Source organism: Pontibacter pamirensis (assembly GCF_010015475.1).
Taxonomy (GTDB): Bacteria; Bacteroidota; Bacteroidia; order Cytophagales; family Hymenobacteraceae; genus Pontibacter; species Pontibacter pamirensis.
The window spans coordinates 1-57,671 of sequence record NZ_SSNI01000012.1 but is presented as its reverse complement, the minus strand read 5'-3'; the positions used below and the strand labels follow the sequence as shown (position 1 = coordinate 57,671).

Annotated in this window: 53 protein-coding genes and 1 rRNA gene; 21 read left to right on the top strand and 33 right to left on the bottom strand. The window is 48.8% G+C overall.

Annotation, left to right across the window (positions count from 1 at the left end):
* Positions 1-68 precede the first annotated feature (68 nt).
* Entirely contained in the window at positions 69-2,525 is a 2,457-nt protein-coding gene (locus E1919_RS11725; RefSeq protein WP_162053593.1) for a bifunctional UDP-N-acetylmuramoyl-tripeptide:D-alanyl-D-alanine ligase/alanine racemase, read from the bottom strand.
* A 171-nt stretch (positions 2,526-2,696) separates the two neighbouring features.
* On the opposite strand from E1919_RS11725, the gene E1919_RS11720 reads away from it, so the two are divergent.
* Entirely contained in the window at positions 2,697-3,647 is a 951-nt protein-coding gene (locus E1919_RS11720; protein WP_162053592.1) for an EamA family transporter, read from the top strand.
* A 55-nt stretch (positions 3,648-3,702) separates the two neighbouring features.
* Here E1919_RS11720 and E1919_RS11715 read toward each other — a convergent pair whose 3' ends face one another.
* From E1919_RS11715 to E1919_RS11705, 3 genes are all read right to left on the bottom strand, one after another.
* Complete coding sequence (locus tag E1919_RS11715; protein ID WP_237144299.1) at positions 3,703-4,047, bottom strand: hypothetical protein; 345 nt, start codon at positions 4,045-4,047, stop codon at positions 3,703-3,705.
* A 252-nt stretch (positions 4,048-4,299) separates the two neighbouring features.
* The gene (locus tag E1919_RS11710; protein ID WP_162053590.1) at positions 4,300-6,903 is read right to left on the bottom strand and encodes a DUF5686 and carboxypeptidase regulatory-like domain-containing protein; all 2,604 of its coding nucleotides are present in this window, start codon (positions 6,901-6,903) and stop codon (positions 4,300-4,302) included.
* A 133-nt stretch (positions 6,904-7,036) separates the two neighbouring features.
* Positions 7,037-7,927 (bottom strand): DMT family transporter, encoded by an 891-nt coding sequence (locus E1919_RS11705; RefSeq protein WP_262888709.1) that lies wholly within the window; start codon positions 7,925-7,927, stop codon positions 7,037-7,039.
* Between the two features lie 244 nt (positions 7,928-8,171).
* On the opposite strand from E1919_RS11705, the gene E1919_RS11700 reads away from it, so the two are divergent.
* Positions 8,172-8,654: a regulatory protein RecX gene (locus tag E1919_RS11700; RefSeq protein ID WP_162053588.1), complete on the top strand. Its 483-nt coding sequence runs from the start codon at positions 8,172-8,174 to the stop codon at positions 8,652-8,654.
* Between the two features lie 246 nt (positions 8,655-8,900).
* Here E1919_RS11700 and E1919_RS11695 read toward each other — a convergent pair whose 3' ends face one another.
* Positions 8,901-9,536 (bottom strand): DUF4230 domain-containing protein, encoded by a 636-nt coding sequence (locus E1919_RS11695; RefSeq protein ID WP_162053587.1) that lies wholly within the window; start codon positions 9,534-9,536, stop codon positions 8,901-8,903.
* Positions 9,537-9,602: 66 nt separating this feature from the next.
* On the opposite strand from E1919_RS11695, the gene E1919_RS11690 reads away from it, so the two are divergent.
* Entirely contained in the window at positions 9,603-10,781 is a 1,179-nt protein-coding gene (locus E1919_RS11690; RefSeq protein ID WP_162053586.1) for a hypothetical protein, read from the top strand.
* Here the strand turns inward: E1919_RS11690 and E1919_RS11685 are convergent, their stop codons facing one another.
* From E1919_RS11685 to E1919_RS11665, 5 genes are all read right to left on the bottom strand, one after another.
* Positions 10,782-11,681 (bottom strand): 1-aminocyclopropane-1-carboxylate deaminase/D-cysteine desulfhydrase, encoded by a 900-nt coding sequence (locus E1919_RS11685; RefSeq protein ID WP_162053585.1) that lies wholly within the window; start codon positions 11,679-11,681, stop codon positions 10,782-10,784.
* A 172-nt stretch (positions 11,682-11,853) separates the two neighbouring features.
* Complete coding sequence (locus E1919_RS11680) at positions 11,854-14,301, bottom strand: YfhO family protein (protein ID WP_162053584.1); 2,448 nt, start codon at positions 14,299-14,301, stop codon at positions 11,854-11,856.
* A gap of 42 nt (positions 14,302-14,343) precedes the next feature.
* Positions 14,344-14,634, bottom strand: coding sequence for a DUF4834 family protein (locus tag E1919_RS11675; protein ID WP_162053583.1), 291 nt, complete (start codon positions 14,632-14,634; stop codon positions 14,344-14,346).
* A 301-nt stretch (positions 14,635-14,935) separates the two neighbouring features.
* Complete coding sequence (carB, locus tag E1919_RS11670) at positions 14,936-17,749, bottom strand: carbamoyl-phosphate synthase large subunit (RefSeq protein ID WP_162053582.1); 2,814 nt, start codon at positions 17,747-17,749, stop codon at positions 14,936-14,938.
* Positions 17,750-17,893: 144 nt separating this feature from the next.
* Entirely contained in the window at positions 17,894-18,475 is a 582-nt protein-coding gene (locus E1919_RS11665; RefSeq protein ID WP_162053581.1) for a CAP domain-containing protein, read from the bottom strand.
* A 110-nt stretch (positions 18,476-18,585) separates the two neighbouring features.
* On the opposite strand from E1919_RS11665, the gene E1919_RS11660 reads away from it, so the two are divergent.
* Both E1919_RS11660 and E1919_RS11655 read left to right on the top strand, forming a co-directional pair.
* Positions 18,586-18,804, top strand: coding sequence for a hypothetical protein (locus E1919_RS11660; RefSeq protein ID WP_162053580.1), 219 nt, complete (start codon positions 18,586-18,588; stop codon positions 18,802-18,804).
* A 232-nt stretch (positions 18,805-19,036) separates the two neighbouring features.
* Entirely contained in the window at positions 19,037-19,438 is a 402-nt protein-coding gene (locus E1919_RS11655) for a hypothetical protein (RefSeq protein ID WP_162053579.1), read from the top strand.
* Positions 19,439-19,443: 5 nt separating this feature from the next.
* On the opposite strand, the gene E1919_RS11650 is transcribed toward E1919_RS11655, so the two are convergent.
* On the bottom strand, positions 19,444-20,094 hold the full coding sequence (locus E1919_RS11650) for a DsbA family protein (RefSeq protein WP_162053578.1): 651 nt from the start codon (positions 20,092-20,094) through the stop codon (positions 19,444-19,446).
* 243 nt (positions 20,095-20,337) lie between these two features.
* Here E1919_RS11650 and E1919_RS11645 point away from each other — a divergent pair, with 243 nt between their 5' ends.
* The 4 genes from E1919_RS11645 to E1919_RS11630 all read left to right on the top strand — a co-directional run bounded on the left by E1919_RS11645 (position 20,338) and on the right by E1919_RS11630 (position 24,484).
* A complete protein-coding gene (locus E1919_RS11645; protein ID WP_162053577.1) occupies positions 20,338-21,714 on the top strand; it encodes a lysophospholipid acyltransferase family protein in 1,377 nt (458 codons plus the stop codon).
* A gap of 209 nt (positions 21,715-21,923) precedes the next feature.
* Entirely contained in the window at positions 21,924-22,508 is a 585-nt protein-coding gene (locus E1919_RS11640; RefSeq protein WP_162053576.1) for a hypothetical protein, read from the top strand.
* 101 nt (positions 22,509-22,609) lie between these two features.
* Positions 22,610-24,136 carry an HTTM domain-containing protein gene (locus tag E1919_RS11635; protein WP_162053575.1) on the top strand — a complete coding sequence of 509 codons (1,527 nt, stop codon included), beginning with the start codon at positions 22,610-22,612 and terminating at the stop codon, positions 24,134-24,136.
* A gap of 84 nt (positions 24,137-24,220) precedes the next feature.
* A complete protein-coding gene (locus E1919_RS11630; RefSeq protein ID WP_162053574.1) occupies positions 24,221-24,484 on the top strand; it encodes a hypothetical protein in 264 nt (87 codons plus the stop codon).
* A gap of 72 nt (positions 24,485-24,556) precedes the next feature.
* Here E1919_RS11630 and E1919_RS11625 read toward each other — a convergent pair whose 3' ends face one another.
* The 5 genes from E1919_RS11625 to E1919_RS11605 all read right to left on the bottom strand — a co-directional run bounded on the left by E1919_RS11625 (position 24,557) and on the right by E1919_RS11605 (position 29,203).
* Positions 24,557-24,991, bottom strand: a complete 435-nt coding sequence (locus E1919_RS11625) for a hypothetical protein (protein ID WP_237144298.1) — start codon at positions 24,989-24,991, stop codon at positions 24,557-24,559.
* Between the two features lie 88 nt (positions 24,992-25,079).
* Complete coding sequence (locus tag E1919_RS11620) at positions 25,080-26,168, bottom strand: DUF3616 domain-containing protein (RefSeq protein ID WP_162053572.1); 1,089 nt, start codon at positions 26,166-26,168, stop codon at positions 25,080-25,082.
* Between the two features lie 205 nt (positions 26,169-26,373).
* Positions 26,374-26,868, bottom strand: a complete 495-nt coding sequence (locus E1919_RS11615; protein ID WP_162053571.1) for a hypothetical protein — start codon at positions 26,866-26,868, stop codon at positions 26,374-26,376.
* Positions 26,869-27,103: 235 nt separating this feature from the next.
* Positions 27,104-28,315, bottom strand: a complete 1,212-nt coding sequence (locus E1919_RS11610) for a zinc dependent phospholipase C family protein (RefSeq protein WP_162053570.1) — start codon at positions 28,313-28,315, stop codon at positions 27,104-27,106.
* A gap of 96 nt (positions 28,316-28,411) precedes the next feature.
* On the bottom strand, positions 28,412-29,203 hold the full coding sequence (locus tag E1919_RS11605) for a phosphatase PAP2 family protein (RefSeq protein ID WP_162053569.1): 792 nt from the start codon (positions 29,201-29,203) through the stop codon (positions 28,412-28,414).
* 138 nt (positions 29,204-29,341) lie between these two features.
* Here E1919_RS11605 and E1919_RS11600 point away from each other — a divergent pair, with 138 nt between their 5' ends.
* Positions 29,342-29,902: a DUF4864 domain-containing protein gene (locus tag E1919_RS11600; RefSeq protein WP_162053568.1), complete on the top strand. Its 561-nt coding sequence runs from the start codon at positions 29,342-29,344 to the stop codon at positions 29,900-29,902.
* A 125-nt stretch (positions 29,903-30,027) separates the two neighbouring features.
* Here the strand turns inward: E1919_RS11600 and E1919_RS11595 are convergent, their stop codons facing one another.
* Entirely contained in the window at positions 30,028-30,525 is a 498-nt protein-coding gene (locus E1919_RS11595; protein ID WP_237144296.1) for a GNAT family N-acetyltransferase, read from the bottom strand.
* 269 nt (positions 30,526-30,794) lie between these two features.
* On the opposite strand from E1919_RS11595, the gene E1919_RS11590 reads away from it, so the two are divergent.
* Positions 30,795-31,385 carry a membrane-associated protein gene (locus tag E1919_RS11590; RefSeq protein WP_162053567.1) on the top strand — a complete coding sequence of 197 codons (591 nt, stop codon included), beginning with the start codon at positions 30,795-30,797 and terminating at the stop codon, positions 31,383-31,385.
* Positions 31,386-31,470: 85 nt separating this feature from the next.
* Here the strand turns inward: E1919_RS11590 and E1919_RS11585 are convergent, their stop codons facing one another.
* The 4 genes from E1919_RS11585 to E1919_RS11570 form a co-directional block, all read right to left on the bottom strand.
* Complete coding sequence (locus E1919_RS11585; RefSeq protein WP_162053566.1) at positions 31,471-32,568, bottom strand: efflux RND transporter periplasmic adaptor subunit; 1,098 nt, start codon at positions 32,566-32,568, stop codon at positions 31,471-31,473.
* Positions 32,569-32,732: 164 nt separating this feature from the next.
* On the bottom strand, positions 32,733-33,983 hold the full coding sequence (locus tag E1919_RS11580) for an ABC transporter permease (protein WP_162053565.1): 1,251 nt from the start codon (positions 33,981-33,983) through the stop codon (positions 32,733-32,735).
* Between the two features lie 85 nt (positions 33,984-34,068).
* A complete protein-coding gene (locus E1919_RS11575; RefSeq protein WP_162053564.1) occupies positions 34,069-35,313 on the bottom strand; it encodes an ABC transporter permease in 1,245 nt (414 codons plus the stop codon).
* Between the two features lie 49 nt (positions 35,314-35,362).
* Positions 35,363-36,079 carry an ABC transporter ATP-binding protein gene (locus E1919_RS11570; RefSeq protein WP_162053563.1) on the bottom strand — a complete coding sequence of 239 codons (717 nt, stop codon included), beginning with the start codon at positions 36,077-36,079 and terminating at the stop codon, positions 35,363-35,365.
* Positions 36,080-36,422: 343 nt separating this feature from the next.
* On the opposite strand from E1919_RS11570, the gene E1919_RS11565 reads away from it, so the two are divergent.
* The gene (locus tag E1919_RS11565; protein WP_162053562.1) at positions 36,423-36,998 is read left to right on the top strand and encodes a hypothetical protein; all 576 of its coding nucleotides are present in this window, start codon (positions 36,423-36,425) and stop codon (positions 36,996-36,998) included.
* A gap of 28 nt (positions 36,999-37,026) precedes the next feature.
* On the opposite strand, the gene E1919_RS11560 is transcribed toward E1919_RS11565, so the two are convergent.
* The 6 genes from E1919_RS11560 to E1919_RS11535 all read right to left on the bottom strand — a co-directional run bounded on the left by E1919_RS11560 (position 37,027) and on the right by E1919_RS11535 (position 40,376).
* On the bottom strand, positions 37,027-37,818 hold the full coding sequence (locus E1919_RS11560) for a pentapeptide repeat-containing protein (protein ID WP_162053561.1): 792 nt from the start codon (positions 37,816-37,818) through the stop codon (positions 37,027-37,029).
* Between the two features lie 149 nt (positions 37,819-37,967).
* A complete protein-coding gene (locus E1919_RS11555) occupies positions 37,968-38,144 on the bottom strand; it encodes a hypothetical protein (RefSeq protein ID WP_162053560.1) in 177 nt (58 codons plus the stop codon).
* A gap of 39 nt (positions 38,145-38,183) precedes the next feature.
* Positions 38,184-38,552: a GntR family transcriptional regulator gene (locus tag E1919_RS11550; RefSeq protein ID WP_162053559.1), complete on the bottom strand. Its 369-nt coding sequence runs from the start codon at positions 38,550-38,552 to the stop codon at positions 38,184-38,186.
* A gap of 1 nt (position 38,553) precedes the next feature.
* On the bottom strand, positions 38,554-39,291 hold the full coding sequence (locus E1919_RS11545; RefSeq protein ID WP_162053558.1) for a hypothetical protein: 738 nt from the start codon (positions 39,289-39,291) through the stop codon (positions 38,554-38,556).
* Positions 39,292-39,295: 4 nt separating this feature from the next.
* Positions 39,296-39,535 carry a hypothetical protein gene (locus tag E1919_RS11540; RefSeq protein ID WP_162053557.1) on the bottom strand — a complete coding sequence of 80 codons (240 nt, stop codon included), beginning with the start codon at positions 39,533-39,535 and terminating at the stop codon, positions 39,296-39,298.
* Positions 39,525-40,376 carry an ABC transporter ATP-binding protein gene (locus E1919_RS11535; RefSeq protein ID WP_162053556.1) on the bottom strand — a complete coding sequence of 284 codons (852 nt, stop codon included), beginning with the start codon at positions 40,374-40,376 and terminating at the stop codon, positions 39,525-39,527. Before E1919_RS11535 ends, E1919_RS11540 begins: the two co-directional genes overlap by 11 nt.
* A 302-nt stretch (positions 40,377-40,678) precedes the next feature.
* Between E1919_RS11535 and E1919_RS11530 the strand changes: the two genes are divergently transcribed.
* The 4 genes from E1919_RS11530 to E1919_RS11515 are packed head-to-tail and all read left to right on the top strand — an operon-like array spanning position 40,679 to position 43,633.
* A complete protein-coding gene (locus tag E1919_RS11530) occupies positions 40,679-41,191 on the top strand; it encodes an RNA polymerase sigma factor (RefSeq protein ID WP_162053555.1) in 513 nt (170 codons plus the stop codon).
* The gene (locus E1919_RS11525) at positions 41,178-41,975 is read left to right on the top strand and encodes a HEAT repeat domain-containing protein (protein ID WP_162053554.1); all 798 of its coding nucleotides are present in this window, start codon (positions 41,178-41,180) and stop codon (positions 41,973-41,975) included. Before E1919_RS11530 ends, E1919_RS11525 begins: the two co-directional genes overlap by 14 nt.
* A 31-nt stretch (positions 41,976-42,006) precedes the next feature.
* Entirely contained in the window at positions 42,007-42,900 is an 894-nt protein-coding gene (locus tag E1919_RS11520) for a DUF4097 family beta strand repeat-containing protein (protein WP_237144294.1), read from the top strand.
* A gap of 28 nt (positions 42,901-42,928) precedes the next feature.
* Positions 42,929-43,633 carry a DUF4097 family beta strand repeat-containing protein gene (locus tag E1919_RS11515; RefSeq protein ID WP_162053553.1) on the top strand — a complete coding sequence of 235 codons (705 nt, stop codon included), beginning with the start codon at positions 42,929-42,931 and terminating at the stop codon, positions 43,631-43,633.
* A 166-nt stretch (positions 43,634-43,799) separates the two neighbouring features.
* Here the strand turns inward: E1919_RS11515 and E1919_RS11510 are convergent, their stop codons facing one another.
* From E1919_RS11510 to E1919_RS11490, 5 genes are all read right to left on the bottom strand, one after another.
* Positions 43,800-44,210, bottom strand: a complete 411-nt coding sequence (locus E1919_RS11510) for a DUF3024 domain-containing protein (protein WP_202915906.1) — start codon at positions 44,208-44,210, stop codon at positions 43,800-43,802.
* Positions 44,211-44,242: 32 nt separating this feature from the next.
* Entirely contained in the window at positions 44,243-45,559 is a 1,317-nt protein-coding gene (locus E1919_RS11505; RefSeq protein ID WP_162053552.1) for a plasmid pRiA4b ORF-3 family protein, read from the bottom strand.
* Between the two features lie 188 nt (positions 45,560-45,747).
* Entirely contained in the window at positions 45,748-47,151 is a 1,404-nt protein-coding gene (gene lpdA / locus E1919_RS11500) for a dihydrolipoyl dehydrogenase (protein WP_162053551.1), read from the bottom strand.
* Between the two features lie 214 nt (positions 47,152-47,365).
* The gene (gene odhB, locus E1919_RS11495) at positions 47,366-48,949 is read right to left on the bottom strand and encodes a 2-oxoglutarate dehydrogenase complex dihydrolipoyllysine-residue succinyltransferase (protein WP_162053550.1); all 1,584 of its coding nucleotides are present in this window, start codon (positions 48,947-48,949) and stop codon (positions 47,366-47,368) included.
* A 109-nt stretch (positions 48,950-49,058) separates the two neighbouring features.
* Positions 49,059-51,827, bottom strand: coding sequence for a 2-oxoglutarate dehydrogenase E1 component (locus tag E1919_RS11490; RefSeq protein WP_162053549.1), 2,769 nt, complete (start codon positions 51,825-51,827; stop codon positions 49,059-49,061).
* Between the two features lie 835 nt (positions 51,828-52,662).
* On the opposite strand from E1919_RS11490, the gene E1919_RS11485 reads away from it, so the two are divergent.
* From E1919_RS11485 to E1919_RS11465, 5 genes are all read left to right on the top strand, one after another.
* A complete protein-coding gene (locus E1919_RS11485) occupies positions 52,663-52,971 on the top strand; it encodes a WYL domain-containing protein (RefSeq protein WP_162053548.1) in 309 nt (102 codons plus the stop codon).
* Between the two features lie 66 nt (positions 52,972-53,037).
* Positions 53,038-53,517, top strand: coding sequence for a very short patch repair endonuclease (locus E1919_RS11480; protein WP_162053547.1), 480 nt, complete (start codon positions 53,038-53,040; stop codon positions 53,515-53,517).
* Positions 53,518-53,584: 67 nt separating this feature from the next.
* Positions 53,585-55,327 carry a M28 family metallopeptidase gene (locus E1919_RS11475; RefSeq protein ID WP_162053546.1) on the top strand — a complete coding sequence of 581 codons (1,743 nt, stop codon included), beginning with the start codon at positions 53,585-53,587 and terminating at the stop codon, positions 55,325-55,327.
* A gap of 308 nt (positions 55,328-55,635) precedes the next feature.
* The gene (locus E1919_RS11470) at positions 55,636-55,854 is read left to right on the top strand and encodes a hypothetical protein (protein WP_162053545.1); all 219 of its coding nucleotides are present in this window, start codon (positions 55,636-55,638) and stop codon (positions 55,852-55,854) included.
* 145 nt (positions 55,855-55,999) lie between these two features.
* Positions 56,000-57,175, top strand: coding sequence for a ribonuclease D (locus E1919_RS11465; RefSeq protein ID WP_162053544.1), 1,176 nt, complete (start codon positions 56,000-56,002; stop codon positions 57,173-57,175).
* 414 nt (positions 57,176-57,589) lie between these two features.
* Here the strand turns inward: E1919_RS11465 and rrf are convergent.
* A 5S ribosomal RNA gene (rrf, locus tag E1919_RS11460) occupies positions 57,590-57,671 on the bottom strand; the annotation flags it as partial.

The window sequence follows — 57,671 nt, the reverse complement described above, 5'->3', positions numbered from 1 at the left end:
ATGTGTTGCCGGTGAAAACATCAACAACGGCAGCAAATTTCCATACCTCCTCATTTTCAGATCAAATTTTACTCTGAATAGAAAATTCGTTTTACACGAGTGCTTACGTTGGTGAGCAACTCATAAGGAATAGTACCGATGCGCTTAGCCAATTCTACCAGTGTCAGTTGCGGGCCGAACACAGTCACCTCATCCCCGGCTTTTACATCGATTTCTGTCACATCTACCATACACATGTCCATGCACACGTTGCCGATAAGCGGGCAGCGCTGCCCGTGGATGATAACATGCCCGATACCGTTGCTGAAGCGACGGTCGTAGCCATCGGCGTAACCGATGGCAATGGTGGCAGTGGTTTTGTCTGAGTCTGCTACCCCTTTGCGGCTGTAGCCTACTGTATCGCCCTGCTTTACCTTCTTCACCTGCGACACAGTGGTTTTGAGCACACTCACCGGGCGCAGTGCCTCCTGCTCTGCTCCTGTAGCCTCCACGCCGTAAAGGCCAATGCCCAGGCGCACCATGTCGAGCTGATGCTCCGGGAAACGCACGATACCCGCTGAGTTCAGCACATGCTTCATCACCTTATAGCCCAACTGTTCCTCCACGGTATTGGCCATCGCTATGAATTGCTGGATTTGCAGCTGCGAGAAATCGTTGTGCACGGCCTCATCGGCACCGGCCAGGTGACTGAAGGCGCTCATCACCTGCACCTGCGGGTATTGTTTCAGCAAGCTGAACAGGACTTCAAAGTCCTCCTCCGTAAAACCCAGGCGGTGCATACCAGTATCCAGCTTCAGGTGTACTTTATAGGTGGCAGCGCCAGAGAGGGAGGCGACATAAGCCTGCAGCTGCTCCAAGGAATAAATCTCCGGCTCCAGGTTATACTGCCGCAGCTTAGTAAAACTATCCGGCGATGGGTTCATAACCATTATCGGCAGCGTAATACCGTTCTCGCGCAGTTGCACTCCCTCGTCGGCATAGGCCACTGCCAGGTAGTCCACGCGGTGAAACTGCAGTAGATTTGCTACTTCGGAGCTGCCGCTGCCATAGGCAAAGGCTTTCACCATCACCATCAGCCGCACATCCGGTGCGAGCTTAGAGCGGTAGTAATTGAGGTTGTACACGAGCGCGTCGAGGTTTACTTCCAGCACCGTACCATGCACTTTCTGCTGGAAAGCCTGTACAATCTTCTCGAACTCAAACACGCGCGCACCTTTCACCAGAATCAGCTCATCACGGAAACTTGCAGGGTTAAACTGTGACAGGAAATCTGCAGTTGAAAAGTAAAATACTACCGGAATACTGAACAGGCTGCTATACTTGCTGATTTTCTCGCCGATAGCAATCAGCCGCTCCACGCCTCGCGCCTGCACCAGCTCTGCTACCTGCCTGTACAGCTTCTCCTCCGGCAGGCCCGACTCCAGCAAATCAGAAAGTATAACGGTGCGCTTACCCCGCTGCGGCTGGTTTGCCAGCAAATCAAGGGCAATAGCTAATCCAGCAAGGTCGTTGTTGTAGGTATCGTCAATGAGGTAGCAGCCGTTAATGGCTTCTTTCATTTCGAGGCGCATGGCTACAGGGTGCAGGCGGTCCAGCCGGTCCTGAATCTCTGAGAGTGGCAGATTGCGGTACAGCAGCACTGCCAGGCAGTGAAGTGCGTTCTCTACAGAGGCTTCGTCGGTAAACGGAATTGCAAGCCGCTGCTTCACGCCCTGCCAGGTATAGACTACAATTGTTTTATGGCCCACCGTAGTGGTGGCTGTAACGGTTATGTCTGCCGCCTGGGTTCGGGCCCAGGTGAAAGCGTTTATACCCTGTGCCTGCACCGCCTCATGCACCAGCGCATGGTCGGCACAGTAAAAGAGCAGGTTAACGTCTTTAAACAGCTTCAGCTTCTCAGCCGCTTTCTGCTGATGGGATGTAAAGCCTTCGTCATGGGCACTGCCGATGTTCGTGAATATGCCTAAGGTTGGCTGTATGACCTGCTGCAGTTTCTCCATCTCGCCGGGTTGTGAGATGCCGGCCTCAAAAATGGCGAAGGTATGGTTTTGCTCCATCTGCCACACGCTCAGCGGCACACCCAACTGCGAATTGTAGCTGCGCGGGCTTTTTACGACCAGTTCGTCGGGGCTCAGCAGCTGCGCCAGCCATTCTTTCACAATCGTTTTGCCGTTACTTCCCGTAATCCCAATGACTGGTATCCGGAACTTTGCCCGGTGCCATGCCGCCAGCTTTTGCAGCGCTTCCAGACTGTTGTCCACCCGCAGCAGGCTTGCCTCCGGATACTGCTGCTTCAACTCCTCATCCTCGCCCTGCTCTACCACAAAAGCCCTTACGCCCTGCTGATACAGCTGCGGCAGGTACTTATGCCCATCGTTGTACTTGCCCCGGATGGCAAAAAACAGCGTGCCCGCAGGCTGCGAAAGTTTGCGGCTATCGGTGAGCAGATGCACCACAGGCAGTGGCTGCACTGATTGGACAACATGGCCTTGTACGATAGAAGTGAGTTTCTGAAATGTAAGCATGAATTCAATATAAGGCTTATGCCAAAGATAAAGTAAAGCGCTCTAAAGTTAGAAAGTTAAAGGATTAGCGAATTGAGACTGCTAACATTTTTCACTACAAAAAAACAGCTTCTTACACTTCATCTGCTTCAGCTTTCTTTACCTTTGCGCTCTTTTAAATGATTCCACTTTATGGAAACAACCAATACCAAACCATATTACGCGGCTGGCATTGCAGCTTTCGTTATCTGGGGCTTTATACCTTTCCCGCTCAAAGCGCTGGCGGCATATCCGAGTGGGCAGATTCTGTGCTTCCGGGTAGCGTTCTCCATAGTTTTGCTGCTGCTCATCTCGGTTTTGTTCCGGCGCAGGCAGCTACAGGAAACACTGGCGCAGGTGAAAGGCGCAGCAGCTCGTGAGAAGCGCCTGTTTCTGCTGTATACCTTTTTGGGCGGTGCACTGCTTACTATTAATTGGCTGGCGTTTATATATGTTATTAACCATATCAATATACAGACAGGCTCTTTTTCCTATTTGCTTTGCCCTATCCTGACGGCGGTGCTCGGTTTCATATTGCTAAAGGAGGAATTACGGACCAACCAATGGCTGGCCATCGCCCTCAGCACCCTGAGCTGTGTGCTGGTAGGCACCGGAGAATTATCGAGCCTGCTGTTTAGCCTGCTTATTGCGTTGAGTTACGCCTTTTACCTCATCACGCAGCGCCTGCTGAAGAACTACGATAAAATTATACTGCTTACGCTGCAGTTGCTGCTCTCTTTTGCTCTCCTGGCACCCTTTTACTCCTATTTTAAAGGAGAAAGCACGGTGGCGCTAAACAATCACTTCTTCCTGAATATCGCGGTTTTAAGTGCCTGCTTCACGGTCCTGCCGCTGTTCCTGAATCTTTTTGCGCTGAAAGAGCTTACCTCCGGCACCATCGGCATCCTGATGTACATCAACCCTATTATCAACTTTATAATGGCGTTCCTGTACTTTAATGAGCAGACGACCCCAACGAAACTGTTGGCGTACCTCTTGATTTTTATCTCAGTGATTATTTACAACCTGAACATTAAAGGCCGTAAAAAGCGGGGTAATGGCCTGGTCATACCACCTGTAGGCACTGCAGCGGTTTTAAAATAAGAGAAGCCCCGCCAGCTATAGCTTGCGGGGCTTCTCTTTAATTGTTGGTTACAAATTATTGTCCGTCAATATCCCGGTTTTGAGGCGTAGTTGGTATTGGGCGCTGGTTCGGATTCTCCTCAAGCTGCCTTTGCATATTCTGCTCATGCAGGCGACGTGCGGCTGTATCCACGTTAGAAGGCAAATTGCCAAACTGGTCGGCCTGCTCACCTGTTACGGCAGTATCACCGATGGCTGATGGTCGCGGCTCCATGAGGTGTTCTGCATCAGACATTTCTACAATGGCCGCTGAGGTACTTGTATCGTCGGTAGGGTTAGATGCCGGCCTCTCGCCACAGCCAAACCCTATAACAGCAGCAAAGGCCACTGCAACTCCTGTTTTGAATATATTTGATATCATTTTCATGTCTCTTTTTCAATTGGTTATTGTACTGTTTTTAACGGGCACAGCGCTAATAGGTTATATGCAAGCAAGCTTGAGGAGTTAGAGAGTTCTTTTGAATTAGAAGGTTAAAAGGTTAGAGAGTTAGAAAGTTGAGGGGTTTGAGAGTTGAGGAGTTAGAGAGTCTGTTGAATGAGTTTCAACAGACTCTCTAACTCCTCAACAACAATTAAAAATCTAACAATGCAGCAATTAAACCACAACCAGCACCTAAAAGCCGAACCCGAACATAATACCGGTTCTGGCCTTGTTGCCTTCCTGGAACGAAGTCACAAAATCGACCCGTATTACTTTGAAGATATGCTCAATACCAAGGCCCAACTCCAGGTAATTCCGCGACTCCTGCGTGTTCAGGTAATTCAGGCTGACCACCTCCTGCCATTTCAGCTTGCGGAACAGCGGGATTTTATTGAACAGGAAGCCGTTGAAGTGATGCTCATAGTGCGCCTCCAGATAGCTGTTATTGGTGCTGTAGCGGTAGTAGTCTAAAAGCTGAAAGCCGTCATATACGCCGGCAAACAAGGTGCGGTTGCCGTTGAAGTGCTTGTAGTCCATCAGGTACATCTCCTGCTTATTCCAGAAAGTGCCTCCCGTTACGCTGTACTTGCTGCGGCCAAACAGGCCCAAGCTCACATCGTCGCTGATGCGGAGGGCGGCAGTGCTGAAGTTCACATCGCTACCGAAGGCATTTATACCGGTTCGGAAACCCAGCGCAAAGGTCGGATACTTGGAGCCCAGGTTAATTTTGTTATCCGGACGGGTAATATACTCCTGCCCCGGCTGTATGCTCACATTCAGGCTCAGTGTCAGGGCCTCGTGCGGCGAAAAAGAGGCATCTGCCAGTTCGGCATTGACAGGCACGTTAGAGGTGAAGCGGCTTTCTGTGTCTCCTCCCCGACTTCGGAAGGTATAATCAGTGCTGTTTTGCATCGGCATACGATGCGCATAATCCACCCAGCCGTTAAAGTACACGCCGTTCAGCAGTTCGCTGCGGTAGCTGATGCGGCCAAAGTCGCGCTGGTACAGCTTCGTGTAGTTTCGTTCGGCCACTAACGTGTAGATAGAGTTCACAAACGGCGAGATAGGATCTACGGCGCTGATTTGCTCCACATAGCGCCCACCCTCCACTGTGACTGTGCTGTTTTTGATAGGCTCATACTGATAGGTTAGGCGCAGCTTCGCGTTCAGCTTCTCATTTGAGAAACCGTAGCGCACGGCAGGGGCAATCTCGTAGCGGGTGCGGTCTTCGAAGCGTTTGGTATACTCCATCCGCACATCGGCCACTACCCCCTCTACTGTATTGTACTGCAAAATGCTGGGCCCGCCTGTTATGCTCAGCAGCGGGTTAAAACTATAGAATCTTTTCTTATAGGTATTGGAATAGGTGTATCCCCGGATAAAGAAACTACCAATAGAAGGTTTGTTCCGTACCTGGTCCAGCGAGTCCTGGTAAGGCTTCGATTTTTTTATGACCTCCAGGCTATCTTTTTTCTGGTAATCCGTTACCTCCTCGTGTGTCAGCGGCACCGGCCTGATTTCTGCCCAATAGACTGAGTCCCGGTCATTGGCTTCTTTCTCCACCACCAGGATCTCCTTGCTGAATAGCTTGTCGTCGTGAATGGGCTGCTGCGCCTCAGGTGCCACCTCCTGTGGTTCTATGAGCTTAATCTTTGGCTTCTTCGCAGGTCTGGCTTCCGCTACCGTAGTTTCTTCTGCCGTGATAGTTGGCTCCGCCTCTACTTCCTCTAACTTAGGAGGTCTTGCATAGGCTGGCTGCACCCTATACTTTGAGTACACCGCCATAGCATACCCACCGCCCTTGAAGCCAAGGCCCGCCGCCTCAAAACTGAAGCGCTGCGACACGGGCAGCCAAATTTGCTCCGCCACCGGTGCATACACCTGCCGCACCCGGATCCAATCCACAAAGTCAATGCCAGCGTCTTTCGTTAACTTCAAATCTGTGCTGTGGATGCGCCAGCTGCCGTCTACGATGTAGATATTGCCAGAAAACACTGGGTCGTTTTTTCGGCGTGGTATGACTTTGATTTTGTTGATGGTGCGGCCGTCTTCCTGGAAAGTGCCGAGGTATTCGAAGCGGTAGTAGAAAAACGCGTTGTTGGCCAGCGGCGATACAAAGCCCCGCTCACTCAGGCCCTCCACCTTCATCAGGTTATCGTAGAAGCTGATGTTCATTTCGGAGGCCTGGTTAAAGCTGAAGCCTTTCTTCTGGCCGCTTACCTTGCTCGAAATAATGCGCTCGTTTATCTTGTTCGGCTTCTTAAAGCTCAGCTCCGACACCGACTCCGACAAATACACTATACCCGTATCTACATCTACCACTTTTATACCCAGCACCTTTGGCGGCACTTTGTCGAGGCGGTACACGCCTTTCATATACACGCGGGCACTCCAGGCTTTTGCCTCATTCTGGTGATACTTCCCCAGCCGGATGGCGTTGCGCATAATGCCGTAAGCAGGGTCTTCGTCGGATGCGCGCACTATCACTTCCTTCAGGTTCAGCACCTCCGGCTGTAGCTGCACATTCAGTTCCTGCGTGCCCTCCCCAATGGTGACCGTCTGGAATTTAGCGCGGTAACCAACATACTTAAACTCAAAAGTATAGGTGCCGGGGCTGAGTTGCAGTTGGTAGTAGCCTTCATCGTTGGATGCGGTGCCGCTGGCTGCCTCTTTGATGTAGATGCTCGCAAATGGCAGGCCCTTTCCATTTTCATCGGTAATACGCCCGCGTAGTACACCAGCCATAGAAAGGGCCGGCAGCAGAAAGAGTAGAAAGAGCAGGTAATAGTGACGCATGTGCAGGGTTTCTGGCGCTTTAGCTAAGCAGGTGGGCAAAGCTATGAGGCAAAGGGTTTTAAAACAGGGACAAAGATTTGTATAGTTAACGCAAAAATCTACACAATATGTTTATACAAGATTTACTTTTTAGCTATAAGCCGTTCTTTTCAAAGGGTTTGCTTGCCTGCGCCAGGGCCTCCTGCTTTGTCAGCCTGGTTTTGTAGCGCATATTCAGCACCACACCCAGCAGCACCAGCGCCATTCCCATATACGACCATACATTAAACGTCTCCCCAAACAGGATATAGCCTAGGATTAAGGCGTAAATGATACCGATATAGTTAAGGTTGGCTACTTTGGAGATTTCTTCGCTCTGGTATGACATCGTCATGTAGTACTGCCCCAGTTGTGTAAGCAAGCCCACCAGCAATAGCAGCGCCCAGTCCCAGCCCTCGGGCTGCACCCAATTAAACAGAGTATAACTCCCCACCACCGGCAAGGTAACCAGTGGAAAGTAAAAGATAATAACCAGCGGATGCTCCTGTGTATTAAGCTTTCGCACGATAGTGTAGGCAATGCCGGAGAAAACAGCGCTTAATACTCCCAGCCAAAGGTAGAATGTATCCACATCTGTCTCCACGCCCTCAATCACCAGCACCCCGCAAAACGACAACAGGAAAAACACCCACTGCCAGGGTCGCACCCGTTCCTTCACCATAAAGATGCCCAGTATTGCCGTGAAGATGGGCGACATATATTGCACCATGGCTGCCGTGGCCAACGGTATATTCTGAAGAGTGTTGAAGAAGAGAATTAGTGCCGTTGCCCCCACTGCTCCTCGTGCAATCAGCCAACCTCGGTTGTTCCCCCACACGCTCACATTAGCCCTGCGCAAGTAGGCGTAGCTGATTACCAGTGAAATGATAGATCGGAACATAATCACCTCCACCGCCGGTATATGCGACACCAGCTTCACGCTAACGTTCATCAGCGAAAAGAACAGCGTGGACAGCAACATGTATTTAACTCCTTTGGAAAGCATATACCTCAAGTCAAGGCTGCAAAGGTCTTGATTAGTATTGTTGATTGCTAATAGTTGCTCTTAATGGTTAAATGGCTGAATTGTTAAATGGTTGGGTGTTGTTAGAAAGAGAGGCTAAACACATAACCGCACCATTTTGACTTTTTAACTTTCTAACGCTCTAACCTTCTAACTTAAAATTCTGCTCAGAACCATGTACGCCGGCAGTTTGTTTATATTTGAACAACTAACCCACCCAACAGATTTGGAGCGACAAAAGCAACAGAAGCATTATACCCCTAAAGAAGCGTTAATAAAAGCGGCAGCCTACTGTGCCTATCAGGAGCGCACACAGCAGGAGGTCCGGACAAAGCTCTACTCCTACGGCCTGGAGCCGGACGACGTGGAAGAGTTGATCGTGCGCCTGAGCCAGGAGAAGCTGATTGACGAGGAACGCTACGCGCAGAGCTATGTACGCGGCAAGTATGGCCTGAAAAAGTGGGGCCGCCGCAAAATTACGCAGGGCCTGAAAAGCAAGGGCATCTCCGACTACTGCATCAAACAGGGCATGAAAGAAATTGACTTGGATGTATATGAGGAAAATCTCCTGAACCTACTGGAAAAGAAAAATGCCACTGAAAAAGAAAAAAATCCCTTCGCACGCCGCCAGAAGCTAAGCTATTTCCTGATGAGCAAAGGCTATGAAAATGACTTGGTGCAGGACGCGTTGAAGAAGTTAGAAAATTAAAAAGTTAGAAAGTCGAAAAGGAACTACTGGCGCCGGTATCTAACCGGTGACGTAGCGTAGGCTTGAGTCCCTAAAATCACTTGTGTAAAATAATCTCTCCCCAGCCCTCTCCTAAAAGCTAGTTTCCCGTTATAGCCTCTGCTAAACAGACAGAGAGTTCCTTGCACCTGCCCCGTGCTGTCCTAAATTATATATAGTTTTCAGTATCAAACTCGTGCTACGAAATACATGATACGTGTGTCGCCTCTAACGCTTCGGCGGCACTTGCGGGTTTTGGATTCTGCGCTGCGGCACCAGCACGACGCGGCGGCCGGTGATTTCCTCCAGCATGGGCTTTAGTATTTTCTCAGCATTTACTGTCGTCTGGCGCAGGATGCCGGAGTTCAGGGCGGCCTTCTTTACGTTCTGCTCGGCATACTTGTACCCTTCCTCCACCAACTCTGCATCCTGAAAGTAAGTGTTTTCTTTGCTGAATACCTTTGATTTGCTGTGGTCTACTTTATAGTAGCAGATTTCGGGGGCAGGCAAAGCCACCTGCACCAGCGTATCTCCCTGAAACTGGATATCAGCCTGCGTGATTTTGGCAAAATCCACACAGCCCACGGCTTCACCAGACACGATGAGCACCAATTTAGAGTTAGGTATAAAGCGGGAGACGGTTTTCTCATACTCCACCACGTCTTTAAAATTGTAGCGCACCAGTTCCATACGGCCCATGTCTTCCACTGAGGTCAACACCGTATTAAAGTTTACCACCACCTCCGGCACCTTTTCCTTCTCATCTTTATCAAAATAGCTTCCGAAGATGCGCCAGAAAAAAATACCAGCCACAAGGATAAGAATCCAGGGAATGAGTTTAAACAGGAGGCGGAGCAGGGGCATGTAGAGGAATAAGTTTTTTAGATGCGCGTGAAATTATATTACTTTTACGCTATTTCAACACAAATCATGCCCAATAAGTTACAGGCAGTGCTGCCTCACCCCCAGCTAAGCCCCGCAGCCGAAATGAGAATCCAGGTGGCGCTAGCAGTGCTTTGGATAGTGCTGCATACGGTGCTTTTCTGGAAATATGGCGTCCGCACCACCGATGACTCCAGGGAGTACTTAACCTATGCCCACGCCATTGCAGACGACTTTTACTTCGCTAACAACTACTACATTAAGCACCTGGGTTACCCGCTGTTTCTCGCACTTCTGTTTAAGCTGGGTCTTTGTTTGAAAGGAGTCATTATTGTGCAGACCTTACTTTCAGGTGTTGCCACTATGTTCTTCTACCGCACGACAAAACTTTTGGCCGGCAACGCACTCGCTCCTGCCCTCGCCACTTTTGTGCTGATTATATGGTATGATCTGCAACTGTTTCATGCCTTTATTATGACGGAGTCACTGTATGTCAGCCTGCTGATGTTTGCGTTCTACCTAATTGTGAAAGCGGACTCGGTGAGGCAGTCGCTTTGGGCAGTTCCGGTGCTGCTTTATGTGGCGCTGGTTCGGCCAAATGGTTTTATTGCATTGGTCGCCTATATGGCATACCTGATTACGATAGCTTATCTGGCAGCGCCTACTAAACAGGCCCGCCGGTTGCTCTTACTGGTCGTTCTTGTTGTGCCGCTTGCTTCCATCCTGGTTGTGGACCAGTACCTGCTGCAGTCTTTTACAGTAGTAGAAACCTATGAAAAAGGAGAGGTGATTTACCTGTATAAGGGCCTGTTGGTGCATTCAGATAAGCCCATCATCATGCCTCCAGAGCACGCCTCCCCGCTTACAAAGCTCTACCTTTTTGTACGCGACAATACCTCCTACTTTTTTCGGATGTCTGCCTTGCGGTTTCTGCTTTTCTGGGGAAATGTAAAGCCTTTCTTTTCAGTATTCCATAACACCATGATTGCGCTGCTTCTCTACCCCTTGTATTTGTTCGGAGCTATTGCGCTATTGAAAGACCGTATTCCGCTACCTATCAGGATATTTAGCGTGTTACTGGTGCTACAGCAGGCATTCATCACTACCATTACAAGCGAAAACGAAACCGGGCGCTTCCTGATGAGTATCGTGTTCATTGTTTTCGCCTTTGGAGCCACAGGAATAAGCTGGCAAATTGAAAAGTGGAAAACCGGAACCTCGCGATAGTTATACCTCCACCCCCAGCCGCTCCTTGAAACCGGCGTTGCCCTGTAAGCCACCGGTATGAATAGCCACAACGCGGCTGCCTTTGGGGAAGTAGCCTTGCCGAATCAAGTCGAAGAGACCGTACATCATTTTGCCGGTGTAGACTGGTTCCAGCGGGATATGGTACTGACTTTGAAAGGCCTGCATAAAAGTCAGCAGTTCCGGCTTTACTTTTGCGTAGCCGCCGAAGTGGTAGTCAGTAATAAGTTGCCAGTTGTGATAGGTTTGAACACTGTATTTGTAAATCAGCTGCTGTATTTCCTTTTGCAGAAAATCACCACCTTTTAGCGCCGAAAATGCCAGTACCTGCTTCTCCCCCGCCAGTCCTGCTATAATGCCTGCCACTGTGCCACCTGTTCCGGATGCGCAGCATATGTAGTCATAGTCAATGGCAATATCTTCTATGATTTCGGTGCAGCCTTTTACCGCTAAATTGTTAGTGCCTCCCTCTGGTAGTACATAAGGCTGATAGTACTGTTCCGACAGCTCCTGCAGAAAAGCAGGGTCATCTTTCTGCCGGTACTTTTCGCGGGACACATATTGCAGTTGCATGCCGCAGGAGGTGGCAAAGCGGAGTGTGGGGTTCAACGGCAGGTGCTCCTCTCCCCGGATAACACCGACTGTTTTGAAGCCGAACGCTTTGCCCGCTGCCGCTGTAGCCGCAATGTGGTTAGAGTAGGCACCGCCGAAGGTCAGCAGTGTGTGGTGTTGCAGCTGTTCTGCCTCCTGCAGGTTATATTTCAGCTTACGCCATTTATTGCCTGATATATCGGGGTGCAGCAAGTCCTCCCGCTTTATCCAAAGCGCTACCTGGTGTTCCTGCAGGAGTGAGTCTTTTAATTGTTGCAGTGGTGTTTCCATGTTTCAAAAAGAAGCCTCAGCGTTGGCTGAGGCTCTTATTTATTGTCTGAATCAGGATTTACAGGGTGAAAGAAGGATATTTAGGATTTGCCTCAATATGTGATTTATACCTCCCTCAACTTTCTAACTCTCTAACTTTCTAACTCCCAAACTCTCTAACTTTTCAACTCACTTACACTTTCTCTACTACAGGTACTTCTTTTGTTGGTTTCTTCTTCACACCGTAAGCAATGGCTCCTACTATCACCAGCAGCAACAGAATAGACGACACAAGTGAGACAGTGTTGCCCAGCGTATAAGCCTTTGGAGCAAACCTGAACTCGATGGTATGCTGCCCGGCAGGCACCTGCATCGCACGCAGCACATAGTTGGCACGGATGTGATCTACGGGCTGGCCGTCGAGGTAAGCCTGCCAGCCATCAGCATAGTATACTTCAGAGAACACCACCAGGCCTCCTTCCGCTGCCTGGTACTCATACTTCAGGTAATTTGGCTGGTACTCCACTAGTTCAATGTTGGCGTTATCAGCCGTAAAATTACGCTCCTCAACAGGGAACTTCGTTACGTCTACCACAGCGGTGGTGCCAGCATCAAACATAGTCAGGGCATCCAACTCTTCATCCGGCGACTGCACCGGGTTTACTTCCTCCACAAACCAGGCATTGCCCAAGGCACCCGGCACACGCTGCACCGGCTGTTTTGGATCACCTGTAATTGCGTAGCGCGTATTCAGCATGCGGTAAACTTCTAGGTTGTTACGTGCAATGTGGCGATCAATCAGGTCCTGGTAACGACGCAGCTTCGCACCGTGGTAACCTCCAATCGATTTGTGATAGTAAGAGGTGCGGGCTTCGTTGAATGGGTTCGGCAGGTTAATAACCCGGAAACTCAGGTCCTGGTCCTGCATAATCAACTGATCGACTGGCGTAGGCTGGAAGTAGTTGGCTACTACGTTTTGCTTAAAATCAGTATTGTTCAGGTAACGCTTGTCTACGCTCCACAAATCTACCAGCAGCAGTACACCAACACCTGCAATGGCCACAGTAGCAGAAAGCTTGTTCTTTACAAAGAAGTACAGTAAACCTACAGCTAACAGGATAAACGCAAAGGAACGGAAGGCATCGCTGCGCATCATGCTTTCGCGGTCGGCACGAATTGCATCAATAGGGAACTGGGCCTGCATCAGTTGCTGATCAGAGCCACCTACAAAGCTTGCTGTTCCGGCGAAAAGCCACACGAGCAAGCAAATTCCTGCTGTAATACCGCCTGAGATGAGGAGCTTCTTATCAAGCCCTTCTATGCGACCTCTTTCATTGATGAGTTTCCAGAGAGCCAGTATCGCGAGGAAGGGCATGGTAATCTGGGCAATAACCAAGGCCGAGGATACAGCTCTGAATTTGTTGTAGCCCGGGAAATAATCGAACATGAAGTAGTTAAAGGCTTCAAAGTTCTTTCCCCACGCCAGCATAAAGGAGAGTATGGTGCCGGCTACCAGCCAACTCACCCAGCGTTTGTTCACAATAAAAATGCCCAGTACAAACAGGAAGCATACAATGGCTCCCACGTATACAGGCCCACTGGTCATTGGCTGAGGGCCCCAGTAAATCGGCAAGCCCTGTTTCACGATCTGCTCTGCCTGCACCGGCGGCACGCCCATTCTGGTAAAGGCACTGTAGGTTTCTGAGTCTGTTTCTAAGGAAGCAGCACTGCTACCGCCGTAAAAGTCGGGGATAAGCAGGGTCATGGTTTCGCTGATGCCATAACTCCAGTTAAAGGCATACTCCCTGTCCAAGCCACTGCCAACACGCTCTCCGCTGTTTGGCTGTGTCAGTTCTGACTTGCCCCGAATGCTGTGCTCGCTGTATTCAGCAGTAGTGTACAGTCTTCCGAAGTTAACGCCCACAGCCAGTATAGCCGCTACTGCCAACACTAGTCCGCGCTTCAGAAGCTCTGCAAAGGTGCCGTGCTTGATGGCGTAGACTATCTCTACCACCGCAAAAACGATTATCAGCAGCAGCATGTAATACGTCATCTGCAGGTGGTTGAAGTGCAGGTTCATCGTCAGGCCTACGGCAAACAGCGCGGCTCCAATCCAGAGGTTGCGGCGCAGCGCGTAAATCAGGCCAGCCAGCACCATCGGGATGTAGGCAATTGTTAAGGACTTTGTATTATGGCCTGCCTCTAATATAATGATGTTGTAGGAGGTGAGGGAGAAGGCGATGGCGCCTACAATGGCCAGCCACGAGCTCATGCCCATAGCCACCAGCAGAATGTAAGCACAAATCAGTGTCGCAAAGATATTACCCGCCAGGGCTGGCAGGTTAAAAGTCAAAGCAGAGTGAATGTATCGGGACCAGTCGCCGGGGAAGTGCGTGTTGATCAGGTAGGCGGGCATACCGCTGAACATGGAGTTCGTCCAGAGCGCCTCTTCGCCAGTAGTCTCACGGTAATTCTGTATTTCTCTGGCGCTGCCCTGGAACTGCTGGATGTCGTTCTGCGCCAGGCCTTTGTCCTGAAAAAGAACCGGTGAGAAGTATACGGCCGTTAAAATCAGGAAAATAAGAACAGCGATGATGTGTGGTAAGGCATCCCGCTTAAAATCGAAGGAAGTGGTTGTCATAACTTTCAAAAACCTCAGAATAGAGGTTGAAAGATAACAGTTTTATTTCACTTCTTCATAATCGACATATTCCCCACCGTTGAAATCCTTCCGCTCCGGTTTCTCTGGAATATAGTCGATCTTCACGTTGCCCTTAGCTCTGCCGTTCTGCTGGCTGCCGTTACTGTGGGGGGCTTGTTGCTGGCGTTGCTGCTGGTGCATGTTAGAGTAAAAGAAGGTGCCGTTGCGCACTTTCTTCTTAATGAACATCCCCAACAGCCACCTGAACAACACTGGTGCAACCATACGGATGAAGAAAATAATGAGTAGTACGGTGAATATGAATTTGATCATGATAAAGCTCTCTTACGTAAGGTACATACTGCAAAAACAGTACCCATATTTACTTACAACTCCTCTGCCAAAACTTTGTTATATGCCTTTTTGGCGTAATGTCCGCAAAGATAGGAAGTATACCTTAAAATGCATTTGCGATCGGGTTAGTTCCTGGAAGAGATAACCAGTCATATCTTATTGTTCACAGAGCCTCATAAAGGCAGCGCCTTTGAAGACCAAGTTACAGCCTTTGAACCAGCGGCAACAAAAAGCCCCCTCATTGCTGAGGAGGCTTTGCATTTTGGTTTAGCTACTGGAGTTACTTACTTAAGTACAGGTTTCTTTCAGAGTATACCTGGGTGAAGTAATCGTCATCCAGGTCATCAATGAAGTAGATGGCCTCACCGGTTGATTTCATCTCCGGGCCAAGCTCCTTATTCACTTCCGGGAACTTGTTGTAAGAGAACACCGGCACTTTGATGGCATACCCGTGCTTGTAAGGGTTAAACTCAAAGTCCTTCACCTTCTTCTCGCCCAGCATAATCTTGGTGGCGTAGTTGATGTACGGCTCTCTGTACGCTTTCGCGATGAACGGGAATGTACGCGAAGCACGCGGGTTGGCCTCAATGATGTATACCGTTTCATTTTTGATGGCGAACTGGATGTTGATGACACCAACTGTTCGCAACGCTACCGCAATTTTCTTGGTATACTCTTCAATCTGGTTAAGCACGTTCTCGCTCAGGTCAAACGGAGGCAGCACTGCGTAAGAGTCGCCGGAGTGGATACCAGCTGGCTCAATGTGTTCCATAATACCGCAGATATGCACATCTTCACCGTCGCAGATAGCGTCGGCCTCTGCTTCAATGGCATTGTCGAGGAAATGGTCTAACAGCACCTTGTTACCTGGGTGGTCTTTCAGCAGGTCGATCACGTGGGCTTCCAGTTCCTTATTGTTTATCACAATTTTCATGTTCTGCCCACCCAGCACGTAGCTCGGGCGCACCAGCAGCGGAAACTTCAGATCCTTGCTCAGTTCCAGTGCCTCCTCAGCCGACTCAATAACAGCAAATGGCGGGTACGGAATACCTAGGTCACGCAGCAGTGAGGAGAAAGAGCCACGGTCTTCTGCCAGGTCCAGGGCCTGGTAGCTGGTCCCGAAGATTTTGATGCCAAAGCGATCCAGTTTCTCTGCCAGCTTCAGGGCTGTCTGTCCGCCTAACTGCACAATTACACCTTCGGGCTTTTCGTGCAGGATGATGTCGTAAATATGCTCCCAGAACACCGGCTCGAAGTACAGTTTATCAGAGATATCAAAATCTGTACTCACCGTTTCGGGGTTACAGTTGATCATAATGGTCTCGTAGCCGCACTCTCTCGCCGCCAGCACCCCATGCACACAGCTGTAGTCGAACTCGATGCCCTGCCCGATCCGATTAGGGCCGGAGCCAAGCACCACTACCTTCTTCTTGTCTGTTACGATGCTCTCGTTTTCGCCGTCGAAGGTGCTGTAGTAGTAAGGTGTGTTGGCCTCAAACTCAGCGGCGCAGGTATCCACCATTTTAAACACACGATTGATACCTAATTCAGTGCGTTTGGTGTGCACTTCACTTTCCTTGCAGCGCAGCAGGTGGGCAATCTGGCGGTCGGCATAGCCTTTCACCTTCGCTTCGCGCAGCAGGCCGGCTGGTATGTTGGCTAAGTTATACTTGCCAATTTCCTTCTCCATCACGTCCAGTTCCTCAATCTGGGCCAGGAACCACGGATCGATCTTCGTGAGGTTGTAAATGGTGCTGGTCGGGATACCGATGCGCATGGCATCTTTGATGCTGAACAGGCGGTTCCAGCTGGGGTTCTTCAGGCTGTCGATCAGCTCGTCGTAGCCTGTTTTCTCTTTGCCGTCGGCGCCTATACCGTTGCGTTTGATTTCAAGGCTCTGGCAGGCTTTCTGCAGCGCCTCCTGAAAGGTACGGCCAATACCCATCACCTCGCCCACAGACTTCATCTGCAGCCCCAGCGTTCGGTTCACGCCCGGGAACTTATCGAAGTTCCAACGTGGTATCTTCACAATCACGTAGTCCAGCGCCGGCTCAAAGTAGGCGGACGTGGTCTTTGTGATGGCATTTTTCAGTTCATCCAGGTTATAACCGATAGCCAGCTTTGCAGCCACCTTCGCGATAGGATAACCAGTGGCTTTGGAAGCAAGGGCAGAAGAACGGGAAACGCGGGGGTTAATCTCAATCGCGATGATGCTATCATCATCCGGGCTCACAGAGAACTGCACGTTACAGCCGCCTGCAAACTGCCCGATGCCGTTCATCATTTTGATGGCCAGGTCGCGCATGTGCTGGTACACCGTGTCCGGCAGTGTCATGGCCGGGGCCACCGTAATGGAGTCTCCAGTGTGCACGCCCATCGGGTCAAAGTTCTCGATGGAGCAGATAATGATGACGTTGCCGATGTTATCGCGCAGCAGTTCGAGCTCGTATTCTTTCCAGCCAAGTATGCTTTTCTCAACCAGCACCTCGTGCGTGGGAGAAGCATGCAGGCCACGGGTAAGAGCCGCGTCAAACTCCTCCGCCGTATGCACAAAGCCACCACCGTAGCCGCCTAATGTAAAAGACGGTCGGATTACGAGCGGAAATCCTATCTCCTGAGCAATTTCTTTCCCTTCGAGGAAGGAGGTGGCCGTTTCGCCCTGGCAAACATTGACGCCAAGCTCTATCATTTTCAGCCGGAACTGCTCCCGGTCCTCCGTCGTCTCGATGGCTTTGATATCCACACCGATGATGCGCACGCCGTACTTTTTCCAGATACCGGCTTTATCACAATCAATGGCAAGATTCAATGCTGTCTGGCCGCCCATCGTTGGCAGCACCGCATCGATTTTATGCTTTTCTAATATCTGAACGATATACTTCTTCTCCAGCGGCTTGAGATACACATGGTCCGCCGTCACCGGGTCCGTCATAATCGTGGCCGGGTTGGAGTTGATGAGTATCACTTCTATCCCCTCCTCGCGTAGCGAGCGGGCGGCCTGGGAGCCGGCGTAATCGAATTCACAGGCCTGGCCGATGATGATGGGACCAGAACCAATAATAAGAACGGATTTAATACTGGTGTCTTTAGGCATTTGGATTGGTATGTATAAATTGCCCAAAGTTAAGGCTAAAAGTTATAGGAGGCAAAGTAAAAATGTGTTGATTTGAAATTAGTCAAATTATATGGCCGTTTTTTAACGCTCTGGCACATTTTAGTATCAAAACATATTTATTCCTTACGGAACCTCCACTTTCGGCGCTATCAGAATGCTGCAGTAGTATTTATACTTTGAGTTGGGGTTATAAGCAATACCGATGCCGATGTGCGTAGCGGGTGTACTTTCCTCGTTCAGGCTGAGCAGGTGCTTGCGGTGGCCCAGGGAAGGCACACCCTGGTCCTCTATCAGCTGCTGCACAAACACCAGCGGGCTTTCTGTGTTTGCCGCAATGGACTCTACGTTGTTAGCGCGGGCTTCTTTCGAGTAATAAGACGGAAGCGGGTAGTTTACCTGCCACAGGTAATAATTCAAACCCTTGCCTTTTTTATCTATATGGCCGAAGTAGTTGTGCCTGGCCATGTCCTCGGCTTTCTGCTGGGCCAGCTTTGCCAGTGCGTCGTCCCAGGTAAAGGGGGCGCGTGGTGATATTTTAGCCAGTGCCGGCAGCTTATACTTCTGGGCGTACAGCTTCGGGTTTTGCCGCACAGCGTTCAGTTCTTCAAAATTTGCTTTAGCAGCAGACTTCAGGCTCTCATCTGCCCGCTGTACCTGTGGCATCAAAAAGACCAGCCACAACAGCGCATACTTCATCAACATCATAAGTCTCTCTTTTACACTTCTCTTAACGCTGAATGGAAGTATTAATTGAGTGGTAGCAAACAAACCTGCCCGTATGCGTAAACTATACTATAACCATACATTTTTCAGCCATGACACCAAAAGACGACAATATCATCACCAACTCAGACGAAAGCAAGCGCCTGCCGGACGAGAACCCCGAACCGCTAACAGGCATGAAGAAAGAAGAAACAGATATTGAGGAGAGAGGCTTTGAGGGCAAAGAAGAAGGGGGTAACGCAGCCGCCAAAAACGAGGAGGATACCCGTAAGTTGGACGGTAGCAACGCCAATACGCTCCGCACTAAATAAGACACTTTAAATACCTGCCTGCTCATGCATAAGCCCCGGCTAAAGAAAATTCTTTAGCCGGGGCTTATGCATGAGCAGGCACAGCGCTATAATCCTGCCGTTTAAAGCGGCAGCTATCCCAAAGCCTGCTTTTTTATGCTTGAAACATCACTTTAAATGAGTAAAAGTATTTGTTATTAAGAATGTTATTAGTAATATTAGAATATGTAAATACCTCTTAATGCCGCCGGTTATGGTCTTGTTTGACACTGAGTATATACATTTAGAATATTACGCGGCACACCACGTTTTGGTAAGCCAGTGGTACGGCGGGTGTAGCAGCCAGCAATACCGAGCAGCTGTTACCATTACGTCTCAATATATCAAAGACTTACGCATCCCGTTCGCTATCTCTGACAGGCGCCTACTCCCCCCGCTCCCCTGGGAGGACATTCAATGGACTGCTCAGGATTTCCTCCCGGAATTCTGCCAGCTTCCGCTCAAGCGCTTTGCCGCCATCAACTCCTTCGACGAAGTAGCGGCAGAACAGCTGGTTCATTTCCTGAATAGTAAGCAGTATCCCCTCCCTTTTGAGGCGCAGGTGTTCGAAGACCTGACCTCTGCCTATGAATGGCTGCTATCCGTAGAAGCATAGCTGCTTTACTTTGCTTCCGATGCCTCCTGCTGTATGCGCTCCAGAGTTTCGGTCAGTTGGTCGTATGGCTGATAACCCTGTGCCACCAGGTATAGCTTTTCTCCAGCCTCGCACACCACTGCAGGAAACCCGCTGATGCCCCATTTCTCTACCAGCTCAAACTCCTGTCGGGCCATGTCAGTATAATCTTTGTCTGTAAACTTCTTTTTGAAATCCTCCTCACTGGCGCCAAACTGCCTTACCACAGGCAGGTAGGTTTCTACCTCGTTCAGGTCTTTCCCCTCTACAAAGTGCACGTTCTGAATGGCAGCTGCCAGAAGTACCTGCTGCTCCGGAAACTGCTCCTTTAGTATCAGCAGGGCAATGGCAGGTGGTTCTGAATTGGTGATGTAGGTGCCTTTGTCCAGGATGTTTTCATGATAGGCCTGCGTTTGCTTTACGCCAGTTACCTGCTCCAGCTGCTTTGATGCTTGCCGGATATAGTTGGACATGCCGCTGATGGGCTGAACGTTACTGCCCCGTACCATACCGCCGCTCAGTACCACAAAGTTATAGTCTTGCCGGTGCGCTTTATACAGTTGCAGTATGACAGGGCTCATGCCATAACACCAGCCGCACAAGGCATCCTGAATATACAGTAGTGTTGCTTTCTTCACTTTATTTACTTTTTAAAAGGTGGTAAACCCTTAAACCTCCACCAGCGCCGAAGGTTTCGGCACAATTTCCAAAACAAAAGAAGGAGATACAAACAGCCATTCTCATCTTTCTGAAAAGCAGTACTGCCATTTGAAACGAATGCTGGTGTTGCTTTTCAGAAAAAGTAAAGCCACATTACATTTATACTATAGTGATTAATATGATGCCACAACTTATGCTGGCTTACGCCAATTAACGCTGCCATGCTCTACGCTATCCTAAAACTAATCTATAAGACGGGACTACAGGTGTTTTTCCACAGGTTTGAGGTACGCAACCACCACCTGATGCCTGACGAGGGGCCACTGTTAGTAGTTTCGAACCACCCGAACACATTTATGGACCCGATTGTGACAGCCTCGCTGCTGCGCCAGCCGGTATACTTTATTGCCAAAAGCACGGTGTTCGGCTCCGGGTTTCAGAGCTGGATGCTGCGCCAGATGCACCTGATTCCGATTCACCGCCGCGAGGACAACCCAGACCAGGCTGTAAGCAACGAAGAAGCCTTTGCCGCCAGCTTTGAGGCACTTCAGCGAAAGAAGACGCTGCTCATTTTCCCAGAAGGGAACAGCTTTAACCAGCGACGCCTGCGCAAGATAAAGACAGGCACGGCTCGCATAGCCCTGGGCGCTGAATCGGATGCTAACTATCGTTTAGGCATAAAGATATTGCCGGTAGGCCTCAACTATGCTGCCCCCACCCGCTTCCGGAGCGATGTGTTTGTTAACATAGGAGAGCCCATTATAGTAGCCGATTATGCCGCAGCCTTTCAGCAGGATGGGCAGGCGGCTGTACTGGCCCTGACAGAGGAGATCAGGCAGCGATTGGAGAGCCTCATCATCCACACCCCGACTGATGAGGAAGACGAGCTGGCCCGGCAGGTAGAGGCAATCTATAAAGAGCAGCTGGCAGCGGCTGCCCCTCCCGATGTACCAGCTCACGAACAGGATTTCCTGCTCACCAAAGCCATCGTGAAAAGCATCGGGTACTTCAGCCAGACAGCACCTGCCCGTGTACTGGCGCTAAAACAGAAGCTGAATAACTATATGCTGCAGCTGAAGCGCCTGCGCCTGCAGGATGCTGTGATGGGAAAGCAAAGCACCACCATACTGCAGCAAAGCCTGCTGAGCCTGCTTTACCTCGTCATGGGCTTCCCGGCATACCTCTATGGCTTGCTGCACAACTACATCCCCTATATTATTCCATCTAGGGTAGCCAGAGCCGTAACAAAGGAAGAAGAATGGTATGCGCCCATTATGCTGACGGTGGGCATTTTCACGTTTCCGTTATTTTACTTGATAGCAGGCTGGCTGGTAGTGGACCTATTGGACCTGACATGGCCATGGGCGCTTCTTTATTTCCTGAGCCTGCCCCTGAGCGGATTTTTTACCCTGCACTACTGGAAAACCTTACAGCACACACAGGAGCATTGGCTGCTGTTCCGGTTATTTACAAAGCGGCAGGACCTGATATCAGACTTAAGGCAGCAGCGGCAGGAGATTATAGCTGAGTTGGAAGGTGCTAAACAGGATTACCTGGAGGAGTCAAATATACTTTTAAAAGGCAAAGACTCATCATAATCCGCATCATTGTACTACTTATGGGTCGCTACTGTTCCTCCTCTTAACAATTTACTACTACTGTTGGCCTTGTAAATAGCTACAATCCCTTAATAATAAGTATTTATTGTACAAAATCCTGTCCTGCTTTCCTAAGAGTTCGTAAAAGCATATCTGAAGTTCAACAACTTAAGCAAGTTAACTTTTGAGCAAACAACAAAACTAAGGCTATGAAAAAGACATTCTTAAATATTTGTGCATCAACATTTGTGGTAGCAGGCTTATTGTCCAGCTGCACAACTACTGACACAACCACTGACGGTGTAGATACCACTGATGATTATGGCACGACGGCTGGTACAACAACTGGAACGATGACCACTGGCACTACCACAGTTGGCACAACAACTACTGGTGTAACAACAGGAACAACTACCACCGGCACGACCACTGGTGTGACAACAGGAACAACCACAGGTATGACGACTGGTACTACTACTGGAATGACAACTGGTACTACTACCGGTGTTACTACAGGTGTGACGACTGGTACTACTACCGGTACAACCACAGGTGTGACTACAGGAACGACTACCGGAATAACTACTGGTACAACAACAGGTGTTACTACAGGCACCACAACTGGTGTGACGACTGGTACTACTACCGGCACAACTGTAGGTACTACTACCGGCACAACTGTAGGTACTACGACCGGTACAACTGTAGGTACTACGACCAGTACAACCGTAGGTACTACTACTGTAGGAACAACTACTGTAGGGACAACAACTGCGGGTACCACAACTATGTAGTAGTGTGGCTATATGCAATATTTAACATGACATAAAAGCAAAAAGGCAAACACCATCAGGTCTTTGCCTTTTTGCTTTTAAACACTCTAGCATCGTAACGGATGAAGTACCTTGCTCTATATTTTCGTAAAGTTTTCACGGTGGACCTGCGTGCGCTGGCTATCATGCGGATTTGGCTGGCAGGTATTATCCTCATCGATCTTGCTATCAGAGCAACTGACCTGGAGGCACATTACTCCAACATGGGTGTGCTGCCACTGCATGTGCTGCACCAGCACCTGTGGCTGCCTCAGTTATTTTCTTTCCACATTATGAGTGGCTTGTGGCAGTTTCAGGCGGTACTGTTTGCCATAGCTGCTGTATTTGCCTTTTGCCTGCTGATAGGTTATAAAACAAGATTTGCAACTATAGCTAGCTGGCTCCTGCTGTTATCGCTGCAGAACCGGAACCTCGTGATAGGGCAGGGCGGAGATGACCTCCTTCGGATGCTCCTTTTCTGGGGTATATTTCTGCCTTGGGGCAGATTATATTCATACGATGCGACCAGGAAAGGTCAGCATCTTTCCCGTCCCTCCTCTGATACAACCTATTTTAGCGCCGCCACAGCAGCATATATCCTGCAGGTTGGGTTGGTTTACTTTAGCACCGCTTTACTTAAAAACTCTCCGGAGTGGCACACAGACGGCACAGCTCTCTATTATGCTCTGAGCCTGGACCAGATTCTGATGCCCGTGGGCAGACTCATTTATCCTTACCCGGAACTGCTGCGGGTGTTAACACTTTCTGCCTACTACACAGAGCTGTTACTACCCTTCCTGTTGCTCATCCCGGTTTACACTAACTTCTTCAGGATGGTGGTGGTAGGCGTATTGGTGAGCTTCCATGTTGGCATTAGCCTGACGCTGTTTGTCGGTTTGTTCTACCTCATCAACATTGCCTCTGTGGCTGGACTTCTTCCTCCTCCTGCTATGGATTGGATAGACAGGCGGCTTCTTTCCTCTTTCAGAAGGCCTAATACCGGCCATTTCAAAAAAGTATTTAAACGGCTCCGGCAGCCCGCCCTGCTGAGTATACAGGTAAAATTGAACCGCCCCCTGGTGCCAGTGCACTTGCTACCACAGCTCCGCAACGGTTTTGTTTCCGCAACACTGCTCTACTGCATCTGGTGGAACCTGAGCGGAACACACCTGCCGATACACAAGCTACCGAACAACAGCAGGTGGTTTGGCTATCTCCTGCGCCTGGACCAGCACTGGGGAATGTTTGCGCCGATTGTTTTCCGGGATGATGGCTGGTATATACTGGAAGGGCAAACAGCTACCGGCAAAGCCATTGACCTGAACCAACAGGGGAAGGAGGTAGACGATGTGAAGCCGGCCTCAGTCATGTCGCTGTTTAAGAACGACCGCTGGCGCAAGTACTCCGAGAACTATCTGTTTGTAAGCAACGCATATTTGCGTCCCTACTACTGTAACTACCTGATGCGCCGCTGGAACGAAAATCATCCAACGCAGCCAATTACGCAACTGCAGGTGGTATACATGAAAGAGCCTTCTCTACCAGATTACCAGGTGCCCATTCCCACGCGGGAAGTGCTTTGCATCTGTGCCAATGAGCCTGAAAGGTAGCCGGCGCAAGTGGTGCTTACTATCGAATTCTCTCTTTTCATCGTAAACAAGAAAACTATTCAGAAAACTAAAAACAGAAATTCTATGAAAAAGACATATGCTTTTATAGTGGCAGGAACTATGCTGATGAGCGGAGGTTTGATAAGCTGCACCGGCGAAAACACTACCGGCGTGGACACCGAAACTACTAACAACGAAGTGGACGGCCGCCTGAATGACCCGGAAGGCGGTGCTATAACGGAAGATAACATTAGCCCGCTGGACACGGCAAACAACCCTGGTGCTGACACCACCCTTGATTCTACCACTCCCCGCACTACTACACCTGCAACCGACAATGGCTTCTAGCAGAGTATAGTTATAGAAAATGCAAAGGGAGACACGAAATTGTGTCTCCCTTTGCATTTTTAAAGCGATGGCTTACGATTCGTCACTTAGGGCATGTCCTACGGCAGCGGCCACTAAACCACCCAGCAGATAGTACCCAACAGCCATGACCTGTGTTCTGGTTGTTTTGTTGCTTGGCTCTTCGCCCAGCCCCAGCGGCCCCGGCAGTAGTACTGCTCCTGCTCCGGCAGCAGCGCCTAATACAGCCCCGCGCCACCAGGCATCTTTGCCCGTGCCAGCCAGACTATAGTATAACGAATTAGAAACTATATCGCCTGCCAGAGCCCAAGTGTGCAGTTCATCCTTGTCCTGCGGGGGCTCCATATCTGCTTTCTGCATCAATTCAGAGATAGAGCGCATGCCCAGCACGTCCATGCGCGGGGCATCAGGCATCATCCTTCTCAGAGTTTCGTGCACTACCGTCACGACACAGGCACCTGCAAGGCCACCTGCAAAAGCTTTAATCATATTGTTCATTTTCTTCGGATTTATAGGTTTCTACTTTGGCTGCTTTACCCGTTATAGCCTTCTGCCGTCCATAAGGTTTCAGTTAGTGCTACTTCAGCACTTTTATCAAATCGGCTATCACTACGTCCTCTCCCTCCTTACGGGCATCTGTCGGGCTGTCGAACACCACCAGTACGTGCTCTTCATCAAAAACTGCAAGTCCTTCCGCTTTGTCTTTGCCAGATTGTTCATTTCTGCCATGCGGAACTTCTGCCAGGTGCTCCAGTTCGTTATTATGCACCATGGCCTCCTCCTCGTTCAGGAGCGCACCAGGCCATCGGTAAATAGCTATTACGCCATCCAGGTCCATAGTAGGGCCAGCCAGAATATAGATATCATCCCCGCAGGCGCGGAGTTCCCGTATGCCCTTGCCCCGCAGGTTCAGGAAGTGCTTTTTATACGGTCGGTTCTTCGTCAACTGCTTCAGGTGGAGCATGCCCTTTTCGTCTTCCTCCGTCTCTATCTCCAGAATCATAGCCCAGCCTCTGAGTACAGGCCCACGCAGGCCAATAAAGATGCGCTTACCACTGATTGTTAGTCCCTCCACATCAAAACCATTGTCTTTACCGGGTATGCGCATAAAAGGTGCAATGTGCTCATCGTGCTTTAGCACCTCCGTCAGAATGCTGCTGTCGCTGTCGCCGTGCAGTTGTGCCGCCCGCAGCATATGCCCCGGCTGTTCGGGGTCTTCACACTCTTTATGCAGCACGTAGTCTCCGGATGCTTTATCAATTAAGATAGGGATACGTGCCAGCAGGTACCGGTTAGGGTCGTTTTTCACCTTCGACAGGCGCTTCATCTGGTCTTCTATAGTATCGTGCCGGCGGGGCTTCTTACGCTTTAAACTGTGCGAGCCAACAATCCAGAGGTAGTTATCACCCATACCCATTCCTTCTATATCAATCTCGCTGTTGCCGGCGTCAGGCAGGTCGAGGTAGTTTGTCAGGTCAAAAGATTGGTGCCCGCCAAAGGAGCCATTATCGGAGAGGGAGAGGCGCTCAATGTTTGTGCTCTCATCACAACTTAGCCATAGATTATTCTCTGTCCGCAGCACAGTGGACAGGCCATCACGCACATGCTTCCCTTTAGGATTGATACATTGCTGCGGGTCAAACTGAAGCATTATTTTGTTAGTCATCAGCTTTTTTAAATTTATTTGAACGTAAACCTTTGTACGTAGCAGGCCTCCATCGGTATTTACAGATTTGCTGGCTGATAGCTTGCCGACCTGATGCAACCTAAAATAATTTTAGGTAAGACCGATCTTCCAAATTAAAAGAGCCGGACTAACAAGCCCGGCTCTTTTTGATTTAGTTGTCGCTTCTTATTGGGCGGCAACAAGATTATTTTACTCTTGCATCTACAGAAGAGCTTCCGGTTCTGGAAGAATTACTGCCGGAAGAACTACGGTTAGTAGCGTTATCATTCGAATTACTGCCTTTGTTTTCGTTCATCTTCTGCTGGGCAGTAGACGCAAGCTCGTTGGCTTTATTCTTAATTTTCTCTTTGTTTGCCTTAGACGTCAGTTTACTGGCTTTGTTCTTGAGCTTCTCTTTGTTTCCAGAATTCATTGCAATCCAACCTGCTCCCAGGGCAAGAATAGAACCACCCACTATTTTCTGAGTAGTTGTAAGGCCGTTGATTTTTTTAGCAATCGGGCCTGAGTACTGCTGCAGCTTGTTCTGAATGCTCTTCATGCTGTCCTTGCCTGATGTTGCCTGCTGGTTGCTTCTGCCCTGTGTAGACTGATTGCTGTTTGTGCTGCCTGATGCAGAGGCCCCTTGGTTAGATGTGTTGTTATTATTCTGCGCTGATTTATTATTCGAGTTGTTTTCCATGGTTTTAGTCATATTAAAGTTTAGTACAATTTAAGCACCCCTGGCATAGGTTTCGGATCATTCCGGTTTTTGCCAGGAGCCTAAATTAGTTTATCGTGTGTTTCCAGATATAGTTACACCCGGCGCTGAATTTTTGCCTTTCTGCAGCTTCGTTTACTTCATTTTGCATACTATACCAGCTGTCGTTGTTTTCAGTAATTGCATCAGGATAATTCAATATTCAGCTCCATACTGTTTAGAGTTCCATGGCTGCCAACCTGGCAAGTTGCTCCTGTGTCTCCTCCCAGTCTTCTATCTCCTTTTTCTGATGCGGCGCACGGGCTTTTTTGTAGAATTGCAGCAGATGCGTTTGTAGAGCAGGGGTCACGTGTTTGAACCCGGTATCTGCTAATTCTTCCAGCAGCTCAGCATAGGTTTCGTCTGTTAACTCATATTGCCCTGGCGCTATGGGCTTACCTGTATCCAGCTGCATATTCTCCAGAGTATGCTCTCCCTGCCCCCCTTGGTTTAACATGATGATATAATTATCTACTGTCGTGTTGAAGCTTTTCAGAAACAATTCCTCTGCCTCCGGAGTTGGTGGCTTGAAAGCAAGGGGGCGAAGCGGACCAATTTTAGGAAGCATTCTTATGATACAAGACAATATGCGGGTAAAAAACCCTGGCCGCTCGTAATCCCCTCCCCAATTCTCATGATACTTCGCCCTGCTCATGCGGTAGACGAACTTCCGGCGGGTTACTCCTGGCTGCGCCTCCTGTATGTCAGACTTTTTTGCCTGCCAGGCAGCTTTCGTGAGCCTGGGAAATAAGTTCCGGACGGTATAGCGGTAACTCCCGATGGCCAGCGGCAAATCCAGGAACACCTTGTTCAGTTCCAGCCCATATGTTTCCACAAAAGCCTGCTTCAGCACTTCTTCTGACACTTCAAACCCAATAAAATTCATGTATGCCTCCGGCGCAAAACCGCCCCGGGCAACCTGCAGTACATCAAAGCCGAATTCTGTTTTAATGTGAGCAATTGGATTCTCCTCGTACGTCACCGTATCGCCATGCTCCTCGCGGACTTCCGGATAAACCAGAGCCACTGCCTGGTTGGTGCCAATGGGGTGCCCGTAAATGTCTGCATTAAAGTGGGCCATAGTGCCCAGCGCGAAAGCATACTCATTTAAAGTTTCGGAGGCCTTTACCATGTTGAGCACAAAGTCGCCGCTGCGTACATAGTGGGTCAGGTTAGTAAAGAAGACACTGCCAAAGGGGTAATAGCCCATATCCTGCACAATAGAGCCGCCATAGGCAAAAGCATGCGCCTTCTGCAGTTCTTCTTCGGTGGCATCAGGAAACCTTCGCAGCAGGAGCGGCTTCAGGCTTTTCTCCCAGGCCGCATCAATTACTGCTTGATGCGCTAGGATGCCATAGCTATTAGCCGCAGGTGCAGTGGTTAACAGCATACAAAACGTGAGGGCGAGGCAGAAAAGCCTTTTATATATTTTTATATCCATATAGTATATATGACATATACGCTTCTCCTGCAAAAAGGTGTGGATTTAAAGGCTGTTCCTCATAGTATGCCTCTTCTTCCGGTACAGCATTACTTCCACCAGGCTGATACCCACCAGTAACCACAGTGCACCTAACAGGAAACCTGCCAATACATCGGACAGATAGTGTACCCCTAAATAAATCCGGCTGAAGCCTACCAGCAGAATCAGAATTGCCGCCAGCCAAAGCAGCAGTTGCCGCTGCGCATGCGTGTGGTAATGCCGGTACAGGAAGTAGGCCAGTATGCCATACAGCGCAATTGCTGTGGTGGCATGGCCACTCGGGAAAGAAAAGTGTTCTACAACATAATAGGCCACATCAGCGGGGCGCTCCCGGCTAATAAGGGTTTTGCCATACCTAGTAGAGAGCCCCACCCCGGCAAGCGTCAGCCAGAAAGCCAACAGCGCCACATAATTTCTGCGGTAAAGGAAAACAGCTGATACAACGCCACCTACCAGGAATACAGCCTCCCGCTCACCAAGTTGGGTGAATGTATAGAATACTATACTCAAGGCATCGGTGCGTGCATTGTAAAGCAGGAAGGTAAATTCTCTATCGACAGTCACGATCCAATCCATCTCTAGAACACTCTCGGTGAGGTGCGACAGAAGCACCATGTTCACCCCAAACGCCAACAGCACGAGCGTAAGCGGCAGCCCGACAAATACCTTCGTATTGAAACGGTTCACAACAAACTGCGACAGTTCAGGATAACGTTGCCGGAGCCGCAGCATAACAGGCTGATGCTTTAGCCAGACAACGGCTTGCTTGACATGACCGGTCAGGACGTTCTTCATAAGAATATATTGCTAACCGTATACGCAGGCTCTCCGGTTTGTTTGCTGATATTCTCTCTTGCCTATCTCATAGTAGCCGTACACCCCAAAAAAGAGCATCTCCACAACCTTGGCTACCTATATAAAGTACATATTTATATGAAGGGTAAAGATAACGTGTTTGACAAGATAATGCTCGTAATAGGGGTTCTCCTGCTGATACTATTCTGGGTACAGTTCCCTGCTATGCCCACAGTAGAGCAGCAACACTATGCCTCCTACATGACGCCTGCTGAAGAGACTAGTTCAACGTCTAAATGGACTTATTTAAAACCAGATAAGGCATTTTCTCCGGAAGAAGTAATCAGTATACAACTGCGTGCCCTGCAACAAAACGATCAAAGCGACAGTGGTGTTATCACGATGTTCAACTTTTCATCTCCAAAGAATAAACTACACATCGGCCCTCTCAACCACTTTCGTGTCCTCGTCCGGGACCCCGCGTACCGATCCATGTTAAACTTTAAAAATTACAAAACTGGCCAGCTAGTGGTTACTGACAACACAGCTTATCAGCTTGTCGTGATTGATAGCCGGGACGGTCGGGAGGAGGTATACATGTTTATACTTTCAAAACAGCGCAGGGGAAGCTACAAAGGCTGCTGGATGACCGAAGGCATTGCCCGCATGGAGCCAGGTGCAGAAATAAGCTTGATATAAGAAAATCGCGTTATCTACTTCAGGCTGCTTCTCAGCAGAGCATCATTCTACCTGTGCCCGAGTAAGAAAATTAGGAAGTCTTTCTTATTCATTGTATGCACATTTAGTTTGACTCTCCTAACTTTCTAACTCCCCAACTCTTCCAGGTTCAGCTCCATTTTAATATCGGCCCGCTGGTAGATGCTGGGTGGCATCGGCACTTCCACAAAACCAAGGCGGGTATAGAGGCTGAGGGCAGTGGTGAGTCTTCGGTTTGAAACCAGGTAGATTTTGCGGGCACCGGCTTTTCTTCCTCTCTCAATAATCCGCTCGCCTAAGAGCCTGCCAATATGAAGCCCCTGGGCCCGAGGCGTTACAGCCATCTTGGCCATTTCGTATACCCCTTCCTCTTCTTTCAGCAAGGCACAGGCACCAACAGGTTCTCCATGAAACAGCGCCATCAGGATGTGCCCTCCTTTGTTGATGATGTAATTCTGTGGATCACCCAGCGACTCCTCGTCGGCCTCCTCCATCACAAAGTACTTCGAAATCCACTCGTGATTCAGGTCATAGAACGCCTTTGCGTAGAAGGGGTTGAAATCTACAATCTGGATGGACGACGGCATAGTATAGTGCTGTGGCATTGTGGTAGCTGTTTAAGGTTTAACTGCAAATTTAACAGTTGGCTTTAAGCTTTCTAAATGCTCCTGCACATACAGAACTGCCATTCCCGTAGGCTGGCATCAACTTATAAGCGGAGGAGGCGTAGACACATGTTACCAAAATTCAAGATTACCCTAAGCTAAACCAGGCAATTACCGCTTTACTTTTTACAGGTGCTCACATAATGGGTTCATCCATTTATGGGGCAAAATGATAAAACCGTTCTTCAAAGATAATTCTGTTTTGCAGTATGGAATCTACTGTTCCGCTTTGGTTACAGCTAAGCTATACCTTGTTTGTGCTGGTACTTATACCTGTATACTGGAAGCGGTATGGGCCAGCCAACTTTCTTTGGTTTTCGGATATAACGCTCTTTTCAGTAGGTATTGCCCTCTGGACCGGAAGCAAATTACTAGTAAGTATGATGGCTGTAGGGGTGCTGGCGCTGGAACTCATGTGGTGTCTGGATTACTTCGGGCGGTTATTCACAGGCAAGCAACTGGTAGGGCTAAGTGATTATATGTTTGACGAAGAGAAAAGCTTGTTTTTGCGGGGCCTGTCTCTTTTCCATGTGTTTCTGCCCGCCATTATTATCTGGCTGCTGATAGAGTGGGGATATGACACAGACGCCATCTACTGGCAAACAGCCCTAACGTGGGTGGTGCTGCCAGTTACTTATTTAGTGACAGACCCGAAGGAGAACATTAACTGGGTTTTTGGCCCTGGCAGTAAACCGCAAAAGACCATTCCGAAAGGTTTATACCTTGTATGCGTGATGCTTATCTGGGCAACAGCCGTTATCCTGCCTTCTCATTTTCTGCTGAAATGGATTTTTAACTAAGGCGTTTACGCAGGCAAGGAAATGTTCAAACGCATCAAAACAGGAAAAGCGGGTGGCACCCGCTTTTCCTGTTTTAGTTTGCTGCTTATATCTGCGCGATGCCGACTTCAGGCACTTTCACTTTTTCTTTTCTATCAAGTCCTGAGACAACTTCAATGTTTATACCATCTGAAAGCCCGGTCTTGATTATGCGTTTCTCAAATTTCTGAGGAGCCGTTTCTACCTCCACATAAGGTTGTTCCTTGTCAAACTGCAGCATGCTTTCTTTGATGGCAATTACTTTATCGCGCTTGTCTAGCACAATGTCGGCGTTGGCACTGTAGCCCGCCCTTATAAAGTCTTTTTCATCCAGCACCACCTGAGCTCGTATAGGGAATTTGATGGAGCCTTCCTCGTCCACACCTTTCGGAGCGATATATTCCAGTTTTGCATTAAACACGCGGCCTTCGATGGCGCCGATGGTTAGCAGCAGGTCCATGTTCTCTTTCAGTTTGCCCACTTCCGATTCGTCAATTTTACCTTCAAAGATAAGGCTGCGCATATCGGCCACGGTGGCAATGGTAGTGCCTTCGTTAAAGTTGTTGCGCTCGATAATGGACGTACCCACCTTTACCGGCACATCCAGCAGCATACCGTCTATAGTGGAGTACACTAAGTTAGATGATTCCTGGCCTTTTTTGCGGGAGGAGCCTTCGCGCACCAACTGCAGGTTGTTTTCTGCCGCCTGCATCGCTTCCTGCTTCAGGGCGAAGTCTGCTTTGTATTTGCGGTACTCTTGCTCTGGCACTACTTTCTGCTCATATAGCTTATCGTATCGCGCCAGCTCACGCTCCGCCTCCTGAAAATTCAGTTTAGCCGTCTGCAGCTGTGTTTCAGCGTTGTTCACACTCACAATGTTGGGTACTATCCTGATCTTAGCCAGCAGTTGTCCCTTCTTTACAACCTGTCCGGCCTCCACGTGCAGTTCCTCCACAGTGCCTGACACCTGCGACTTTACCTGCACCTCGCGGCGCGGCACGATAGAGCCGGTGGCAACGGTCTTCTTCACAATGGCTGTCTCAAACGGCGTCTCTGTTTTGTATACCACAGGGTCCGTGTTCGCTTTGTTGTAGAAGTAATAGCCCAACCAAACAGATAGGCCTAAAAAAACTAAGACAAAAACGCCAAGCAATACCTTTTTCATAGAATGCAATATTTAATGTTTCGTTGTTGCATAATAGTTTATTCGTACTCAAACTCATCCCTCTATCTTTGTGAAATTATCTTGCTTGAATTGAGGCTAAGCTGTTGCGGCTTGCCCACAAGATCCTTTCAGGATGACAACGGGGAGAAATTCCCAATCTTTGCCTACTCGTCGCGCAGAGCTACTACTGGGTTCACGCGGGCAGCTTTGGTGGCAGGTATTAACCCGGCCAGGGCACCGGTGAAAACCAGCAGCACCGTAGCCGTAACGGCTATACCTAAGTTTACCTCCGGAATACCGAAGAAGCCCGCCTGTACATCAAACTTGCGCATGAAATACTCTATTAATGCGATAATGCCTGTGCCTGTCAATAGCCCCATATAACCGGCCATGCCTGTTATCACGATTGACTCCTGAATGATTAAGCTGATGATGGACCATGGTGTGGCGCCCAATGCTTTCCGCACCCCGATTTCCTTTGTCCGCTCCTTCACCACAATCAGCATAATATTGCCTACACCTATAATGCCCGCGAGGATGGTGCCGATACTTACGAGCCAGCTAAACCCGGCAATGCCGGCAAACAGCCCTTGCACATCCTGAAACTCTTTCTCCACGTTTGCGGAACCGAATGCTTTCAGGTCTTCAGGGGCAACATTATGGCGCTGCATCAGCAGGGCCTTCACTTTATCTTCTATCACAACGGCAGGCACTCCGGGCTTGGGAACAAGCGCCATAAAATCAACTTTGTTTACAGCATTGTATGTCTGCTGCAGCGTGGTTTGTGGTATAAAAATCACTTTAGAGTCCTCCACAATGTCTTCCCCTTTGCCGACAGGCTCAAAAGTGCCCACCACCTGAAAATAGCTGCCTTTAATGCTGATATACTTCCCGATAGGCTGCTCTTCCCCCGGAAACAGCACTTCCAGCACACGCGGTCCTACCACAGCCACTTTGCGCTTTTCCCGCAGGTCAATGCTGTTCACGAAACGGCCGGTGGTCACTTTCATCGGCTTCACGGATAACATTTCAGGCGTTTCGCCATTCACGGTAAAAGCAGAGCTTTTGTCTTTGTAGTTTACGGCAAAGTCACCTCTAAGCTGATTGCTGGGCGCTACCACACCTACCTCCGGTATGTTTGATTTTATGGCTGCCACATCATCGTTTGTCATCTGTATGAAGCGCCCCGCTTTTAGCCCCATGTAAGGAACGCTGGTGCGCTGCGTCCAGATAAAGACAGCATTTTTGGCAATATTGAATTCGCTCGTGATACCGTTCTCCAGTCCTTTACCCGCTCCTAATAATACCACCAGCATAAAAATGCCCCAGAACACACCAAAGGCTGTCAACGCCGTCCGAAGCTTGTGCTTCTTTACGGTGTTATAAATCTCGGTCCATTTATCGATGTCTATCATGGCTTTGCAATTTTGAATGACTGAATTTTGAATGGTTGAATAATTCTTTTATGATTCAGTTATTCTGTTATTCAAAATTAAGTTATTAATCAGCCCGCAGGGCTTCTATGGGCTTGATGTTGGCGGCCTTCAGGGCTGGCACCAGCCCGGCGATGGCACCTGACAAAACCAGCAATACGGTAGCCGCTAATGCCACACCAAAATCTACCTCAGGGCTGCCAAAAAAAGCCATCTCTGCCCCCGACGACACCAGCATATACTCCATCAGCGCCAGCAACCCGGTTCCTGCCAGCAAACCCATATAGCCGGAGAATGCCGTAATAACCACCGACTCCTGCAGAATCAGGCTTACAATAGAGAAGGGCGTGGCACCCAGTGCTTTCCGGACACCTATCTCGCGGGTGCGTTCCTTCACTATGATCAACATAATGTTACTCACGCCCACAATGCCAGCTATCAGTGTACCAATGCCCACAATCCAGACGAAAATTTTGATACCATTGAACAGCCCCTGTACTTTCAGGTATTCCTCCTCTGTGTTCTCCACGCCCAGGGCCATATCATCCTCACCAGAGAATTTGTGCCGCTGCGAGAGCAGGTCCCGGAGGCGCTCTTCCATTACGGCGGCAGGCACACCGTCCTTCGCTGTCAGCAACATCAGTTGCACCTGGTTCGGCTGGTTAAAAGCACCCTGCAGCGTAGAAAAAGGTATATAAGCCCGCTCTTCGCGGCGACTGCTGTTGTTGCCTGATACTTTAAACGTACCTACCACTTTAAAATGAATGCCCCGGATATTGACGTATTCTCCTATGGGGTCCTGCTCGCCGAAAAGCACTTTACTGGCCATTTCCCCGAGCACTACCACCTTCCGTTTCTCGGCCTCATCATACTGGTTCAGCAGTCGTCCACGGTAAACACGCTCCCCACTCATCTCCTGGTATTCCGGCGATATCCCAAAAACCATGTAAGAGCCATTTTGCTTTTTATAGTTGATGGTGTATTCCCCGAAAACCCTGTTGCGGGGCGCCATCATGTTTAGTTCGGCCACCTCGCGTTCGATCGCCCGCAGGTCCTCGTTTGTGAACTTGATTTCCCTTCCCGGCTTCAGGCCTTTGTGCGCTACTGCTGTTTTGCCGCTCCATATAAAAATGCTGTTCTTGGCACCATCCCCGAAGCGGTTATACACCCCGTTTTCCAGCCCCTTGCCTGCGCCCAGCAACAGCACCAGCATAAAGATACCCCAGAACACGCCAAAGGCTGTCAGGAACGTACGCAGCTTGTTTTTCTGCATCGTAGCACCTATCTCCTGCCATTTATCAAGGTCGAACATGTTTTTGCTGTTTGTTGGATTGTTGATTGCTGTTCCAGGGCGGTGCTGGCTAGCCTGCTATCTCTCCGGAGACTACTGCCTCGGCAGTTTCAGGAAGGCCGTGATCGTTTACAATGAGTCCGTCTTTCAGGCGGATGATACGGTGTGTTTGGTCAGCTATGTCATTCTCATGCGTCACAATCATCACCGTCATGCCTTTGCGGTTAACATCTTTAAAAATGTCCATCACCTCATAAGATGTCTGGCTATCCAGGGCACCAGTTGGCTCGTCGGCAAGGATGAGTTTAGGCTGTGAGATAAGCGCCCGCGCAATTGCTACCCGCTGCTTCTGCCCCCCCGACATTTCATTAGGTGAGTGCTCCGCCCAGTCCTTCAGCCCCACCCTATCAAGGTACTCCAGCGCCATTTTGTTGCGCTGCTTGCGGCTTACCTGCTGGTAGTAGAGCGGCAGCGCCACATTTTCCATCGCGTTTTTAAACGAGAGCAGGTTAAAAGACTGGAACACGAAGCCCAGAAACTTATTCCGGTAAAAAGCAGCCTTAGAGGCCGACAGATTCTTTATCTGTGTGCCGGCGAGGGTGTATTCGCCACTGTCGTAGTCGTCGAGGATGCCCAGGATGTTGAGCAACGTGGACTTGCCTGACCCGGAGGAGCCCATAATAGACACAAACTCGCCCTCCCGCACATGCATATCAATTCCCTTCAGCACATGCAGCTTGTTATGGCCCATGGCGTAGTATTTATGGATGTTGTTGAGCTGGATCATAAGCTGCGGCTTTTAGGTGGCTAACTCCTTATAAATAACGGTAGTTTGTTATACAAGGTACCGCCTATTATACTTTTTATTGATCAATTTATACTTACAACCTATTTCTATCGACTTACAGCATTGCATCCTCGACGAAACTGATGTTTTTAAAGATGCGTCTAATAAGCAGACAACAATCCGGGACAAACAAGAGCAGCGTCTTTAGAAACAAGTAAAGCTACTTAGACTACTATGTAACAGTGAGATACATAAATCAGGAGGGTTTACCGGATCAGCATCATTCAGTTGAGCGCAATTTTTGTAAACAAGAAGCAGCCAACAGCGGTACAAACAGGCATATATGTTTTCAGCAAAACTCCCTGAACCCATCCTGTTCCACCCGCTTAAGCACCATTTAAGCTTTATAAAATCGTTCGTAGAATGCAGCACCGCTACTCCGGAAGCAGAACTAAAAGCTGCTTTACGAACTATCGGTGGTTCGCAGTTAGATCTGTATACTGGCTCGCTGTCGCCGCTGCAAATTGCGACGGAGATGCTGCAGTACTTACAGGAGCGCCACCTGCAACAGCCAGCCGCCTATCAACACTATCTGGCCACCGCAGGTGCTGCTTACAGGCTGATTTCGCTTTCTGATGGTACCGATTGGGTGGTGCGCTGGGGCGTGGTGGAAGACCGATATGTACACCTGCATCCCGCACGCTATGCTAAGTATACCCTCCGCGTAAAGGCGAATGTGCTGAAAACAGCCATAGCAGCCGTAATAACTGCAAATAAACGCGGTGAAAGTGCTGCGATGGATGTGCATTTTATCAATAAAGTGCGGGCTGAGTGGCTGGCGCTGCCACCTGTCAAAGACCTTAGCTTGAGCGAAGGGCTTGGCAGCATGCTTGCGCTGATAGAAAACAGCGCCACCTAAGGAGGTAGCGCCGTTTAGGCTTATAGCTTTATCTGTTCATGCTTTGCAGCGAAGACAGTGAAACAGACCTGTCATTCAGCTTGGTGTATTTGAAGTCGTCTCCGCCCCGGAAATCAGCTCCCTTGATGTTAAAGTTGTCTGCTATCTTGGCATACTTGAAATTAGCCGTGCCATCGAACCGCGCCTTCTGGAAGTTTACGCCTTCCTCGAATTTGGCGTACTTAAAGTTGGCTTCTTCTTCGAAGGTAGCGCCGGCAAAGCTGACTCCCTTCGGAAATTTCACATACTTGAAGTTAGCCTCATCCTGGAAACGCACATTGCTAAAGTTTACATTTTTCGCAAACTTGGTATACTTAAACAAAGCATCTTCTGAGAAGCGGCTGCCAACAAAGGAGGCTGAACCATCGAATTCTGAATACTTGAAGGCGCTTTCCTGCTCAAACTTACAGTTCTCAAAAAGCACATCCCGCTCAAAATTAGTATTATAAACCTCGTTAGAGCTGTTATTGAAGATGCCGGATGTTACGTTATCCGGATTATAGTAAGCCAGTACATCGCCTTTGAATGTGCAGTTGACAAAGGTAACAGGGCTGGTCACGGTACTGACGTATTCTTTTGAATCCCCATTTTTCCCGTCTTTCAGCTTCATGTTCTGCAGTTTTGTCATGTCCAGGTCGCCGGTTATTTCAGCGTTTTGGTAGGAGACAGCCTCTCCCCGATTAATTTTTTGAAGAACCTCCGAAGCATCCACTCTTGTTTGCCCAAACGACAGCAACGGTAACAACAGCAACACAAATAATACCTGTACTTTTCTCATCATAGTTTATGTTAAAGGTTCTACATTCTGTGGTAATGTTTGCCTAATAGATGAGACTCCTTGAGGAAAGGTTGCCTGATGAAGCGAAAAAAACAGAAAAAGCACCGACGCCCGCAGCACTTTCCATGTCAGCGGGCGTCGGTAAAAGTTACTTATTCGGCAGCAGGAGGCGCAGGGGTTTCCGGTACGGCAGGCGTATCAGGAGGCGCTACAAGTTCCTGACCAGGTTCTCTCTTTTCTGCATACATCCTGGCTGTCACAACGGTCACTGTTATAAAAAGCAGGACAGTAAGCAGCAGGCCCATCAAAAGTTTATTGCTCGTATTCATTTTTTCGTGCTTTAATGATGAAGACAATGTTTTTATTTACTACACGTTCAGTTCCGGCTTCTGATTTGCATAAGCCTTTAAATCGTCTAGCTTAATGCCCAGCAGCTGCATGTTTTTAAAGAATAACGGCAGGTCTTCTTCCAAAAACTGCTCTCTCTTAATAGCGATGGTTCTCTCGAACCCATCATCGGCCAGAAAATAACCAATACCTCTCTTATTGTAAATGATGCCCTTGTCCTGCAAGTAATTAAACGTTCGCATCGTCGTGTTCGGGTTCACCTCAAACTCCACGGCCATGTCGCGGATGGAGGGGATTTTCTCGCCGCTGTCCCACTTCTTCTGGAGTATGTTCTCAAAAAAGCGATTCGCGATCTGTAGATATATAGCTTGATTCTCTTTAAATTCCATCTTACACCTGCCTTTCTTTTAATTTAAAATAAGATACGACTAACAGGAATGGAGCCAGCACCCACCAGAACAGCATCGGGATAATGGTATCGAAAATGAATTTTGCAGTTGCTCCAAGTTCGCTGCTTTCGTCTACGTTGTAATTACCGCTCCCAAACAACAGGTAGCCCAGGCCCCCACTGTAAGCAGCAATCAGCATCGCTACCAGGATTAACGCCAGCACCGTCTTTAAAAAGTTGTTGCTCCGGAATGTGGCGGCTCCTAATAAGAATACGGCCTGTGTAACCATGTACACTCTTATACAGTTGAAGAAAACCTCATCAAATAAGTGTGGCAGAACCTCCAGGTGCCCCGCTACTAGCGAAGTAATGAAGCAGAGCACTACCACCATAAGCCCGGCTACTACTACATACACCGGAGAAGTGATAAACCAGGCAGCCAGCAGTTTTTCTGTAGCCGACACAGGCAGCGTCAGGAACATATAGCTTTTCTGCGGGGCGTGCATCTCATCAAAAACCTTGCTGGTGAAAATGTAACCACCCAGCATAAACACCACCAGGTGCAGGTTACGCAGGTTTAGAACTATTTCGACATCGCGGTTAAAATACGCAAACAGTGCAGAGATGATTAGCAGCAGTCCGAGAATTGCTCCAATGGCAACCCACATGGTGCTGAAGTTTAAGTACAGCTGCCTTCTTAAGAAGAAGCCCAGCCGTTTCAGGTTCAGTTCTGTATTCATAGTTTTATTTTGTACTAATGGTTAGGATAATTGGGTCGGTTATAGGCCTTTCAGAACAAATTCGAAAAGATATTGGGTCGTTTGTAAAGCTCTTCAGAACAAGTTCTAAAGGATATTTAATGTCTACCTGCTCCGTCTCTACCAGGAAGGCACAGCCAAAAGCTGCGAAGGCAATCAACAGCGAGCTTCCTTTCATGCGTAGCTGCTTAAGTTGGTAGCGCATTGCTGTTAGTTTAGTATTCATACTTGTAGTTAGCAAAATGTTCGTTTATGCCGGCAGCGTTCTTCACGATGCCATTAAACAGCAGTTCCAGGTCTACACGTGCGTCGTGGCCGGCTATATTTTTCACGATACCTGCTTTTCGGCCGTGCATATCCTCCGCATACAGAATTTCTTCAGCGGGTACTCCGCTCAGGTTGTATTCAAAGGCCAGCTTTTCTGAAATTTCGCCCATGTTGCGGTTGAAGACGATGTTTCCCTTCTCCAGCACCACCACGTTGTCAATCAGGTTCTCGAGGTCGCGCACCTGGTGCGTGGAAATGATGATGATCTTTTCTTCGTCCAGAGAGGCCGCCATAATCTTTCTGAACTGGCTTTTGGAAGGAATATCCAGGCCATTGGTTGGCTCATCCAGGATGAGGAGGCGGGCATTGGTGGCTAGGCCGAAGGCAATCAGGAACTTCTTTTTCTGCCCGTATGACAGCGTGGAGAGTTTGGCGCTTTCATCCAGCTCAAACTCCGCCAGGTAAGCCTGCAGCTGGTTATTGCTGAATTTGGAGTAGAACACGCCATTTGTTTTCACATAGTTGCTGAGGCTGATAGGCGGAAGGTTAAACTCCTCCGGTATCATGTAGATATCCTCCAGCATGGCGGGCTTGCGTGCCGAAGCATCAAAGCCAAACACCGTGCACTGGCCGCTGTCCGGGTACAGCAAGCCGGAGATGTGTTTGAGCAGCGACGACTTACCGGCGCCGTTCTTGCCCAGCAGCCCATAAATAAAGCCCGGCTCCAGGGTCAGGTTCAGGTTCTCGAAGAGCGGCTTGTTCTTCTTGTACCGGAAGTGAATGTCTTTTAAGGCTATCATAGTTTTACCTTGTTAGTGTATTAGTTACATAGTACACTACAAAGGTATAAATGGTTTTCATATTGTCAAGCATTTTGTAAAAAATATTTTTCTGTAGGGGAAGAAAAATGTAACAAACTGGTAGAGAGTGCACAAAAAGGCGTTTCTTGACAAGCTATACATTCAGATTTATGTAGCTCAAGGTGCTTCAGCAGGTGTTTTACAGGTTGAGTTGCACCTTGTGAGGCAGCCCTTCACACACTCAGAAAAATATTTTATAGCTTACTGTAATGTTTTCCCACCAAGGTCGTCTCTGTTATTGAATGGACTTACAAGAGTTTAAAAGCAAGGTGCTTCCTGCAAAGCAAAAGCTGTATCGGCTGGCTGTCTTTATGCTTCGGGATAAAGAAGAAGCAGAAGACATTTTGCAGGACGTATTCTTGAAACTCTGGACCAATAAGCACAAGCTGCACGCCTACACTAGCATCGAGGCCTTTGCAATGACCGTTACCAAAAACCTGTGCCTGGACAAAATAAAAACCAGCAAGCGAAAGCGCACAGTAGATGTAACAGGCTTAGAGGTAGGCTCGGGAGAGGCAACTCCTTACCAGCGAACCGAACAGGCTGACAGCGTGAGTAAAGTGCAGGGCTTACTGGCAGGGTTGCCAGAGCAGCAAAAGCTCATTCTGCATCTGCGTGATGTGGAAGGTCTCTCTTTTGAGGAGATGGAGCAGATAACAAACTTAACCGTCAACAACATCCGGGTTATCCTTTCGAGAGCCCGAAAAAGTGTCCGAGACGGTTTCTTAAAGCTGGAAAATTATGAAGTGGGATAACATAGAGGCTCTGCTGCAAAAGTACTACGATGGCGAAACCACCGTGGCAGAAGAGAAGCAACTGAAAGATTACTTTACCCAGGAACAGCAGCTGCCAAGGCATTTGCAGCCGCACGCGGCACAGTTTCAGTGCTACACACAACAGCAGGAAGAGCAACTGGATAAGTTTTTGGCAGACGACTGGTTCTTTGAGAAAATAGAGGCGCAGCAGACACCTGAACAGGGAAAGCAGCTGTTTTTCCCGGTGATGCAGCAGGCAGCCGCTTATTGGCGCGTGGCAGCAAGTATTTTGCTCTTAGTAGGTGCTTTCTGGGCTGGAGCCAAATACATGCAGAGCTCCTCTATAGAACAGCAGACCCCGGAAATAGCTGCGCTGCGGCAGGAAGTACAGGAGATGAAACAGGTACTCACAGCCGGCACCACAGCAGGTTACTCGGCCAGTGACCGCATTAAGGTGGTGAGCCAGGAGTTTAGTGCAACCCCCGAAGACTACGAGGTCATCAACCTGCTCATCAGCACCATGAACAGCGACCCGAACGTAAACGTGCGCCTGGCAGCCAGCGAAGCCCTCTACCGGTACAAAGACGATGAGCAGGTACGCAATGCCTTTATCAGGTCATTGCCCATACAGACAGACCCGCTGATGCAAATCACGCTGATAGACATGCTGGTGACTCTTAAAGAGAAAAAAGCGCTGGAGCAGCTTCAGAGGCTGGCGGAGAAAGAAAACGTTTTACCAATTGTGAAGAACAAGGCCGAAGAAGGAATCGGCATCCTTATATAAATCAATTCTGACATTTAGTATAAAGTAAAACATGAAAAAGATAATGTTACTGGTATCAGTGTGCCTGATGCTCACCAACAAAGCTGTGTGCGCGACTATAGTGTTCGCACCATACAGCAGCACAGAAAAGGACCCTGAACTTCTAACTCTTTGGAATAGCGATGACACAGTTCAGGAGGCAGCAGCAGCGCAGGACAAGCCGCTCACGCACAGGGTAAAATTAGCGAACAGCAAGGACAGTCGCGTGATTATCAGCGTGTTCAATAGTGGTGTCGAGGTAATAGGGCATAACGGAGATGAAGTTATCATAGAAGCAGAGGGTGGTAATGAAGCTCCACCAGCACGTGCCAAAGGACTTAAACCGCTTTATAATTCGGCAGAAGATAACACAGGCTTAGGCCTGGCTGTAACAAAAGACAACAACACCTTAAGAATCAGCAAAGCCTCCCGCCAGGATGGCAACTATGTTATCAGGATTCCCAAGAATGCTGCAGTAGTGTATGAAGAGACAAACTGGACTGGCGACAATTTAGCACTGTCAGACATGAACGGAGAAATAGAGCTAAAGCTCAACAACTCCACCGCCAGGCTGACGAATGTTACCGGCCCTGTTATAGCCAATACAACGGCTGGCGATATTATCGTGAAGTTCTCCAGCCTTAACCAGGCCAAACCCAGCGCTATCTCGTCCGTGGCTGGCGCAGTAGACGTTACTTTACCGCCTAACACCAAAGCAAATCTTAAGCTCAAGTCTATACAGGGAGAAATCTATTCTGACTTCGACATGAACTTAGGGAAAAACACCAAAAGCGGGCTGCCAAGAGTAGCCGGAGGCGACACCATAGAAGGTACCACGAACGGTGGTGGAGTAGAAATGAGCTTGTATACCATTAGCGGTGATATGTTTATCCGCAAGAGTAAATAATCAAAAACTTATAAAAGAGACCTGAACTATGAAAAAAGTATTCATCTTAAGCTTAGTGTGGTTTGCATTTACCACCAGCTTACTGGCACAATCTGAAACGGTAGAGAAAACGCTGGCTGTGCCCGCCAATAAAAAAGTTGACCTGAAGCTTACCTTTGGTAACAACATTAAAATATCCGCCTGGGATGAAAATGAGGCTTCCATTAAAGTTACCTATGATATTAACAATGGAAAGCTGAATGACGCGCTGCTTCTTAACTTTAAATCTGATGACAAAAGCGCACGCGCTGAAGTAGACCTGGACAAAGAACTGTTGAAAAATGGCAAGGCCGAAGATTGCCCGGAAAACAATAACGGCTATAGCATGCAAGACAACGGATACCGCACCTATACATGCGCCAATATTGATTATGAGATTTTTGTACCCCGTGATGCCGACTTATCTGTGGAGACCATCAATGGCAATATTGAATTAAGAGGCTTAACCGGACCTGTTCAGGCTAAATCCATCAGCGGCTTCGTAGACATGAATTGGTCCGAAAAAAAAGGGGCGACCGTCTCCTTAGAGACCATCACCGGTGAAGTATATTCTGACCTGGGTATTGATTTCCTGAACGGAAGAGAAGATGCTCCCATGGTAGGATACGAGCTCAAAGGCAACGTGAATGGCGGCGGCTCTTTGATTAGCCTGGAAAGCATCAGCAATGATATTTACCTTCGGAAGCAGGACTAGATCTCGCAGCGTGCGCAGCTCCTGCGAGTGTCTGCTTTCTGTACATCAAACACTCGCAGGAGCTGCGCACGCTGCGAGGTCAGGGCTAAATACAAACAGCGCCCCCAAATTGAGGCTGCTACACCTCCTCAACAAAAATGTGCTATGATGAGGGTGCTGTTCTACATCATGGCCAAAAAAGTTGCTCCTGCTCAATGGTGTGCAGGCAGTCTTTCAGCGTCAGGTTTTCGTACACCTGCCACCATTGCCCGGTATGGCGGAAATAGGCCAGGTGAAATTTGCCCGCGCCAGCATGTTCAAGCCGGGTAAATTTTACTTCCCGTTCCGGCATAATGGCATCAGGCGCTTTGCAGCTGTAGGTGGCGCAGAAGTAAAAATAGCTGCGGTACCACTTTCCATACACATCGCTTACGTAACCCCACCTATCGTTCGGAGGCTGCACCCATGATGGCTTTTTCAATTCTATGAAAGTTTGACACTGCGCCTCCACCTGCTGTTTCTCCGCCTCTGGAATCTTTGGTTTCGAGGCTCTTTGAGGTGTGGGCAGCCATACTCTCAAAGCTTTCTTCTTTACCATGAATTCTCTGTTAAAGTATGTATATTCAAACATCACCAAGCGTCATCGTCGTCTTCGTCCTCCTCCCAATACTGCGGGGGTGCCTCACCTTTTTCTTCTATCACGATGGCTTTGCCCGGCTCAGGAACCTTCGGTTCTATCTTTTGCACCACTAACTCAAACAGCCAGCGGTCGCCAAAGTCAAACAGGTACACAAAGCGTTTACCTGTATATAAGTCTAGTTCGCCCAACTTTACCTCGTTGGTGAAAGGAGGCCTGTCGCTGTCTGGGCTATAGATGCCATACTCCGACCATTCTTTGCCATCCATGTAGAAGGCATATAAATGGTCATCGTCAAAGTTGTAAATCTTTTGAATAGCCAAATGCAGATCTTCCAGTGTAGCAGAGGCCCCGATAGCAATAGTCCGGTATACTTTCTTAGATAACGCAATTCGGATGGTGTAGCGACCGCCTTCAAAACTTTCCTGCTGGACATAAAAATCCTCGGAGAGATCTTCTGGCGCAAACAGCGGCTTGAATGCTTCTATAAAAGGCTCGTCTGGCTTTTCTGTGGTTTCCTCTTCCGGTATTTCCACTTCCGGCTTATAAACTAACAAGTCCATTATGCCCTCAAGCTCACTGAATATATCGGTTTCCTGGCTGGCAGATAGGTTCCAAAACTCCAGTGGTCTTTGCTCCAGCAGCACCGGCACCAGGTACTGGCTTAGTTCCTTTGAAATAAACTTTGTATACGGAAACTCATGGCTCTCCGGCCTTTTAGTCAACGTAGTATCCGGCACCAAATCGTAGAAGCCCAGAAACCAAAGCACTTCATACGCTTTCCGGCTCATTAGATGGAGCGGCGGCTTGTTAGCCTGCACCTGCACAGACCTGTCCCGCACCTCTAACACCTGTCCGGGGTCACTCAGCGCCATCAGTTCCAGCACCTCTAACACTGTTTCTGCAAAGTATAGGCTTCGCGCGCCCGTCAGTTCTTCCCAGTTCATGTGGCACCACAGCGTCTCGAGCAGCAAAAAGTAGCGCTCGGTATGCATCATCAGGTCATACTTCTCCAGTTGCTCCGGAACTACCTTCAGGTATACCCCCTTTTTCTCGTGGTGCACCCGCACCAGTTTACTGGCTATCACCACATGATAGAAGAAGTCCAGCAAAGGGTAATGCGGCTGCCTGCTTTTCTCTGACACCCAACTGGCTTTAAAGTACATCTCCGCATTCAGCCGAAAAAGGTCTGCCTGTTTCAGATGAAAGCTGCTCCCGGTGACCGGCACCTGCCGATGGGTCCGTAAGAAGGTCAGGAACAGGTCAAAATCGATTAAGACAGGTAGCTCAGGCAGCGTAATTTTCTCCATTGCGATAAAGTTCCAGATATAGTTTTCTTATATATGAGACTAGAGAGAAATTGTTACTTTTCTTAAAGATTTTTCATGGCCGATCCAAGACCTCATAGCATCTCCAGGCCTGCGACATCACGTATAAAACAAACAGCGCCACCCCAGATAGAGGTGGCGCGGCCAATATATTAGAAACTACAGACTGCTTAGATATGTAAAGCGCGGTTTTCTGTCGCAGCTAAACAGGCTTCTTTCATAGCCTCCGCATAAGTTGGGTGCGCGTGGCTCATACGGGCTACATCCTCGGCGGATGCACGGAATTCCATGGCTGTCACCGCTTCCGCAATAAGGTCGGCGATACGCGGGCCAATCATATGCACGCCTATAATCTCATCCGTTTCTTTGTCTGCCAGCACCTTTACAAAACCGTCTGTATCGCCGGATGCCTTCGCACGGCCAGAGGCTTTGAACGGGAAAGAACCTGATTTGTAAGCACGGCCCTGCTCCTTCAGTTGCTCTTCGGTGTAGCCGACAGCTGCCACTTCCGGCCAGGTGTACACCACACCCGGAATCAGGTTGTAGTTGATGTGCGGCTTCTGACCTGTAATTTGCTCTGCCACCAGTACGCCTTCTTCTTCGGCTTTGTGCGCCAGCATGGCACCACGCACCACGTCGCCAATGGCATAGATGCCCGACACGTTTGTTTCGAGGTGGTCGTTTACGGCAATCATACCGCGCTCGCCCATCTGCACACCGGCATTCTCCAGGCCAAGGCCTTCGGTATACGGCTTACGGCCAACAGATACCAGCACGTAATCACCTTCAAACGTAACTTCTTCGCCTTTTGGATTTTCAGCCTTTACTTTAACGGTTTCTCCTTCGTTGGTAGCACCTGTTACTTTATGGCTCATGAAGAACTCAAAGCCGAGCGTCTTCTTCAGTATACGCTGCAGTTCTTTGCCCAATGCACGGTCCATGGTCGGAATAATAGAATCCATATACTCCACCACCTGTACTTTAGCACCAAGGCGCGCATATACCGAACCTAGTTCCAGGCCAATCACACCTCCACCAATAATAATTAGGTTCTTCGGTACTTCTGTCAGCGATAAAGCCTCTGTAGAGGTGATAACGCGCTTTTTATCGATTGGCAGGAATGGCAGCGAAGTAGGCTTGGAACCGGTAGCAATGATAGTTTTATCTGTTTCTATCTCCTGCTCTTTTCCCTCTGCATCCGTTACCTTGATTTTGTTTTTGCTTACAAATGAACCAAGGCCGAAGTAAGTATCGATCTTGTTCTTTTTCATCAGGTAGGTGATACCATCGTTGTTCGACTTCACCACCTCTGCCTTTCGCTTGATCATCTGCTGAAGGTTCACCTGCAGGTTATCCAGTTCAATCCCATGCTCCTTGAAAGCGTGCGCCGCATTGTGGTAATGCTCAGACGAGTCCAGCAGCGCTTTAGACGGAATGCAGCCTACGTTGAGGCAGGTTCCACCCAGTACATTATATTTTTCTATGATAGCGGTTTTCAGGCCCAGCTGCGCACAGCGTATTGCCGCTACATACCCACCAGGACCAGAACCGATTACGGTTACATCGTATTTCATGTGTTTTATATTTTATGGAGAGTAATCTCTCGTTTTTCATTTGTTTTCTCTGCCAATGCAAACCCACCCCTACTCCTCCGAGGAGGGGAATTCTCTACTCTTACAGAAACTCCCCTCCTTGGAGGGGCAGGGATGGGTTACGGTACTGTAAGAGCTATAAAAGAAAGGAGGAGTAACTTTTACAGCCTCTCCTCCTCACACTTACTTCAAAAAATTATACACCAAGGAGTAGTCTCATCGGGTCTTCCAGCAGCTCTTTCACGCGTACTAGGAAGGAAACGGACTCGCGACCGTCGATAATGCGATGGTCGTAAGACAGGGCCAGGTACATCATCGGCCTGATTTCTACCTGACCGTCGATAGCCACCGGGCGCTGCACGATGTTGTGCATACCCAATATAGCAGACTGCGGTGCATTGATGATTGGCGTTGACATCATAGAACCGAACACACCACCGTTGGTAATGGTGAAGGTACCACCTGTCATTTCCTCAATAGACAATTTACCGTCACGGGCTTTCTTCGCCAGACGAATCACCTCTTTCTCAATACCATCCAGCGACAGGCTCTCCGCGTTGCGGATAACCGGCACTACCAGGCCTTTTGGAGATGAAACCGCAATGGATACGTCGCAGAAATCATTGAAAATCATATCGGTGCCGTCTATCTGGGCGTTTACTGCCGGCCACTCCTGCAGGGCAACGGTACAAGCCTTTGTGAAGAACGACATAAAGCCAAGGCCTACATCGTGCTTCTCCTTGAACTTCTCCTTGTATTTCGTGCGGATGTCCATAATCGGCTTCATATCTACCTCATTGAAGGTAGTTAGCATCGCCGTATCGTTTTTCACCTGCACCAGGCGGCGGGCAACTGTTTTGCGCAGCGAGCTCATTTTCTCGCGGCGCTGGTTGCGCTCGCCACTTGCAGCTGGTGCCTCAGAAGCCGCAGTTGCCTCTTGCTTCGGAGCAGGGGCAGCCGCTGGCTTGGCAGCAGCCTTCTGTGCGCTCTGTGCATCTTCTTTTGTGATGCGGCCATCGCGGCCTGTGCCCTGCACATCGGCTGCGTTGATGCCTTTTTCAGAAAGAATTTTACCTGCAGCCGGCGATGGTGTGCCGGAAGCATAAGTTTGGCTTCCTCCATACCCGGATGCAGCTGCCGGTACTGTTGCCTGCTGTGCGGCAGGAGCACTTGGCTGTGCGGCTGGTTTTGCAGCACCTCCACCGGCACCAGCTACAATTTTACAAAGCAAACCTCCAATCTCCACGGTGTCGCCTTGCTGCGCTACAATCTGAAGGGTACCTGCGGCCTCTGCCGGAAGTTCGAAGGTGGCCTTGTCTGATTCCAACTCAGCTATCACCTCATCCATTTCCACACGGTCGCCGTCGTTTTTCAGCCAGTTGGCTATGGTTACTTCAGAGATGGACTCTCCTACAGTAGGCACTACCATGTCAATAGTTTCGCCACCACCCTGTGCTGCGGCAGGAGCGGCCTCCTGTGGGGCAGCCTCTTGCGGGGCAGCAGATGCTTCGGCAGCCGGAGTTGCAGGAGCAGAAGAACCCGCACCATCCTCTTCAATTCTGCAAAGTAGCGCACCTACCTCAACTGTTTCGCCTTCGGGTGCTACTATGCGTAAAATGCCTGCTCCTTCGGCTGGCAGTTCGAATGTGGCTTTGTCAGATTCCAGCTCAGCTATCACCTCATCCATCTCCACACGGTCACCGTCTTTCTTTAGCCACTGGGCTATCGTTACCTCAGTGATTGACTCACCTACGGCAGGCACTTTAACTTCTAAGCTCATATATTTTAAATCAATTATGAATTACGAATTATAAATTACGGATGAAACATGCGTAATGGACTAAAACAGCTAAAATTAACTGTTTTAGTCCATTACGCATCATCACTAATTATATTGAAAAGGCGCGCTCCACAAGGTTTTGCTGCTCTTTTACGTGCACTTTCAGATAACCTGTAGCTGGCGAGGCACTTGCTTTACGGGCAACCACATCTTCTACCTGCTTGCGCATCAGGCGCAGGATGTACGTCCAGGCACCCATATTCTCCGGCTCTTCCTGTACCCAGTAAATTTTGGCCTTCGGGTACTTTGCCAGTTCAGCATCCAGCTGTACTTTCGGGAATGGCGCCAACTGCTCCATACGCACAAGGGCAACATCCTTACGGTTGTTGTTCTGCTGCTCTTCAAGTAAGTCGAAGTACACTTTACCCCAGCAAAGCAGCACTTTCTTCACAGACTTGGCATCTGCGTAATCATCGCCAATTATTTCTTTAAAGCCTCCTGATGTAAAGTCTTCTATTGGAGAGCTTACCAGTGGGTGGCGCAGCAACGACTTAGGCGACATGTTGATAGCGGGCTTGCGGAAAGGCAGCGCCAGCTGGCGGCGCATCATGTGGAACAGGTTTGCCGGTGTGGTGATGTAAGTAACGAAAATGTTGTTCTCGGCAGCCAGCTGCAGGAAACGTTCCGGACGGGCATTGGAGTGCTCCGGTCCCTGCCCTTCGTAACCGTGCGGCAGCAACATCACTAAACCGTTCATACGCTGCCATTTCGACTCAGTAGCCGTAATGAACTGGTCGATCATCACCTGGGCACCGTTGGCAAAGTCACCGAACTGTGCTTCCCAGATAACAAGGGCACTCGGGTTTGCCATCGCGTAACCAAATTCAAAGCCCAGCACGCCATACTCTGACAGCAGCGAGTTGTAAATTTCGAAAGAACCAGTACCTTCTTCGTCAATATGGTTCAGGTTATTGTAAGGCGCACTTGTTACGGCATCATGCAACACGGCGTGGCGATGCGAGAACGTACCACGCTGCACATCCTGCCCGCTGAAACGCACGATTTTGCCATCCTGCACAACTGAGCCGTAAGCCAGCAACTCGCCGGCTGCCCAGTTCAGCTGCTTTGTCTCAAAGAACATCTCTTTGCGCTCTTTTATCAGCTTCTCAATTTGCTTGAGCGGCTTAAAGCCTTGTGGGAGCGTGGTCAGAGCTTTTCCTACTTTTTCTATCACCTCGGCAGATATTCCTGTTTCAGGTGACTGGTTAAAGTCTTCCGGCGTGGAACGGCGCAGCTCCTGCCAGTCTTTCTCCAGCACCTGGTAGTTGTATGGCAAAGGCTTCTGCTTCACCATGTCCAGGCGGTCCTGCAGCATCTGGCGGAACTCCTTATCCATGTTTGTGGCAAGCTCTGCATCTACCGAACCGTTGCTAATCAGTTCTTTATTATATTTTTCACGCGGATTTGCGTGCTTTGAAATCAAGTTATATAGTTGTGGCTGCGTGAACTTCGGCTCATCCGACTCGTTATGACCATGGCGGCGGTAGCACACCATATCAATGAAGATATCGTTGCCGAACTTCTGACGGTATTCTGTTGCCATACGCACCGCAAAAACAACTGCCTCCGGATCATCGCCGTTTACGTGAAGCACAGGCGCATCTATTATTTTGGCAACATCAGTAGAGTAGATAGAAGAGCGGGCGTCTTCGAAGTCGGTGGTGAAACCAACTTGGTTGTTGATAACAAAGTGAATGGTACCACCTGTCTTATAACCGCTCAGGTTCGCCATCTGCGTTACCTCATACACAATGCCCTGCCCAGCTACGGCAGCATCGCCGTGAATCAGGATAGGCACAATGGAGCGGGAGTCTTTTTCATACATGCAGTCGATTTTTGCACGCACAAAACCTTCTACTACTGGGTTCACCGCCTCTAAGTGCGATGGATTCGGGGCCAGCTTCAGGTTGATAGTGTTTCCTCCTGCTGTTTTCACCTCAGAAGAGAAGCCCATGTGGTACTTCACGTCGCCATCGCCCATTGTGAGGTCAGGAACGGCAGTGCCTTCAAATTCAGAGAATATCTGTTCGTAGGTTTTGCCCATGATGTTGGCCAGCACGTTCAGGCGGCCACGGTGCGCCATACCAATGACTACTTCTTTTGCTCCAAGCTCAGAAGCCTTATCGATAATGGCATCCAGTGCAGGTATTGTTGTTTCGCCACCTTCCAGTGAAAAGCGCTTTTGCCCCAGAAACTTAGTGTGCAGGAAGTTTTCGAACACTACTGCCTCATTTAGCTTAGACAGGATGCGTTTCTTATATTCAATGCCCGGGTTAAAGTTCAGAGATTCGTTCTCTATCTTGTTCTGAATCCATGATAGTACCTCCGGGTTACGAATATACATGTATTCATAGCCAATAGCACCTTCATAGATTTTCTGCACCGCTGCTACGATGTCACGTAGCTTAGCAGGCCCGATTCCGATTATTTCACCTACCTGAAATACAGTATCCAGATCGGCTCCAGACAAACCAAAGTCTTTCAGGTCTAGCATGGCCTTGCGGTCCTTGCGTTCCCGCACCGGGTTGGTTTTAGAGCGCAGATGGCCACGGCTCCGGTAAGCGTAAATAAAGTTACGCACCGCTACCTCTTTTTCTGACTCTCCTTGTGCTACAGCTACACCTCCTTTAGCAGGGGCAGTAGTGGCGGCGCCATTTTCAGCAGCATGGCCGTTTTCACCGTACGCTTTCGAGAAATCAAATCCTTCAAAAAACTTACGCCACCCGAACTCTACCGATTCCGGGTCCTGTTGATAAGATTTGTACAACTCATCAATATAATCGCCGTGCGCGTTAGCGATATAGCTATATTTATCCATAATTATTTACTGCCTTTTATCAAAGGTAAAGTTAAACGTATTATATAAATAACGAATACTGCGTATTCGCTTAAACGAATAATATTATAAATCAAATACCTTGAGATCGATCAAGCATTAACTGCACCTACTTTTTCTGTGGGCATGACGGCAGTTTGTTATAAAGTATTCGCGTCGTAAGATAAAGAAAACCTGTACAACCTCCCATATTTTAGCTCAATGATTATGTAATCACTTCTATGCAGCAAAGAAGTGCACGTGACGCTCCTCAAGGTGCTTTGAAATTAAGTCAGCATAACTAGTATAAACGGTGATATCCTATACCGGTTTATAGAATCTTCAGTAAGTAGGTACCCGTTAAATATATAGCGCAACAGTATATTCAGGAGAGGTTATTGTGAGAGCAGCCACTGTACCTGCATAGATTCGCATCGCCAGCTGAACAGACATATATAAAGCACCTCCGCCTGTAGTTCTTTTTGGGCTGCCACTTCAATTAGCTCGAATGCCTTGAGAAAAATACCTGCTGCCTGTAACAGCCTCGCTCGTGTCGGATACACACATGCCTAATACTGAAATCCAGCAAGCAACTGCCTGTGTTACTTTTCTTGGCTTTAATCAACCATACATCCGCCGGAATAACATGCTGGGCCATTATGTTTAACCCTACTACTCCTAATGCTCTCTGTTTCCTATGTTACTTTACATAGCGCTGTTTCCTATGTAAAACATAAATAATAAGTTAGATTTATTTAACATAAAACAACATTATCTAAAGGCAAGCCTGCGACAAAAACAAGGTTAAGGCTTTTAGTGGTATTTAAACCTGTACGCTATGTATAGTTATCTTTTAGAAGAGCTTTCCAGAGCAGTTGGAGCAAGGTTGCTCATACAGTTCGACTATAGCGGCGAAAATTATATAGTGGAGCCTCATTTAGTAGGCGTAAATCATCACAACCAGGACTGCCTCTGTGCCTGGCTCGACAGCCAGCCTGCTGTTGCTGCCAATACAGCAGCGGGCTGGCGTTGCTTCCTGTTCAGTAACATGGAAAACGTAAAACTGCTGGATGACAGGTTCTGCAAAAAAAGACCCGGCTATGATCCGTACAACAGCTCCATGAACCGCATCTACTACCGCATTTGACCTGCCTTTCGCGGCACTATCTGCACCTGCTGCTTGTTATACCCCTGCATAAAGGCATGCAGCACATTGGCAGCAAAACGCAGGAAAAAGAAGTACACCGCCCCACTACCGCTCCTCACAGCAGCGGAAAAAATAAGCCGCTATATGCGGGGCAATAAAAGTAAAAACACGAAGCCTGAGCTTACCCTGCGCAGCGCGCTTTGGCATGCGGGCCTGCGCGGCTACCGCGTGCACTGGCCTAAGGCCCCGGGCAAACCAGATGTCTGCTACCCTGGCCGCCGTTTGGCCATTTTTATACATGGCTGCTTCTGGCACCGCTGCCCCTACTGCCAGCCTTCCCTACCGAAAACGAACGTTAATTTCTGGGAAGATAAGTTTGAAAAGAACAAAAGCCGTGATAACCGATACCAGCAACTGTATCGGGAAGCTGGCTGGCAGCGCATTGTAATCTGGGAGTGCCAGTTGCAACAGGATCTGGCTGGCAGCCTTACCTTAATTCAACAACTGCACCGTGGCGTGCCCTTTAGTTGGGAAGTAGCTGCTTAATAGAAAAGCCTCGTCTCTAGTTCCAAAAAAATCTTTAAATTGAGGAATCTTTCCTTAACCAACATCTATGAAGAAACATTTTCCGCTGCTCGGCCTGATGGGGTTGTTAGCATTGGGATGCAATGAGAGCTCCCGACAAGTAAGTGAAACAGACGAAGCTGCTGCTGCTGCCGCAGATAGCACCAACCTGCAGCCCGCCCTGCAAACCATTAATGCTGCCGATGTTCTAAAACATACCACTGTGCTGGCTTCCGACGCTTTTGAAGGACGTGGCCCGGGCACTGTAGGCGAAGACTCTACTGTGAATTACCTCACCCGCCAATTCAAACAGATAGGGCTACAGCCTGGTAACCCTGATGGCACTTATGTGCAGAAAGTGCCGATGGTCGGTTTTACGGCCCAGCCTAAGGCATCTTTCCAGGCCGGAGGCAAAACCATTCCGCTCAACTTTCCTTCAGATTATGTAGCCGTTTCCCGCCGCTTTGTGCCCAACATCGACATCGATAATTCAGAAATGGTGTTTGTAGGGTATGGCATTGTGGCTCCAGAGTATGGCTGGGATGATTATAAGGGCCTGGATGTAGAAGGCAAGACAATTGTGATGCTCATCAACGACCCGCCTATACCAAGTGCCGCTAATGCAAGTGAACTGGACTCGGCCATGTTTGGCGGCAAGGCTATGACCTACTATGGCCGCTGGACCTATAAGTATGAGATTGCCGCAGAGAAAGGTGCTGCTGCCGCTGTTATAATCCACGAAACGGGACCTGCCGGCTATCCATACGAGGTGGTATCGGGCAGTTGGAGCCGTGAGAACTTTGATATACAAAAGGCGAACAAAAACATGGACCTCGCTGCCGTGGAAGCCTGGATTACAAATGATAAAGCCCAACAACTCTTTTCGGCGGCTGGCAAAGACTTGGAGCAACTGAAGCAGGCAGCCCGTCAGAAAGATTTCAAGCCGGTGCCGCTGAATGCCACCGCCAGTTTCAGCATACAGAACAAGCTGCGTGAAATTCAGTCTCAGAACGTGGTTGCTAAATTGGAAGGCTCTGATCCGGAGATGAAGGATGAATATGTGGTATACTCTGCTCACTGGGACCACCTCGGTAAGGACGAAACGTTACAGGGCGACCAGATCTACAATGGTGCCTTAGACAACGCAACGGGTACTGCAGGCCTGCTGGAACTGGCAGAGGCTTATGCTGCTATGCCAACCAAGCCGAAGCGCTCTATCCTTTTCCTGGCAGTTACTGCGGAAGAGAAAGGGCTTCTTGGTTCTAAGTACTATGCTGAGAACCCGCTTTACCCGCTGAACAAAACGATAGCTAACATCAACATGGATGTGCTGAACGCTTATGGCCCTACCGAGGATGTGGTGGTTATCGGTTATGGCAACTCTACTCTTGAAGACGTACTTGCAGCGGAAGCCGCTACACAGAACCGCCGGATTGTACCGGAGGCCTCACCAGAGAAAGGCTCTTTCTACCGCTCAGACCACTTCGAATTTGCGAAGCAGGGCGTGCCGGCTTTGTATGCAAAGTCAGGAGTAGTAGCACGGAACCAACCAGCTGATTATGTACAGCAATGGAGCGATAACTATACTGCCAACGATTACCACAAGCTATCAGATGAGGTGCGCGACGACTGGAACCTGGAAGGTGCTGTAGAAGACCTCCAACTCTTCCTACGCGTTGGGTATAGGGTGGCCAATACTGAGAGGCTGCCGGAATGGAAACCTGGCACCGAATTCAAAGCAAAGCGTGAAGCCTCACTGGCAGCGTCTACAGACAGCACCAGAGCGTTGTAACTATTACATCAATAAAAAACCGGAGTGCCTCCTGTACAAACTCTGTACAGGAGGCACTCCGGTTATAAGCTAAGTATAAGTTTATTATAGCGAGACAGGTTCTATTTAGTTGACCTTTAGCTATACAGTTCGGACTTTCTCCAGCAGAATAAATTTGTTTACCCAAGGCTTTGCGAACACCCGTCTCCTTTTGCCTTTACTTATGCTTTCCTGCCACTAACTTTAAAAAAGTACACTTTTACGATATCGAAACGTTACCTTTTCGCACTTTTCGTATAGAGAAGTACAAAACAAAATATATTTCGATTATGAAAAAGATATGGAAATCAGCATTTGCCGCCTTTGCAATGTTCGCATTTACGGCTTGCTCAACTGAAGATACAACAACTACTGAATCAGAAAACTTCGAAACTACTGAGGAGATAGAAATGGATATGGAAACCGAAGACACTACGGTGTTAGAGGATACAACTGTAAATGATGGTGTGGCTGATGAGATTGAAGAGGAACAGCCGCCAGTACAATAATATAGCTTTTGTTTAACTACAGAAAGTCTCTGCTCAAAAGGCAGAGACTTTTTTTGTGCCTTTTGTTCTACAACAAATAGTAAGTGTATCTTCTAAATTAAGAATTCAGAAGCACAAATATGCCACAAACTTTTTACCTTTAGGAATGGAAAATAAAACGCTAACACATGATGGCGTAACTATAAGGCTGATAGAAACAGATGCTGAACTGCTTGCAGCAATTAAGAATCTGCGACAACACAAGGAGCTAGCCCTGGACCTCGAGTTTGACCAAAACCGCTTTACTTATGGTTTCAACCTGTGTCTTGTGCAAATATCAGATGGAAACGGTACCTGCTATATCGTTGACCCTTTTACTATAGCCAGCCTGCAGCCGCTTTTTGAGCTTTTAGAGGATGAGCAGTATACAAAGATCATTCACCACGCCAACAACGACATCCTACTGCTTGATAAATTAGGCTGCAACATCCGCGGCGTAATGGACACTGACGTAGCCGCCAAAATTTTGAACTATGAGCGGTCGTCGCTGGCGACGGTTATGAAGGAGGAGTTTAGTCAGGAAGTAGATAAGTCGCAGCAGTCCAGTAACTGGAACAAGCGCCCGCTTACGGAAGCTCAACTAATTTATGCAGCTATTGATGTAATTTACCTGCACCAGGTAAAAGAGAGATTGGTAACAAAGATTGAAGAAGAAGGACGTATGCATTGGCTACAGGAGGAAAACCTTTTGCTAGAGTCTCTGCTCTATTCAGAGCCGGAAAATCCACATATGAAACTCCGCAATGCTTACAGACTTAATAATTATCAACAGTACATCCTGAAAGAGTTATTTGCTTTCAGGGATGAGATGGGGAAGCAGCTTAACAAGCCTTCATCATATGTCATTTCGAATGAAGGGCTTGTGGAACTTGCTACTAACCCTAATACTGATGTGCACGAGTGGTTAAATCACACCAAAGGCATACATGGCGCCCTTAAGAAGTCTCGCAATGAAAAGCTATTAGAGGAGGCCTTAGGTCAAGCTAAAAGTAAAGCTAAGGCAGAAAACATCAGTCATGATTACCCGAACAACCGCTGGCAACGCCCTCCCCGTACGCCGGAGACAGAGAAGCGCAAAGAGGAGCTAGCAATTGTACAAAAGCACATCATGTCAAAGTATGGTGAATTTGCTTCAAGGCTAATAATTACGCAAAGTCTTATCACTGAGTATAGCGCTACAGGTCAGTTGCGCTGCACGAAACAATACGCAACTGATATCATCTTAGAGGCGGCAGAAGAATTGGGAATACCTTTGCCTGAGCCTACTATGAAACACAGATAGCAAAAATATCATTTACGCTATATCTAAAACAAAGAAGCCCCAGCGAAAACTGAGGCTTCTTTGTTTTGGTACGGCTTGAGAGGGAGCAAAGCAGCACTAAGTGTATGAAGCAAGTCAATCTTTCTCGTTTTAAATTTCCCTTATAAATTTGCTCTGCCACATGCTTCGTACGGACAGGTAGAGACTTGTCCCTGCGAGCCTCTGTTCAAAACAAGCTATGCCTTTACAAACAAAACAACATCCTGCCCATTCTAATACCCTGAGTATCCTGCCCCAAGACATACCCACGGCTGCCGCCCGGCATGGGTGCCAAGGCACAGCGCACGCCCGTCCTGCTGCGGCAAGCAAGGGTTGTGAAACGGGCTAAATCAAGAACGCCCCCTGCTATCTCTAACAGGGGGCGTCTTTTTGTAGGGTTGGCGGCCACCTACTCTCCCGGGTGTGACCCCAGTACCATCGGCGCGTCCGGGCTTAACTTCTCTGTTCGGGATGGGAA

What these genes read in the sequence shown, in the direction of transcription:
- E1919_RS11640 (WP_162053576.1), top strand. Translation starts at nt 21,924, where the DNA reads ATGAAAAAGACATTCTTAAATATTTGTGCATCAACATTTGTGGTAGCA.
- E1919_RS11485 (WP_162053548.1), top strand. Translation starts at nt 52,663, where the DNA reads ATGTATAGTTATCTTTTAGAAGAGCTTTCCAGAGCAGTTGGAGCAAGG.
- E1919_RS11475 (WP_162053546.1), top strand. Translation starts at nt 53,585, where the DNA reads ATGAAGAAACATTTTCCGCTGCTCGGCCTGATGGGGTTGTTAGCATTG.
- E1919_RS11490 (WP_162053549.1), bottom strand. Translation starts at nt 51,827, where the DNA reads ATGGATAAATATAGCTATATCGCTAACGCGCACGGCGATTATATTGAT.
- E1919_RS11610 (WP_162053570.1), bottom strand. Translation starts at nt 28,315, where the DNA reads ATGCTGTTAACCACTGCACCTGCGGCTAATAGCTATGGCATCCTAGCG.
- E1919_RS11615 (WP_162053571.1), bottom strand. Translation starts at nt 26,868, where the DNA reads ATGGAAAACAACTCGAATAATAAATCAGCGCAGAATAATAACAACACA.
- E1919_RS11690 (WP_162053586.1), top strand. Translation starts at nt 9,603, where the DNA reads ATGCCCAATAAGTTACAGGCAGTGCTGCCTCACCCCCAGCTAAGCCCC.
- E1919_RS11555 (WP_162053560.1), bottom strand. Translation starts at nt 38,144, where the DNA reads ATGAATACGAGCAATAAACTTTTGATGGGCCTGCTGCTTACTGTCCTG.
- E1919_RS11710 (WP_162053590.1), bottom strand. Translation starts at nt 6,903, where the DNA reads ATGCGTCACTATTACCTGCTCTTTCTACTCTTTCTGCTGCCGGCCCTT.
- E1919_RS11665 (WP_162053581.1), bottom strand. Translation starts at nt 18,475, where the DNA reads ATGATGTTGATGAAGTATGCGCTGTTGTGGCTGGTCTTTTTGATGCCA.
- E1919_RS11515 (WP_162053553.1), top strand. Translation starts at nt 42,929, where the DNA reads ATGAAAAAAGTATTCATCTTAAGCTTAGTGTGGTTTGCATTTACCACC.
- E1919_RS11680 (WP_162053584.1), bottom strand. Translation starts at nt 14,301, where the DNA reads ATGACAACCACTTCCTTCGATTTTAAGCGGGATGCCTTACCACACATC.
- E1919_RS11600 (WP_162053568.1), top strand. Translation starts at nt 29,342, where the DNA reads ATGAAGGGTAAAGATAACGTGTTTGACAAGATAATGCTCGTAATAGGG.
- E1919_RS11685 (WP_162053585.1), bottom strand. Translation starts at nt 11,681, where the DNA reads ATGGAAACACCACTGCAACAATTAAAAGACTCACTCCTGCAGGAACAC.
- E1919_RS11645 (WP_162053577.1), top strand. Translation starts at nt 20,338, where the DNA reads ATGCTCTACGCTATCCTAAAACTAATCTATAAGACGGGACTACAGGTG.
- lpdA (WP_162053551.1), bottom strand. Translation starts at nt 47,151, where the DNA reads ATGAAATACGATGTAACCGTAATCGGTTCTGGTCCTGGTGGGTATGTA.
- E1919_RS11725 (WP_162053593.1), bottom strand. Translation starts at nt 2,525, where the DNA reads ATGCTTACATTTCAGAAACTCACTTCTATCGTACAAGGCCATGTTGTC.
- E1919_RS11470 (WP_162053545.1), top strand. Translation starts at nt 55,636, where the DNA reads ATGAAAAAGATATGGAAATCAGCATTTGCCGCCTTTGCAATGTTCGCA.
- E1919_RS11465 (WP_162053544.1), top strand. Translation starts at nt 56,000, where the DNA reads ATGGAAAATAAAACGCTAACACATGATGGCGTAACTATAAGGCTGATA.
- E1919_RS11525 (WP_162053554.1), top strand. Translation starts at nt 41,178, where the DNA reads ATGAAGTGGGATAACATAGAGGCTCTGCTGCAAAAGTACTACGATGGC.
- E1919_RS11605 (WP_162053569.1), bottom strand. Translation starts at nt 29,203, where the DNA reads ATGAAGAACGTCCTGACCGGTCATGTCAAGCAAGCCGTTGTCTGGCTA.
- E1919_RS11505 (WP_162053552.1), bottom strand. Translation starts at nt 45,559, where the DNA reads ATGGAGAAAATTACGCTGCCTGAGCTACCTGTCTTAATCGATTTTGAC.
- E1919_RS11695 (WP_162053587.1), bottom strand. Translation starts at nt 9,536, where the DNA reads ATGCCCCTGCTCCGCCTCCTGTTTAAACTCATTCCCTGGATTCTTATC.
- E1919_RS11575 (WP_162053564.1), bottom strand. Translation starts at nt 35,313, where the DNA reads ATGTTCGACCTTGATAAATGGCAGGAGATAGGTGCTACGATGCAGAAA.
- E1919_RS11705 (WP_262888709.1), bottom strand. Translation starts at nt 7,927, where the DNA reads ATGCTTTCCAAAGGAGTTAAATACATGTTGCTGTCCACGCTGTTCTTT.
- E1919_RS11560 (WP_162053561.1), bottom strand. Translation starts at nt 37,818, where the DNA reads ATGATGAGAAAAGTACAGGTATTATTTGTGTTGCTGTTGTTACCGTTG.
- E1919_RS11675 (WP_162053583.1), bottom strand. Translation starts at nt 14,634, where the DNA reads ATGATCAAATTCATATTCACCGTACTACTCATTATTTTCTTCATCCGT.
- E1919_RS11530 (WP_162053555.1), top strand. Translation starts at nt 40,679, where the DNA reads ATGGACTTACAAGAGTTTAAAAGCAAGGTGCTTCCTGCAAAGCAAAAG.
- E1919_RS11635 (WP_162053575.1), top strand. Translation starts at nt 22,610, where the DNA reads ATGAAGTACCTTGCTCTATATTTTCGTAAAGTTTTCACGGTGGACCTG.
- E1919_RS11720 (WP_162053592.1), top strand. Translation starts at nt 2,697, where the DNA reads ATGGAAACAACCAATACCAAACCATATTACGCGGCTGGCATTGCAGCT.
- E1919_RS11655 (WP_162053579.1), top strand. Translation starts at nt 19,037, where the DNA reads ATGGTCTTGTTTGACACTGAGTATATACATTTAGAATATTACGCGGCA.
- E1919_RS11550 (WP_162053559.1), bottom strand. Translation starts at nt 38,552, where the DNA reads ATGGAATTTAAAGAGAATCAAGCTATATATCTACAGATCGCGAATCGC.
- E1919_RS11590 (WP_162053567.1), top strand. Translation starts at nt 30,795, where the DNA reads ATGGAATCTACTGTTCCGCTTTGGTTACAGCTAAGCTATACCTTGTTT.
- odhB (WP_162053550.1), bottom strand. Translation starts at nt 48,949, where the DNA reads ATGAGCTTAGAAGTTAAAGTGCCTGCCGTAGGTGAGTCAATCACTGAG.
- E1919_RS11510 (WP_202915906.1), bottom strand. Translation starts at nt 44,210, where the DNA reads ATGGTAAAGAAGAAAGCTTTGAGAGTATGGCTGCCCACACCTCAAAGA.
- E1919_RS11580 (WP_162053565.1), bottom strand. Translation starts at nt 33,983, where the DNA reads ATGATAGACATCGATAAATGGACCGAGATTTATAACACCGTAAAGAAG.
- carB (WP_162053582.1), bottom strand. Translation starts at nt 17,749, where the DNA reads ATGCCTAAAGACACCAGTATTAAATCCGTTCTTATTATTGGTTCTGGT.
- E1919_RS11540 (WP_162053557.1), bottom strand. Translation starts at nt 39,535, where the DNA reads ATGAATACTAAACTAACAGCAATGCGCTACCAACTTAAGCAGCTACGC.
- E1919_RS11620 (WP_162053572.1), bottom strand. Translation starts at nt 26,168, where the DNA reads ATGACTAACAAAATAATGCTTCAGTTTGACCCGCAGCAATGTATCAAT.
- E1919_RS11630 (WP_162053574.1), top strand. Translation starts at nt 24,221, where the DNA reads ATGAAAAAGACATATGCTTTTATAGTGGCAGGAACTATGCTGATGAGC.
- E1919_RS11660 (WP_162053580.1), top strand. Translation starts at nt 18,586, where the DNA reads ATGACACCAAAAGACGACAATATCATCACCAACTCAGACGAAAGCAAG.
- E1919_RS11565 (WP_162053562.1), top strand. Translation starts at nt 36,423, where the DNA reads ATGTTTTCAGCAAAACTCCCTGAACCCATCCTGTTCCACCCGCTTAAG.
- E1919_RS11520 (WP_237144294.1), top strand. Translation starts at nt 42,007, where the DNA reads ATGAAAAAGATAATGTTACTGGTATCAGTGTGCCTGATGCTCACCAAC.
- E1919_RS11570 (WP_162053563.1), bottom strand. Translation starts at nt 36,079, where the DNA reads ATGATCCAGCTCAACAACATCCATAAATACTACGCCATGGGCCATAAC.
- E1919_RS11715 (WP_237144299.1), bottom strand. Translation starts at nt 4,047, where the DNA reads ATGATATCAAATATATTCAAAACAGGAGTTGCAGTGGCCTTTGCTGCT.
- E1919_RS11585 (WP_162053566.1), bottom strand. Translation starts at nt 32,568, where the DNA reads ATGAAAAAGGTATTGCTTGGCGTTTTTGTCTTAGTTTTTTTAGGCCTA.
- E1919_RS11625 (WP_237144298.1), bottom strand. Translation starts at nt 24,991, where the DNA reads ATGATTAAAGCTTTTGCAGGTGGCCTTGCAGGTGCCTGTGTCGTGACG.
- E1919_RS11595 (WP_237144296.1), bottom strand. Translation starts at nt 30,525, where the DNA reads ATGCCACAGCACTATACTATGCCGTCGTCCATCCAGATTGTAGATTTC.
- E1919_RS11535 (WP_162053556.1), bottom strand. Translation starts at nt 40,376, where the DNA reads ATGATAGCCTTAAAAGACATTCACTTCCGGTACAAGAAGAACAAGCCG.
- E1919_RS11545 (WP_162053558.1), bottom strand. Translation starts at nt 39,291, where the DNA reads ATGAATACAGAACTGAACCTGAAACGGCTGGGCTTCTTCTTAAGAAGG.